The organism is Bacteroides sp. AR20, assembly GCF_964250605.1.
In the GTDB taxonomy this organism is placed as follows: domain Bacteria; phylum Bacteroidota; class Bacteroidia; order Bacteroidales; family Bacteroidaceae; genus Bacteroides; species Bacteroides uniformis.
Genome location: NZ_CAXUGK010000036.1, coordinates 1 through 50,253 on the forward strand (window position 1 = coordinate 1; position 50,253 = coordinate 50,253).

Annotated in this window: 42 protein-coding genes and 1 pseudogene; 22 read left to right on the forward strand and 21 right to left on the reverse strand. The window is 46.0% G+C overall.

What is annotated here, in order from left to right; translation table 11 throughout:
- Nucleotides 1–227 precede the first annotated feature (227 nt).
- Together ACESTD_RS15835 and ACESTD_RS15840 are read left to right on the forward strand one after the other, a co-directional pair.
- Nucleotides 228–1,310, forward strand: coding sequence for a phosphotransferase enzyme family protein (locus ACESTD_RS15835; protein ID WP_373159004.1), 1,083 nt, complete (start codon nt 228–230; stop codon nt 1,308–1,310).
- Nucleotides 1,301–2,035 carry a carbohydrate-binding family 9-like protein gene (locus tag ACESTD_RS15840; RefSeq protein WP_005826029.1) on the forward strand — a complete coding sequence of 245 codons (735 nt, stop codon included), beginning with the start codon at nt 1,301–1,303 and terminating at the stop codon, nt 2,033–2,035. Before ACESTD_RS15835 ends, ACESTD_RS15840 begins: the two co-directional genes overlap by 10 nt.
- Nucleotides 2,036–2,597: 562 nt before the next feature.
- On the opposite strand, the gene lpxA is transcribed toward ACESTD_RS15840, so the two are convergent.
- The 4 genes from lpxA to ACESTD_RS15860 all read right to left on the reverse strand — a co-directional run bounded on the left by lpxA (nt 2,598) and on the right by ACESTD_RS15860 (nt 9,519).
- Complete coding sequence (lpxA, locus tag ACESTD_RS15845) at nt 2,598–3,365, reverse strand: acyl-ACP--UDP-N-acetylglucosamine O-acyltransferase (RefSeq protein ID WP_373159003.1); 768 nt, start codon at nt 3,363–3,365, stop codon at nt 2,598–2,600.
- Between the two features lie 99 nt (nt 3,366–3,464).
- Nucleotides 3,465–4,850: a TolC family protein gene (locus tag ACESTD_RS15850; RefSeq protein WP_057097415.1), complete on the reverse strand. Its 1,386-nt coding sequence runs from the start codon at nt 4,848–4,850 to the stop codon at nt 3,465–3,467.
- A gap of 19 nt (nt 4,851–4,869) precedes the next feature.
- Complete coding sequence (locus ACESTD_RS15855; protein WP_022401866.1) at nt 4,870–8,289, reverse strand: efflux RND transporter permease subunit; 3,420 nt, start codon at nt 8,287–8,289, stop codon at nt 4,870–4,872.
- Between the two features lie 54 nt (nt 8,290–8,343).
- Nucleotides 8,344–9,519, reverse strand: coding sequence for an efflux RND transporter periplasmic adaptor subunit (locus ACESTD_RS15860; protein WP_005833830.1), 1,176 nt, complete (start codon nt 9,517–9,519; stop codon nt 8,344–8,346).
- Nucleotides 9,520–9,827: 308 nt separating this feature from the next.
- Between ACESTD_RS15860 and ACESTD_RS15865 the strand changes: the two genes are divergently transcribed.
- Both ACESTD_RS15865 and ACESTD_RS15870 read left to right on the forward strand, forming a co-directional pair.
- Nucleotides 9,828–11,783, forward strand: coding sequence for an Ig-like domain-containing domain (locus ACESTD_RS15865; protein WP_005833829.1), 1,956 nt, complete (start codon nt 9,828–9,830; stop codon nt 11,781–11,783).
- Nucleotides 11,698–12,612, forward strand: a complete 915-nt coding sequence (locus ACESTD_RS15870) for a DUF3108 domain-containing protein (RefSeq protein WP_080545834.1) — start codon at nt 11,698–11,700, stop codon at nt 12,610–12,612. The genes ACESTD_RS15865 and ACESTD_RS15870 overlap by 86 nt, the downstream gene beginning before the upstream one ends.
- Here the strand turns inward: ACESTD_RS15870 and ACESTD_RS15875 are convergent.
- Nucleotides 12,557–13,000 (reverse strand): PaaI family thioesterase, encoded by a 444-nt coding sequence (locus ACESTD_RS15875; RefSeq protein WP_005826009.1) that lies wholly within the window; start codon nt 12,998–13,000, stop codon nt 12,557–12,559. The two genes, ACESTD_RS15870 and ACESTD_RS15875, sit on opposite strands and share 56 nt — an antisense overlap.
- Before the next feature lie 178 nt (nt 13,001–13,178).
- Here ACESTD_RS15875 and ACESTD_RS15880 point away from each other — a divergent pair, with 178 nt between their 5' ends.
- The 3 genes from ACESTD_RS15880 (at nt 13,179) to ACESTD_RS15890 (ending at nt 18,095) form a co-directional block, all read left to right on the forward strand.
- On the forward strand, nt 13,179–14,378 hold the full coding sequence (locus ACESTD_RS15880) for a glycoside hydrolase family 88 protein (protein ID WP_005833826.1): 1,200 nt from the start codon (nt 13,179–13,181) through the stop codon (nt 14,376–14,378).
- Nucleotides 14,375–15,919, forward strand: a complete 1,545-nt coding sequence (locus ACESTD_RS15885; RefSeq protein WP_016272089.1) for a sulfatase — start codon at nt 14,375–14,377, stop codon at nt 15,917–15,919. The genes ACESTD_RS15880 and ACESTD_RS15885 overlap by 4 nt, the downstream gene beginning before the upstream one ends.
- 145 nt (nt 15,920–16,064) lie before the next feature.
- The gene (locus ACESTD_RS15890; RefSeq protein ID WP_373159002.1) at nt 16,065–18,095 is read left to right on the forward strand and encodes a patatin-like phospholipase family protein; all 2,031 of its coding nucleotides are present in this window, start codon (nt 16,065–16,067) and stop codon (nt 18,093–18,095) included.
- Between the two features lie 158 nt (nt 18,096–18,253).
- Here ACESTD_RS15890 and cysS read toward each other — a convergent pair whose 3' ends face one another.
- Nucleotides 18,254–19,729 carry a cysteine--tRNA ligase gene (cysS, locus tag ACESTD_RS15895; RefSeq protein WP_373159001.1) on the reverse strand — a complete coding sequence of 492 codons (1,476 nt, stop codon included), beginning with the start codon at nt 19,727–19,729 and terminating at the stop codon, nt 18,254–18,256.
- A gap of 125 nt (nt 19,730–19,854) precedes the next feature.
- On the opposite strand from cysS, the gene mnmA reads away from it, so the two are divergent.
- On the forward strand, nt 19,855–20,907 hold the full coding sequence (gene mnmA, locus ACESTD_RS15900) for a tRNA 2-thiouridine(34) synthase MnmA (protein ID WP_009037404.1): 1,053 nt from the start codon (nt 19,855–19,857) through the stop codon (nt 20,905–20,907).
- A 99-nt stretch (nt 20,908–21,006) separates the two neighbouring features.
- The gene (locus tag ACESTD_RS15905) at nt 21,007–21,888 is read left to right on the forward strand and encodes a DUF3078 domain-containing protein (protein ID WP_005825995.1); all 882 of its coding nucleotides are present in this window, start codon (nt 21,007–21,009) and stop codon (nt 21,886–21,888) included.
- A gap of 145 nt (nt 21,889–22,033) precedes the next feature.
- Here ACESTD_RS15905 and ACESTD_RS15910 read toward each other — a convergent pair whose 3' ends face one another.
- A complete protein-coding gene (locus ACESTD_RS15910; RefSeq protein ID WP_005833815.1) occupies nt 22,034–23,545 on the reverse strand; it encodes a GH3 auxin-responsive promoter family protein in 1,512 nt (503 codons plus the stop codon).
- 122 nt (nt 23,546–23,667) lie between these two features.
- On the opposite strand from ACESTD_RS15910, the gene ACESTD_RS15915 reads away from it, so the two are divergent.
- Nucleotides 23,668–24,678 carry an ATP-dependent 6-phosphofructokinase gene (locus ACESTD_RS15915; RefSeq protein WP_005833813.1) on the forward strand — a complete coding sequence of 337 codons (1,011 nt, stop codon included), beginning with the start codon at nt 23,668–23,670 and terminating at the stop codon, nt 24,676–24,678.
- Here the strand turns inward: ACESTD_RS15915 and rnc are convergent.
- From rnc to ACESTD_RS15930, 3 genes are read right to left on the reverse strand one after another with little or no spacing between them, the layout of a single operon-like run.
- Entirely contained in the window at nt 24,637–25,515 is an 879-nt protein-coding gene (gene rnc / locus ACESTD_RS15920; protein WP_005833810.1) for a ribonuclease III, read from the reverse strand. The two genes, ACESTD_RS15915 and rnc, sit on opposite strands and share 42 nt — an antisense overlap.
- Before the next feature lie 7 nt (nt 25,516–25,522).
- On the reverse strand, nt 25,523–26,788 hold the full coding sequence (gene fabF / locus ACESTD_RS15925; RefSeq protein WP_005825984.1) for a beta-ketoacyl-ACP synthase II: 1,266 nt from the start codon (nt 26,786–26,788) through the stop codon (nt 25,523–25,525).
- 21 nt (nt 26,789–26,809) lie between these two features.
- The gene (locus ACESTD_RS15930; protein WP_004291965.1) at nt 26,810–27,046 is read right to left on the reverse strand and encodes an acyl carrier protein; all 237 of its coding nucleotides are present in this window, start codon (nt 27,044–27,046) and stop codon (nt 26,810–26,812) included.
- Nucleotides 27,047–27,195: 149 nt separating this feature from the next.
- Between ACESTD_RS15930 and purN the strand changes: the two genes are divergently transcribed.
- On the forward strand, nt 27,196–27,783 hold the full coding sequence (gene purN, locus ACESTD_RS15935; RefSeq protein ID WP_005833808.1) for a phosphoribosylglycinamide formyltransferase: 588 nt from the start codon (nt 27,196–27,198) through the stop codon (nt 27,781–27,783).
- Here the strand turns inward: purN and ACESTD_RS15940 are convergent.
- The 3 genes from ACESTD_RS15940 to ACESTD_RS15950 form a co-directional block, all read right to left on the reverse strand.
- Nucleotides 27,774–29,663 carry a sulfatase-like hydrolase/transferase gene (locus ACESTD_RS15940; RefSeq protein WP_316945869.1) on the reverse strand — a complete coding sequence of 630 codons (1,890 nt, stop codon included), beginning with the start codon at nt 29,661–29,663 and terminating at the stop codon, nt 27,774–27,776. The two genes, purN and ACESTD_RS15940, sit on opposite strands and share 10 nt — an antisense overlap.
- Nucleotides 29,664–29,743: 80 nt before the next feature.
- On the reverse strand, nt 29,744–30,787 hold the full coding sequence (pdxB, locus tag ACESTD_RS15945; RefSeq protein ID WP_156737460.1) for a 4-phosphoerythronate dehydrogenase PdxB: 1,044 nt from the start codon (nt 30,785–30,787) through the stop codon (nt 29,744–29,746).
- Nucleotides 30,788–30,833: 46 nt separating this feature from the next.
- Nucleotides 30,834–31,049, reverse strand: coding sequence for a hypothetical protein (locus tag ACESTD_RS15950; RefSeq protein WP_373159000.1), 216 nt, complete (start codon nt 31,047–31,049; stop codon nt 30,834–30,836).
- Between the two features lie 367 nt (nt 31,050–31,416).
- On the opposite strand from ACESTD_RS15950, the gene ACESTD_RS15955 reads away from it, so the two are divergent.
- The 4 genes from ACESTD_RS15955 to ACESTD_RS15970 are packed head-to-tail and all read left to right on the forward strand — an operon-like array spanning nt 31,417 to nt 35,176.
- Nucleotides 31,417–32,562, forward strand: coding sequence for a glycosyltransferase family 1 protein (locus ACESTD_RS15955; protein WP_156737462.1), 1,146 nt, complete (start codon nt 31,417–31,419; stop codon nt 32,560–32,562).
- Nucleotides 32,563–32,565: 3 nt separating this feature from the next.
- Nucleotides 32,566–33,603, forward strand: a complete 1,038-nt coding sequence (locus ACESTD_RS15960; protein WP_005833797.1) for a histidinol-phosphate transaminase — start codon at nt 32,566–32,568, stop codon at nt 33,601–33,603.
- A complete protein-coding gene (locus ACESTD_RS15965) occupies nt 33,600–34,331 on the forward strand; it encodes an NTP transferase domain-containing protein (protein ID WP_005825963.1) in 732 nt (243 codons plus the stop codon). Before ACESTD_RS15960 ends, ACESTD_RS15965 begins: the two co-directional genes overlap by 4 nt.
- A gap of 17 nt (nt 34,332–34,348) precedes the next feature.
- Nucleotides 34,349–35,176, forward strand: a complete 828-nt coding sequence (locus ACESTD_RS15970) for a phosphorylcholine transferase LicD (RefSeq protein WP_373158999.1) — start codon at nt 34,349–34,351, stop codon at nt 35,174–35,176.
- Between the two features lie 21 nt (nt 35,177–35,197).
- On the opposite strand, the gene ACESTD_RS15975 is transcribed toward ACESTD_RS15970, so the two are convergent.
- Nucleotides 35,198–36,115, reverse strand: coding sequence for a glycosyltransferase family 2 protein (locus ACESTD_RS15975; protein WP_005825959.1), 918 nt, complete (start codon nt 36,113–36,115; stop codon nt 35,198–35,200).
- A 308-nt stretch (nt 36,116–36,423) separates the two neighbouring features.
- Here ACESTD_RS15975 and ACESTD_RS15980 point away from each other — a divergent pair, with 308 nt between their 5' ends.
- On the forward strand, nt 36,424–37,422 hold the full coding sequence (locus ACESTD_RS15980) for a glycosyltransferase family 9 protein (RefSeq protein WP_005833792.1): 999 nt from the start codon (nt 36,424–36,426) through the stop codon (nt 37,420–37,422).
- On the opposite strand, the gene hldE is transcribed toward ACESTD_RS15980, so the two are convergent.
- From hldE to ACESTD_RS16005, 5 genes are all read right to left on the reverse strand, one after another.
- Nucleotides 37,403–38,833: a bifunctional D-glycero-beta-D-manno-heptose-7-phosphate kinase/D-glycero-beta-D-manno-heptose 1-phosphate adenylyltransferase HldE gene (gene hldE / locus ACESTD_RS15985; RefSeq protein ID WP_373158998.1), complete on the reverse strand. Its 1,431-nt coding sequence runs from the start codon at nt 38,831–38,833 to the stop codon at nt 37,403–37,405. The two genes, ACESTD_RS15980 and hldE, sit on opposite strands and share 20 nt — an antisense overlap.
- Nucleotides 38,830–39,318 carry a D-glycero-beta-D-manno-heptose 1,7-bisphosphate 7-phosphatase gene (locus tag ACESTD_RS15990; RefSeq protein ID WP_005833788.1) on the reverse strand — a complete coding sequence of 163 codons (489 nt, stop codon included), beginning with the start codon at nt 39,316–39,318 and terminating at the stop codon, nt 38,830–38,832. Before ACESTD_RS15990 ends, hldE begins: the two co-directional genes overlap by 4 nt.
- The gene (locus ACESTD_RS15995; protein WP_005833786.1) at nt 39,311–39,892 is read right to left on the reverse strand and encodes a D-sedoheptulose 7-phosphate isomerase; all 582 of its coding nucleotides are present in this window, start codon (nt 39,890–39,892) and stop codon (nt 39,311–39,313) included. The genes ACESTD_RS15990 and ACESTD_RS15995 overlap by 8 nt, the downstream gene beginning before the upstream one ends.
- A 36-nt stretch (nt 39,893–39,928) precedes the next feature.
- Complete coding sequence (locus ACESTD_RS16000; RefSeq protein WP_005825949.1) at nt 39,929–40,678, reverse strand: lipopolysaccharide kinase InaA family protein; 750 nt, start codon at nt 40,676–40,678, stop codon at nt 39,929–39,931.
- 83 nt (nt 40,679–40,761) lie between these two features.
- Nucleotides 40,762–42,576: an LTA synthase family protein gene (locus ACESTD_RS16005; protein ID WP_373158997.1), complete on the reverse strand. Its 1,815-nt coding sequence runs from the start codon at nt 42,574–42,576 to the stop codon at nt 40,762–40,764.
- Nucleotides 42,577–42,837: 261 nt separating this feature from the next.
- On the opposite strand from ACESTD_RS16005, the gene ACESTD_RS16010 reads away from it, so the two are divergent.
- The 5 genes from ACESTD_RS16010 (at nt 42,838) to ACESTD_RS16030 (ending at nt 47,555) form a co-directional block, all read left to right on the forward strand.
- Nucleotides 42,838–43,902 (forward strand): CDP-glycerol glycerophosphotransferase family protein, encoded by a 1,065-nt coding sequence (locus ACESTD_RS16010; RefSeq protein ID WP_005833782.1) that lies wholly within the window; start codon nt 42,838–42,840, stop codon nt 43,900–43,902.
- Nucleotides 43,903–43,964: 62 nt separating this feature from the next.
- The gene (locus ACESTD_RS16015; RefSeq protein ID WP_005833780.1) at nt 43,965–44,930 is read left to right on the forward strand and encodes a glycosyltransferase; all 966 of its coding nucleotides are present in this window, start codon (nt 43,965–43,967) and stop codon (nt 44,928–44,930) included.
- A 29-nt stretch (nt 44,931–44,959) separates the two neighbouring features.
- Nucleotides 44,960–45,844 (forward strand): glycosyltransferase, encoded by an 885-nt coding sequence (locus tag ACESTD_RS16020; protein WP_005833777.1) that lies wholly within the window; start codon nt 44,960–44,962, stop codon nt 45,842–45,844.
- 59 nt (nt 45,845–45,903) lie between these two features.
- Nucleotides 45,904–46,740, forward strand: coding sequence for a glycosyltransferase family A protein (locus ACESTD_RS16025; protein ID WP_005833775.1), 837 nt, complete (start codon nt 45,904–45,906; stop codon nt 46,738–46,740).
- The gene (locus ACESTD_RS16030) at nt 46,737–47,555 is read left to right on the forward strand and encodes a glycosyltransferase family 2 protein (RefSeq protein WP_156737463.1); all 819 of its coding nucleotides are present in this window, start codon (nt 46,737–46,739) and stop codon (nt 47,553–47,555) included. The genes ACESTD_RS16025 and ACESTD_RS16030 overlap by 4 nt, the downstream gene beginning before the upstream one ends.
- A gap of 4 nt (nt 47,556–47,559) precedes the next feature.
- Here the strand turns inward: ACESTD_RS16030 and ACESTD_RS16035 are convergent, their stop codons facing one another.
- On the reverse strand, nt 47,560–48,663 hold the full coding sequence (locus ACESTD_RS16035) for a glycosyltransferase family 1 protein (protein ID WP_005833771.1): 1,104 nt from the start codon (nt 48,661–48,663) through the stop codon (nt 47,560–47,562).
- 118 nt (nt 48,664–48,781) lie between these two features.
- On the opposite strand from ACESTD_RS16035, the gene ACESTD_RS16040 reads away from it, so the two are divergent.
- On the forward strand, nt 48,782–49,579 hold the full coding sequence (locus tag ACESTD_RS16040; RefSeq protein WP_005833769.1) for a DUF5672 family protein: 798 nt from the start codon (nt 48,782–48,784) through the stop codon (nt 49,577–49,579).
- 223 nt (nt 49,580–49,802) lie between these two features.
- Here the strand turns inward: ACESTD_RS16040 and ACESTD_RS16045 are convergent.
- Nucleotides 49,803–50,253, reverse strand: a pseudogene (locus ACESTD_RS16045) (hypothetical protein); the annotation flags it as partial.

The following is a 50,253-nucleotide window of genomic DNA, read 5'->3' on the forward strand; positions in this document are numbered from 1 at the left end:
AGATGTAGAAAGGAATAGACACTCGTTTCCACTCACAAAGATAGTCGCGGTCTTGCTTTTCATAGAGGAAATATAGGTATATTTTGTACAAGACTTCTTATTTATTAGGCAGTTTTTGCGGTTATGTTTGGATAAATGTATAATTTTGGAAGCGCGCCGAACGATACTTGTCTTTTGATAGATGGCAATCGGCGTATCTTTGTAAACAAATTAATTCATTTATTATCATGAAAGACCTTTTACCTATTGTATCTCATTTTCAAATGCAGGGTACGGTTCGTGAAATCAAGCCTTTAGGCTCAGGCCTGATTAACGATACGTACAAAGTGACCACCGCTGAGGCCGATGCGCCGGACTATGTTCTGCAACGTATCAATCATGCCATTTTCCAGAATGTAGAGATGTTACAGTCCAATATCGAGGCTGTGACCGGGCATATCCGTAAGAAGCTGGAAGAGAAAGGAGAGGCCGATGTCGAGCGTAAAGTGCTTCATTTCATCCCCACGGCCGAAGGGAAAACCTATTGGTATGACGGTGAGAACTACTGGCGTATCATGACTTTTATTCCCCGTGCCAAGACTTACGAGACGGTGAACCCCGAATATTCCTATTATGCGGGAGCTGCCTTCGGTAACTTCCAGGCTATGCTTGCCGATATTCCAGATACATTGGGCGAGACAATTCCCGATTTCCACAACATGGAGTTCCGTCTGAAGCAACTCCGTGACGCTGTGGCTGCCGATGCGGCGGGACGTGTGCAGGAGGTGCGGTACTTCCTGGATGAAATAGAAAAACGTGCCGATGAAATGTGCAAGGCAGAACGCTTGTTCCGTGAAGGCAAACTGCCCAAACGGGTATGCCACTGTGATACGAAAGTAAACAACATGATGTTCGACGAAGACGGTACGGTGCTTTGTGTCATTGACCTGGATACGGTGATGCCCAGCTTCATCTTCTCCGATTATGGCGATTTCCTTCGCTCAGGTGCCAACACGGGGTTGGAAGACGACAAGAATCTGGATAATGTGAACTTCAATATGGAAATATTCCAGGCATTTACCAAGGGGTATCTGGAATCGGGCAAATCCTTCTTGTTGCCGATAGAGATTGAGAATCTGCCTTATGCGGCTGCCTTGTTCCCATACATGCAGTGCGTACGCTTCCTGGCAGATTATATCAACGGTGATACTTATTATAAAATCCAGTATCCGGAGCACAATCTTGTGCGTACCAAGGCTCAGTTCAAACTGTTGCAGAGCGTGGAGGAGCATACACCGGAGATGAAAAAATTCATTGACTCATGTATCTGAAAAAGTTTTTAATGACGATAGCGGCAGCTCTTTGCATGTTGCCGCTATCTGCAATTAATCCCCAAAATAGTAAAATGAAAGAATTGAATGTAAAGAAAGTAAGTGCGGCCAATATACCGGTAGAGTCGGTTCCGGCTCTTCTGGATGAAGAGAAGGTGGCGTTTCAGCCCGTAAACACAGTGAATTGGGCTGCTTTTCCTTATACTCCCGATGTGGAATTCCGCATAGCGCATACGGAAGATGCCATTCTGCTGCATTTCAAGGTAAGGGAAGCGAGTGTACGCGCAGTTGCAGGCCACGATAACGGTCCGGTTTGGGAAGATGCGTGTGTAGAGTTCTTCTCTGTGCCTGCCGATGACGGAGTGTACTACAATATGGAGTGTAATTGTGCCGGGACTCTGCTTATTGGGGCAGGTGCCGGACGTGGAAACCGCCAGCATGCCCCGCAAGAGGTGCTCGATAAAGTACAGCGTTGGGCTTCTTTGGGACGTGAGGCTTTCGACGAAAGAGTAGGTGAGTGTGCCTGGGAAGTGGCCCTGGTCATCCCTTATTCCGCTTTCTTCCTGCATGACATCACTTCGTTGGATGGAAAGACGCTCCGTGCCAATTTTTATAAATGTGGTGACAAGCTCCAGACTCCCCATTTCCTTTCCTGGAATCCGATAGGTCTGGAGAAGCCGAACTTCCATTGCCCGGAGTTCTTCGGTACCCTGCATTTCGAGTAGTAGTAGAACAAAAAGTTACTCAACTTGCCCTCACCACTATCACCGCTTTTCTGAAACTCCCTATTCATCGCCCTTTCAAGGGTGAGTGAGAGCAAATAAAAAGGGTGAGGGCAAATTCTACCCTCACCCTTCCGGGCGTACCCGGTTGCTTCCTGCTCTTTCCCCGTCTTTTATAAGACAAGACGGGCCATTGTCTACAGAAACAGTATAATAAATCCCCTTTATATACTTAATCCGTTAGTTCACAACACTGAACAGTTTGTTCCAGCATTAGAGAACACTTTGTTTCAGTATAGAAAAACACTTTGTTTTCATATAATGGAACGAACTGTTTTGTTAAGGGAAACAAAGTGTTTTCTATAAGGAAACAAAATGTTTAGTTAAAGGAAACAGTTTGTTTTACTTAGCATACTGCCTGGAATGAATATGCATCAAAAAATAGTAAAAGATAATGCAGGAACTATTGTAGAGGAATATAGAAAAAGGCACGAACTACGCAAACTTACAGAAAAGAATTTATCCATCCGTATTGTCTGCGTGATTCGTGCCCGAAGAAGGGTGTTTACTTCACGATTCCTTTGGAATTCTTGATGAAGTTGATGATATTGTGTATCTCGTCACTCATCGGTACTTGGTCTTCAATCTTCTGCAAGGCATCCTGCACGCTGAAGTTTCCCTGGTATACCAGACGGTAGGTATTTACGATATGGCGCAATACACGTTCGCTCACCTGGTGTTTGTGTTGAAGCACAGCAGCGTTGATGCCGTGGTATTCTGCCGGATTACCGTTCATGATGATATAGGGCGGCACATCCTTTGATATGCGGCAGCCAGCTTGAATCAGTACCCAACTTCCAATGTGGCAGTATTGGTGCAGAATGACATTGCTGCTCAGAATGGTACAATCGTCTATCTGACATTCTCCGGCTACGGTAGTCTTGATACCCAGTACACAATGGTTGCCTATCTGCACGTCGTGGCAGAGGTGTACACCATCCATCAGGTAGTTTTCATTGCCGATGCGGGTAGCGCTTCCTGCATGGGTAGCACGGCTGATAACCACGTTCTCGCGGATGTCGTTATTATCACCGATAATCAGCATACTGCTCTCTCCCGTATAGTGGAAGTCTTGCGGTTCGGCACCCAGAACGGCATTGTGATGTACCTTGTTCCCTTTTCCCATGCGGGTACCGTGCAGAATTTTTGCACCCGACATAATAATACAGTCATCACCGATTTCCACGTTCCCTTCGATAAATGCAAAGGGCTGGATGGTTACATTCTTGCCGATTTTTGCGGCAGAATCTACATAAGCTAACGGACTTATCATAGTAATTAGCGATTAATGATTAATGATTAGTGATAAATGGTTAGTGATTAGGATTTACTATTTCATTAATCGCTAATCACTAATCACTTATCGCTCATTTTATTCTCTTCCTCCTCCAAGCGCTTGATACAGGCTGATAACCGCCTGCATGCTGCTGAAGGTGTCGGATACTTCTGCAAGCTGTGCGCTGAGGTAAGACTGCTCGGCAGACAAGACTTCCAGATAGGTCGACGTGCCTAAGTTAAACAATTCTTTTGTATCTGAGGCAGCTTGGCGGGCAGAATTTACTTGAATAGTGCGTGAAACGGCTTTGTCCTTCTCCATTTGATACAGGTGCAGGGCGTTGCTCACTTCATTTCCGGCATTTAGCAGGGCGGTTTGGAACTGAATCTTAGCCTGCTCCTCTTGTGCCTTGGCTTGTTTCAGACGGGCAATGTTGGCACCGCGATAGAACAAGGGTTGCGTCAGCGAACCGATGGCGGAAGCCAGCAGTTTACCCGGGTTGACGATACCTGCACCGGAGTTATTGGTCCAGCCTCCCGAACCGCTCAATGTAATCTGCGGGTAGAAAGCGGCACGGGCGCTGTTGGTATTATAGTAGCTGGCAGCCAGTGACATCTCGGCAGCTTTCACGTCCGGACGGTTGGATAGCAACTGCAAGGGGATACCTACTGAAAATTCCGTAGGCAGCTGTTGCTCTTCCAGTACACCGCGTGCGATGCTCTGTGCCGGTTGGTGCAACATCAGGCAGAGGGCGTTTTCGGTTTCGCGTATGCTCTGGCGTATGTCGGGCAGTGATGCCATGACTTGAGCGTAGGCAGTGCGGCTCTGCTCTACGGCAGCAGAAGTGGTTCCGTAGATGCCTGCATCTTTCATGGCTTGCACGGTCTCCAGGTTCTTTTTCAGAATCTCGACGGTGCCTTCGGTGATTTGCAGTTGGCGGTCCAGCATCAGCAGGGTGTAGTACATGTTGGCTACGCCGGCGATGACTTGCGTCTGAACGGCTTGTTCGTAGAATTGCGTCTGCTTCAAGCTAACCTTTGCTTGTCGCTTCGGGTTCAGCAGTTGACCGAAGAGGTCGACTTGCCAGCTTGCGGTGACGGGCAGGGAGTAGATTTGTGTAGCCTTTCCCTTGTCCCAGCTGCTGACGGTTCCTTGCGGAGACAAGGCAAGCATCGGAGCATAGGCAAGGCGGGCAGACATCAGTGCGGCTTGTGCTTGTTTCACGTTCAAGGCGGCACTGCGCAGGTCACCGTTGTTGGTGAGTGCTTGCTCGATAAGTGTCTGCAGCTGCGGGTCTGTGAACACTTCTCTCCAAGGCAGATTACCGAAGTTGGCCGTATCTGCGGCTAATGTATCGTTCACGGACGCCGTGTCGCGATACAGTCCGGCAGTTGTTATGTCTTCGGGTCTGTCGTATGATTTGTAGATGTGGCAACTGCTCAATAAAGCAGTTGCGCACATCAGGCATATTATTTTCTTCATAATCGCTAATCGTTAATCACTATTTTGTATATTGTTCAATCTCCGGTTCTGCATCCGAGTTGTCCACATCTTCCCATTCCATCGGCTTGAATTTCTCCTGCAGGTACTGGAATGCCACGAACAGTGCGGGCACTATGAAGATTTGCAGAATCATACCGATTAACATACCGCCGATGGCAGACGTACCCAGCGTACGGTTACCGTTGGCACCCGCACCGGAAGCAAACATCAGCGGGAGCAGACCGACAATCATTGCCAACGACGTCATCAAGATAGGACGCAGACGGGCTGCGGCACCCAATACGGCTGCCCAGGTGATACTCATACCCATTCTGCGGCGTTCGAGGGCAAACTCTACAATCAAGATGGCATTCTTGGCCAACAGACCCATCAACATGATGAGGGCAATCTGCATATAGATGTCATTGGACATCGTACCCAGAATCATTTTCAGTGCCGGGATGCTGCCCAATGCGCCTATACCGCCTACAAAGAGGAAGCTACCCAGCAGACCGAACGGCACGGACAGCAATACGGATAAAGGCAGGATGTAGCTTTCGTACTGGGCACTCAGCAACAGATAAACGAATACGAAGCACAATATGAAGATGAGTCCCGTAGTGCTGCCACTCGTTTCGGCCTCTTCACGCGCCATACCTCCCAACTCATAACCGAAACCGGCAGGCAGGTTTTCCTGCGCCACTTCGGCAATGGCTTGCAGAGCCTGACCGGAAGTGTAGCCTGATGCGGGAGCCACCATCACCTTCATGGAGGTGTAGAGGTTGAAACGGCTGATGACGTCAGGACCATATACTTTCTTGATGGAGATGAACTGCGTGATAGGTGCCATCTCGTTGCCGTTGCGCACCTTGATGCTTTGCAGTGTTTCCATATTCTTGGTAGCATCAGGTTCGGCTTGTACCATTACGCGGTACATCTTACCGAAGCTGTTGAAGTTGGAAGCATACAAACCACCGTAATATCCCTGCAAGGTAGTCAAGATATCATTGGGGCTGATGCCTGCTTTCTTACAAGCGGCAGCATCAATGTCCAGCTGGTATTGCGGGAAGTGGGGGTTGAAGGAGGTCTTGGCGGAGTTGATTTCCGGACGCGCTTCCAGGGCAGCAGTATAGTTGTTCACCACGTCGAAGAAGTGGTTCAAATCACCACCCGTCTTGTCCTGCATGTTCAACTCGATGTCGCTTGAAGCCGAGTAACCCGGAATCATAGGTGGCGCGAAGAACAATACCTGCGCTTCCTTGATAATCTTTTGGGCGCGCATGTACAAGGTGGCGTACACAATCGTGGAGTTCTGCATCGTGGAACGTTCTTCCCAGTTCTTCAGCTTGATGATGAGTGAACCGTAGGAGGGGCCTTGACCGCCCAAGAAGCTATAACCTGAGATAACGGTACGTGACTGTACGGCAGGGTCTGCAGCAACCAAGCTGTCCACACGGTTCAAAATCTCTTGTGCGCGTTCTTGTGAAGTGCCCGGAGGCAGTGTCACAGCGCCCATGATGGTACCGGTGTCTTCGTTGGGCACCATACCGGTCGGGGTTATCTGCATGAATACGCCCAACAGTACAATAGAGCCGATAACCAGTCCTGCCGATATCCAGCGTTTCTGGATGAAGAACAGCACTTGTTTCTTATACTTGCCCAGGATACCGTTGTATGAGTCATTGAAGGATTGTTTGAACTTGTCGGTAGTCATACCTGCCAACGCCAGCACACTGATGATAATCATCAAGCTACACAGAATGGGGTGTTCGCTGAAGCTGAACAGACCGAAAATCATGCCCAGGATAGCTACCGTCACGAAGAGCAGTGTAATGCCGGGACGCATCAACCGGCCTATAGAGTCGGCATAACGTGCAATCATAATCTTGCGGGCTTCCTTGGCGGCAACGCCTACACGCTCTTTCAGACTTTCGTGTCCGCCGTTGTGAGGTTTCAGGAAGATGGCACACAGCGCAGGACTCAGGGTCAGGGCGTTCAGAGCCGAGAAACCGATGGCAATCGCCATGGTCAAACCGAACTGACGGTAGAAAGTACCTGCCGTACCTCCCATGAAGCTCACGGGAACGAATACGGACATCATCACCAACGTAATGGAGACGATGGCACCACCCAGTTCACTCATGGCGTCGATGGAAGCTGTACGGGCCGATTTGTAGCCCTGGTCCAGCTTGGCATGGACGCCCTCGACGACGACGATGGCATCATCGACCACAATCGCAATGGCAAGCACCATGGCCGAAAGGGTCAGCAAGTTGATACTGAAGCCAATCAGTTTCAATACAAAGAAGGTGGCAATCAACGCCACGGGAATGGCGATGGCGGGAATCAACGTGGAGCGCATATCCTGCAGGAAGATATACACTACGATGAACACCAGGATAAAGGCCTCGATCAATGTCTTGATTACCTCATGTATGGAAGCGAAGAGGAAGTCGTTGGCACTCTGTGCAATGTTTATCTTTAAGCCGGTGGGCAGTTTGCTGGAATAGTCGTCCAGTAGGGCCTCGATATCCGAGATGGTCTGCGTGGCATTACTGCCTGCCATCTGGAAAATGATACAACTCACGGCTTTATGTCCGTTTACCATATTGTTGAATCCGTATGACAGACGGCCCAGTTCCACATTTGCTACATCCTTCAGACGGAGTATTTCACCGTTCTCCAAGGCCTTGATGACAATGTTCTCGAACTCCGTAGTCTGTTGCAGACGTCCTTTGTAACGCAGAGTATACTGGTAGGTTTGGTTACCGCGCTCACCCAACTGGCCGGGAGCCGCTTCGATGTTCTGTTCGCTCAAGGCGGCAACCACATCGTTGGGGATAAGTTTGTATTGGGCCATTACATCAGGTTTCAGCCAGATACGCATGGAGTAGTCTTGTCCCAATACCATGGCATCGCCCACACCGTTGACACGTTTCACCTCAGGGATAAGGTTGATGTTGGCGTAGTTTTCCAGGAACTCGATGTTGTACTGGTCTTTTTCATCATAGATGGAGAATACCATCAACATGGAAGTCTGGCGTTTACGGGTGGTTACACCGATTTTGGTAACTTCGGCAGGCAGCAAGCCTTGCGCCATGGAAACGCGGTTCTGTACGTTCACCGCTGCCATATCGGGGTCGGTACCTTGCTTGAAGTAGATGGAGATGTCGCCCGAACCGCTGTTGGTGGCGCTCGAACTCATATACATCATATTTTCCACACCGTTAATCTGGTCCTCCAGCGGAGCGATAACGGAGTTAAGCACCGTTTGGGCATTGGCACCTTGGTAAGTCGCACTTACCGATACGGTGGGAGGTGCAATGTCCGGGTATTGGGTGATAGGCAAGGTAGCCAGACCAATAACTCCTAAGATTACTATCAGGATGGAAATTACCGTTGATAGTACCGGACGGTTAATAAATCTATCTAATTTCATTTCATGAACAATTAAGGAATTAAAAATTGAAGAATTTTTTTATTTTTCATTCTTTCATTGAAACGCAGTCTGAATATTGCCTTCTTTCTGGTCTTTTAGGGCCTTCTGGTATTCGGCTTCCTTTTCAGCAGGCGTGATGGGCGTGATGGACTGTCCGTCCTTCAGGTTCTGTACCCCTTCGATAACGATTTTTTCGCCTGCTTTCAAACCTTCCGTCACGTAATAATACTTGCCGTCGTCTAAGCTGAACACTTTAACTTCGGTATTTTTCAGCGTGTTGTCCGGTTGCAGTACGAATACGAACTGCTTGTCCTGGATTTCGGTAGTGGCAGACTGTGGAATCATGATGACATCATGCAGCGGGTTGGGGAATACCACATTGCCGGTGCTTCCACTACGCAGCACGTTGTGCTTGTTGGGGAAGAGGGCACGCATGGTTACCGAACCGGTAGTCTGGTCAATGACTCCGCTGATTGTCTCCACGCGGCCACTGTCGGCATACATGGTTCCGTCGATGAGCTGCAACTGTACATTCGGCATCTTTTCCAGAATTTCCTTGGTGCTACCGCCTTCACGAATCTGTGACAAGAGTTGGCGTTCGGTCATGGAGAAGTAGGCGTACATTTCGGAGATGTCGGCAACGGTAGTCAGCGGGCTGGCTACGGAAGGACTAACCAAGCTACCTACGCGGTAGGGAATGCTACCTACTACACCGTCACTGGGGCTGGTTACACTGGTGTATGACAAATTGTTCTTGGCATTGACCAATTGGGCATTGGCTTGTGCTAGTTGTGCCTTTGTCTGTGCCAGCTGGTTTTCGGCCATTTGCAAATCGTAGTCACTGATGATGTTTTTCTTGTTCAGTTCACGTTTGTTGTTTACAGTCAGTTCTTGTGTGTTTACGGCAGCTTTGGCTGTTTCAACAGCAGCTTTGGCCGAATTTACGGCTGCTTGATACTGTACGGGGTCGATGCTGAACAACACTTGTCCTTTGCGCACTGTTGCGCCTTCGTCCACGTGCAATTTTGTGATGAACCCACTCACCATCGGGCGGATTTCTACATCTTGTTTCCCCTTGATAGTAGCAGGGTAGCTGTTTGTCAAGTTGGCAGTGGTGGTCTTTGCCTCAATCACTGCAAATTCGGGAGCTTTACCCGTTCCTTTGTCGCCTTGTCCGCAACTGCTGAGCAGTGCCAGGCAACATGCCAATAATACTAATCTACTCTTCATACTCTTTTTTGTTCTCTGTATAATTTTATATTCTTCTTTTTTTCGATTCTTGAAAGGCGTTTTTGTGTGTAATTCATGATTTAGAAATAAGGCAGGAAAAAGAAAACTGAATACTCCTATTCAGTTTTCGTCTGCAAAAATATTCTTTTCTTAGTATATAAGGTGTGAAACACTTCCTTTTTTAACTATGTTTCATACATAGATGAGAACGAAAGGACATTTTTTGATTAAAATACTGTAAAGCATACCGCTAATTGGCAGATAACCTTTATTTTTGCAGCATGTTAGAACGTAAACGCCATACTAAAATGAAGCCGCTTTTCCGCAGGTTGTTGGGGGGTGTTGCCATAGCTGCCGCACTGTATTCTTGTGCCAGTGTAGGCCGCATTGAAGGAGGACCTTATGATGAGACTCCTCCGCGTTTTATTTCCGGTACTCCCACGCCCGGCGCACTCCATCACAATAAAAATAAACTTTCCATTGAGTTCGACGAATTTATCAAGCTTGACAAGCCGAATGAGAAGATTGTAATATCCCCTCCGCAGGTGCAGCAGCCCGAAATTAAGTCTAATGGGAAGAAGGTGGTCATCACCCTGCAGGATACATTGAAACCCAATACCACTTATACATTCGATTTTGGTGATGCCATCCAGGATAATAATGAGGGGAATCCCTTGGAGAATTTCTTCTATTCTTTCTCTACGGGCGACCGTCTCGACTCTATGGCTGTGGCCGGTACAGTACTGAATGCGGCCAATCTTGAACCGGTGAAAGGAATGCTGGTCGGTCTGCATGCCAATCTGGCCGACTCCGCTTTTACCAAACTTCCTTTTGAGCGGGTGGGGCGTACGGACAGTCGCGGACGCTTCTCTATCCGTGGAGTGGCTCCCGGCAAGTATCGCATTTATGCCTTGCAGGATGCCGACCAGAATTTTGCCTATTCCCAGCCGACGGAAGTGATAGCTTTTAATGACTCTATCATCATTCCTTCCATGGAAGAGCGCATGCGCCAGGATACGACCTGGATAGACTCGCTGACAGTAGATACGATTGTAGAACGTCAATATACCCACTACCTGCCGGATGATGTTCTGCTGCGTGCTTTCAAGGAGCTTTCCTTCTCGCAACGTTTTTTGAAGGCCGAACGGTTGACTCCGGAGAAGTTTTCGCTCTATTTCACTGCTCCGGCAGACACGTTGCCTTTATTGAAAGGATTGAACTTTAATGAGGAAGATGCGTTTGTTATAGAACAGCCTACCGGCCGGAACGATACGATTCATTATTGGATAAAGGATTCTCTGCTCTATAAGCAGGATTCCCTGAAAATGAGTATCACCTATTTGTATACGGATAGCCTGAAACGATTGGTACCCCGTACCGATACTTTGAATGTGCTGGCGAAGTTGACATACGACAAGCAGCAGAAGCAGAAGCAGGAAGCGAAGGAAAAGGAACAGAAAGAGCGTGAGAAGAAAAAGAAGAAGTTGAAGGAAGGTGAGGTGGAAGAGCCCGAGCCGACGGAATTCCTGGCTGTAGATGTGTATGCCCCTTCTGCAATCGATGTATATGATTATCTTACTCTGTCGTTTACGGAGCCGGTGGCAAGCATAGATACCACCGCTTTCCATCTGAAACTGAAAGTGGACTCGTTGTGGCAGGATATCCCGTTCGACTTTATGCGCGACTCTTTGGACTTGAAGCGTTATAATCTGTTTGCCGAATGGGCACCCGGCGAAAGCTATACATTTGAAGTGGATTCTGCTGCCATACGCGGGTTGTACGGGTTGTTCTCCGACAAGATAAAGAAGGACTTCAAGGCCAAGAAGCTGGAAGAGTACGGGCAGATATTCTTTAATGTGCATGGAGCGGACTCTCTGGCTTTTGTGGAACTACTGGACGGTCAGGACAAAGTGCTGCGCACGGTGCCGGTGGTGGATGGGAAAGCCGATTTCTATTTCCTCAATCCGGGCAAATATGGAGCGCGGCTGATAAATGATACGAATGGGAATGGCGTCTGGGATACGGGAAACTACGCCGAGAAGCGCCAGCCTGAAATGGTTTACTATTATCCGATGGTTCTGGAGCTTAAAGCGAACTTTGATTTGACCCAGGAATGGGATATTAAGGCCAAGTCCCTGGATAGGCAGAAGCCGGACGAACTAAAAAAACAAAAACCAGATGAAGACAAGAAAAAGCAAAACAGGAACAAAAATAACCGCAGTGGCAATAGCAGCCGCAACAGTGGTAGAGGCCATAGCTATTAGGCGGAAGCAATTGTTCATTCTATTAATGGTGGGAGCGGTCTGTTTGGGAACCTCCCAGTCTGTTCAGGCCCAATGTACTGCAAAGAATGAAGCTTTCCAGTCGGGCGAGCATGTCATGTACGATTTATATTTCAATTGGAAGTTCATTTGGAAGAAGGTGGGTCTGGCAAGCCTCACTACCAATGCCACGACTTACCATTCCGAGCCTGCATTTCGCTTTAACTTGCTTTGTGTAGGCAGTAAAAAGACCGATTTTTTCTTCAAGATGCGTGATACGTTGACTTGTTATGTCAGCGATAGGTTGGAGCCGCTCTACTTCCGTAAAGCGGCAGAGGAGGGAAGCCGCCATACGGTGGACGAGGCTTGGTTCTCCTACTCGGACGGACTGGCGAATGTAAAGCAGAGACGCACCTGGCACAATCCCGTGCGTGAGGCTCAGGAGATGGAATACAGTGATAGTCGCTGTATCTTCGATATGTTGAGCATTTTGGCGCAGGCGCGCTCTTATGACCCTAAAGACTACAAGGTAGGGCAGAAGATACTCTTTCCCATGGCCACAGGACGCAGGGTGGAAGAGCAGACGTTGATTTACCGCGGCAAGGAGGAGGTCAAGGCGAATAACGACACCGTTTACCGCTGCTTGGTATTCTCTTTCGTAGAGTACAAGAAAGGTAAGGAGAAGGAGGTCATCACCTTCTTCGTATCCGATGATAAGAACCACCTTCCCATTCGCTTGGACATGTATTTGAATTTCGGTTCGGCCAAGGCATTCTTCAAGAGTGTCCGGGGCAACCGCTATCCGATGACGTCTGTGGTAAGGAAAAAGTGATGTTATCCCCTTTTCTAAATACACTGGATTCGAAAGTGGCAATCAGTTTTCCCTCCTGGTTGGTGACGTCGATCTGGTAATATCCGGTGGTGCGGCCGATGTAGCGTTCGCGTGCTTCGGCATACAGTACATCGCCCGGTCCGCTGCTGCGCAGGAAGGTGATATTGGACGAAAGAGAGAAGGCCAATGTTCCGTGGGAGTTGGCTGCTGCTGCCAGTGCCAGGTCGGCAAGGGTGAAGATGGCCCCTCCTTGCGTACGGCCTCCTGCATTGAGATGCTCTGCCGTGATAACCAGGCGTGCCTTGCTGTATCCTTCCTTTATTTCTATCAGTTCTACACCTGCATTCGTGGCGAAGCGGTCGTTCTTAAAAAACTCTTGTGCGGTCATGGGGAGTAATGATTAATGTTTAGTGATTAATGATTAATGGGTGGAAAATATGTGCTTCCGGACGCAAAAGTAACGATTTTAGCCATTAATTGAATTATTTAGGCGGGTCAAATCTGTACACTTGCTCTACTTTTGCAGCAGGAAAAATCATAAACTCTTAATAAATAAATCCCTTATTATGAAAACAGTCCTCACTACATTGGGAATCTCCCTCCTTGTATTGGCAGGTTGCGCAGGGCAAAAGCAGGCTGAAAGCAACTTTATCCAAGAAAACATTGATAATGCTGTGGCTCAGGAGACAATTCAGACAGACATTATCGAAAAATCCGGTAAAATCCTTAATCCCCGTACCATTGATAAGGATGGGAACATTGTCTATGTACCTATCGACGATTGGTGTTCCGGCTTCTTCCCCGGTAATATCTGGCATATGTACGAGTTGACCGGTGACCAGAAGTGGCTGCCGCTGGCAGAGAAGTATACCGAGGATTTGGATTCGGTACAATACCTTACCTGGCACCATGATGTGGGCTTTATGATTGGCAGCAGCTACCTGAACGGATACCGTTTTGCGGGTAAGGAGGAGTACAAGCCGGTCATCATACAGACAGCCAAATCATTGTCTACCCGTTTCCGCCCTGCAGCAGGCGTACTTCAGTCATGGGATGCAGACAAGGGGTGGCAGGCTGAACGTGGCTGGAAATGTCCCGTTATCATTGATAATATGATGAACCTCGAACTGCTGTTCGAAGCTTCCAGGCTGTCCGGCGACTCCACTTTCTATAACATAGCCCGGAAGCATGCCGATACGACTATGGCTAACCATTTCCGTGAGGACAACAGCTGCTATCATGTGGTGGATTATGACCCCGAAACCGGTGAAGTCCGTAAGAGACAGACTGCACAAGGCTATGCCGACGAGTCTGCTTGGGCACGTGGACAAGCGTGGGCCTTGTACGGCTATACCATGTGCTATCGCTATACACACGATGCCAAATACCTGGAGCAGGCTGAAAAGGTCTACAACTTTATCTTCAACAACAAGAATCTTCCGGAAGACTTGGTTCCCTACTGGGATTTCGATGCTCCCAATATCCCGAATGAACCTCGCGATGCTTCGGCAGCTGCCTGCACGGCGTCCGCCCTTTACGAGCTGAGTACTTATCTGCCGGATAAGGGATACAAGGAAACCGCCGACCGGATTATGGAAAGCCTCGCTTCTCCTTCCTACCGTGCCAAGGTGGGTACCAACGGCAACTTCATCCTGATGCACTCTGTGGGCAGTATTCCTCACGGTGCGGAGATTGATGTACCGCTGAATTATGCCGACTATTACTTCCTGGAAGGATTGATGCGTAAAAGAGACTTGGAAAAATGAAAACTCAATTAAATATTTTGTTAGGTGGTTTAGGTTTGTTCGCCTTGCAGGGCTGTAAAGCCCCGCAGGCGGAACAATCCGTCCAGCCGAATGTCATTTACGTTTTTCCCGACCAATACCGTAACCAGGCGATGGAGTTCTGGGGCCAGGAAGGTTTTCGCGAGAAAGTGAACTTTCGGAATGACCCGGTGCATACCCCACGCTTGAATGATTTTGCCCGGGAGTCGGTGGTATTGACATCTGCCATGAGCAACTGCCCGTTGAGCAGTCCCCACCGTGGTTCTCTGTTGACGGGAATGTATCCTAATAAGAGTGGTATTCCATTGAATTGCAATTCGAGCCGTCCCATCAGCTCCCTGCGTGAGGATGCTGTGTGTGTGAGTGATGTTTTCTGCAATGCCGGATATGACTGTGCCTACTTTGGCAAACTGCATGCCGACTTTCCTACCCCCAACGACCCCGAACGTCCCGGACAGTATGTGGAAGACCGTGTACCTGCATGGGATGCCTATACGCCGAAAGAACGTCGTCATGGGTTCAATTACTGGTATTCTTACGGTACCTTTGACGAACACAAGAATCCGCATTACTGGGATACGGAAGGCCGTCGCCACGACCCGCGCGAGTGGTCACCGTTACACGAATCGGGCAAGGTGGTGTCTTATCTGAAGAACGAGGGGAATGTACGCGACCCGAAGAAACCTTTCTTCATTATGGTAGGCATGAATCCTCCCCATAGTCCGTACCGTTCTTTGGACGACTGTATGGAGGAAGATTTCAATCTCTATAAAAACCAGCCTCTGGACAGCTTGCTCGTCCGTCCGAATGCCGACTCCAAGATGCTCAAGGCAGAGAGTGCACGCTACTACTTTGCTTCTGTGACGGGTGTCGACCGTGCTTTCGGTCAGATACTCGATGCCTTGAAGGAACTCGGACTGGACAAGAATACCATTGTCGTGTTTGCCTCCGACCATGGAGAGACCATGTGCAGCCAGCATACGGAAGACCCGAAGAATTCCCCGTACTCCGAGTCCATGAACGTTCCTTTCCTGGTGCGTTTTCCCGATAAGATTAAGCCCCGCGTGGACGACTTGATGCTTTCCTCGCCGGACATCATGCCTACCTTGTTGGGTCTTGCCGGTCTTGCCGACTCCATTCCGGCCGAGGTGCAGGGACGCAACTATGCACCGCTTTTCTTCGATGAAAAGGCGGATATTGTACGTCCCACCGGCGCTCTCTACATCCAGAACCTGGACGGTGAGAAGGATGCGGAAGGTATGGTCCGTTCCTACTTCCCTTCGTCGCGCGGCTTTAAATCGGCGCGCTACACGCTGGCGCTCTACATTGACCGCGAAAACCATAAGCTGGTCAAAAGTTTGTTGTTTGACGATGAAAAGGACCCGTATCAGATGAATAACCTTTCTTTGGAAGAAAACCAAGAAGTCGTAAAAGACCTTTGCGCAGAGATGGGCAAAGTGTTGAAAGAAATTGATGATCCTTGGTATAAGGAAGGTATCTTGAAGGATATGATACCTTATTGATTGGAAATGGGTTATAGATAATCCTCCATAAATTGCTTGAACGTTTTTTGCGACCCGCTTCGACTGATAGTGAACTATTTGTCGGAGCGGGTTGTTTGATTCAGAGTGGAATAAATTACCAATACGTATTAAGTAAATGATGGAGATGAAGTATAGACTATGGGCTTGTTTGTTGTTTTTGCCGATGGTCCTTTGGGCGTCCGGGCGTCCGAAAGTGGCTGTCGTACTCAGTGGGGGTGGCGCCAAAGGGACGGCGCATATCGGTGCTCTGAAAGTAATTGAAGAAGCGGGTATCCCTATAGATTATGTGGTGGGCACTAGTATGGGGGCCATTGTGGGCGGTTTGTATTCTATCGGATATACCCCACAGCAATTGGACAGTATGGTGAATGCCCAGAACTGGAAATTCTTGCTCTCGGATGCCCCCAATCCTAAGGATGTGTTGCTGGATGACCGGTTGAAGTCGGAGCGCTATGTACTCTCCATTCCGTTTTCTTTGAAATCTGCCGCTGTTTCGGATGCGGGTATCATAAAAGGGAAGAACCTGGCACGTTTGTTCTCCACATTGACAGAAGGTTACCAGGATTCTGTGGATTTTAGCCGTCTTCCTATTCCGTTTGCCTGCGTGTCGGAAAATCTGGTGAATGGCAGCGAAGTAGTGTTCCATGAGGGAATACTGGCCACTTCCATGCGTTCCAGCATGTCCATTCCCGGTGTGTTTGCTCCGGTAGACCTGGATGGAATGGTGTTGGTGGACGGTGGAATGGTGAATAACTATCCGGTAGATGTGGCGCTTGCCATGGGGGCCGACTACATTATCGGGGTGGATGTGCAGAGTCCGCTGCTTAAGGCTTCCGAGCTGAAATCGGTGAAAGACATCTTCGGGCAAATCATTAATCTGCAAGGAGAGAAGAAATACCGTGAGAATCTGCGTAATACCGACGTGTTGATAAAGGTGGATGTCACCGGCTATTCGGCTGCAAGTTTCACCAAAGAGGCCATCGACACTTTGATGGTGCGGGGAGAGCGTGCTGCCATGGACAGTTGGGACGGACTGCTTGCCCTGAAACGGAAGCTGGGACTTGCAGAAGATTATCAGCCTCGCCGCCCGGGACCTTTCCGCTTGCCCGGCGCGGCTGTTGATAGGGAGATTCCCGTTGATTCCCAAATAGCCGCCCCTGCTGTACGGGAGAACAAACTGAATGTCGGTTTTCGTTTTGATACGGAAGAACTGGCGGCGTTGCAGGCAAATACGGACTTCTATTTCGGCCGGCAGCGGGAGTCGCTGGCCAGCCTCACCGCCCGTCTGGGCAAGCGTACACTGGCACGACTCGGATATAGTTATCAGTGGGACGGTGGATGGCAGGCAGGACTTGCCTATCAGTTCGACTATAAAGATATGAATATTTATAATGAAGGCAAACTGACGCTGGATTTGACTTTTACACATCAGCTGGTCCGTATGGGGGCGGCGAAGGACTGGAACAATATCCAGGTCAGTTTGGGCATTGACTTTGATTACTACCACTATCATGATTTGCTGTCGCTCGACCCGTTGGCTTCGGCACTGTTTGAGAATTCGTCCTTATTCAGTTACTTTGCCGGACTTGTGTTCAACAACTTGAATGAGAGGAGCGCCCCTACAAAAGGCATGTCGTGGGCGGTATCCTACCATCTCTATACGGATAACCTCTTCCAGTATAAAGACAACAATCCTATTTCTGTTTTCGATGCCCGTTGGCAGGGATGTTTCTCTCCGTCGAGTAAGCTCACTGTCACTCCTTCGTTTTATGGACGCGTATTGTCCGGAAGCGATAATTATCCTTTTGCCATCATCAATATGGTGGGGGGGACCATACCGGGGCGCTATATGCCACAGCAGATACCGTTTACGGGCATCAACCGTGCGGAACTGTCACAAGCCGCATTGCTGGTTGCAGGGCTGAACCTCAGACAGCGTATCTTGAAAAACCAGTATATATCAGTGATGGGCAGTTATGGGCGAAACTCCGGGAAGTTTCATCAGATTCTTGACTCTTCCGAATCGGTTTATATGGCAGGGGTAGGCATCGGCTATATGTACAAGAGTTTTCTGGGACCAGTGGAGATACAATTGAATTGGTCCAACCAGACGAAGAAAGTAGGGTGGTATGCCGGGTTCGGATTCGTATTCTAACAGGGATGTATCAAAATACACAATCACCATAGGATTATACAGATTTTATTTTTCAGTTAAAAGAACAGAAGAACAAGAGAGAGAAATATGTTCTTTTGTTCTTCTGTCTAAAACTTACCCCAATCTGTATGATTCTGTGGTGAGTTATGATACCTTCGTTATTTATTCAGCTTCCATTCGCTTCCGTCCTTACCGTCCTTAATCTCGAAACCGAGCGCGGTGAGTTCATTGCGGATTTTGTCGGATGTAGCCCAATCTTTGTTGGCTTTTGCCTTTGAACGCTCTTCCAATAGCATGTCCACTACCTTGCCGAAGGCAGCTTCACGCTCTTCGTTGGAGGCGTTGTCTTCTTGTAATCCTAAGATGTCGAAGTAGAAGAGGTGGAAGGTTTCCTTCAATTCTTTCAGGTCTTCGGCTGTGATGGAATCGTTTCCAGCTAGGATATTGTTTACCATCTTGGCGCCGTCGAAGAGGTGGGCGATGACAATCGGTGAGTTCAAGTCATCATTCATGGCTTCGTAACACTTGGCACGCAGGGATTTCACGTCTATGGTGGAGGTTGCAGCAGGGGTAATCTTGTCCAGTCCATGTACAGCATCCATCAGTCTTGCCAATCCCTTTTCGGCGGCTTGCAGAGCTTCGTTGCTGAAGTCTACCGTACTGCGGTAGTGGGCTTGCAGGGTGAAGAAGCGGATGGTCATTGGGCTGTAGGCTTGCTCCAGCATGGGGTGTGTGCCTTTGAAGAGCTCTTCCAATGTGATGAAGTTACCGTAAGACTTACCCATTTTCTGTCCGTTCACGGTCAGCATGTTGTTGTGCATCCAATAATGTACCATATCTTCCCCTTGGGAAGCTACGGATTGTGCAATCTCGCATTCGTGATGCGGGAAGATAAGGTCCATGCCGCCACCATGAATGTCGAAGTGCTCGCCCAAGTATTTCTTTCCCATGGCTGTACATTCGGCGTGCCAGCCGGGGAAGCCGTCGCTCCACGGGGAAGGCCAACGCATGATGTGTTCCGGTTGCGCACATTTCCAGAGGGCAAAGTCTGCGGGGTTGTGCTTCTCGCTCTGTCCGTCCAGTTCGCGGGTGGTGTTGAGAACATCATCCAGGTTGCGTCCGGAGAGCTTGCCGTAGTGATGGTCCTTATTGTATTTTTCTACATCGAAATAAACGGAACCTTCACTTTCGTAGGCATATCCGTTCTTCAATATCTCCTTTACAAGTTCTATCTGTTCGATGATGTGGCCGCTGGCATGTGGCTCGATACTGGGAGACAGCACATTCAATGCATCCATCGCCTTATGATAGCGGTTGATGTAGTACTGTGCCACTTCCATTGGTTCCAGTTGTTCCAGACGGGCTTTTTTCGCAATCTTGTCTTCACCTTCGTCGGCATCGTGCTCCAGATGGCCCACGTCGGTAATGTTGCGGACATAGCGCACCTTGTAGCCGATGTGCGTCAGGTAGCGGAACAGCAGGTCGAAAGTGATGGCAGGGCGTGCATGTCCCAAGTGCGGGTCACCGTACACGGTCGGTCCGCAGACATACATGCCTACATGCGGTGCATGCAGCGGTACGAACAGCTCTTTTTTTCTATTTAAAGTGTTGTAAATGGTCAGTTGATGTTCCATAACAGTTGATTATTAGTTCTTTTAGGAGTACAAAGGTATAATAAATCTGTGAAAATCTATAATGATATTCTGTTTTATAAGAGTAAATGCAACGGATTTCACCTTCGTTTATTACTTTTGTATCCATGAAGTCAGATAAACGTGTATTGCTTGGCATGAGTGGTGGCACGGATAGTTCCGTGGCCGCCATGAGGTTGCAGGAAGCCGGTTATGAGGTGACTGGCGTGACTTTCCGTTTCTATGAGGCAGGAGATGAGACCGGGTATTTGGAAGATGCACGGGCTCTGGCCCTGAAGCTGGGGATGAAACACATTACCTATGATGCACGCGAGCTTTTCCGTTCGCGTATTATCCGCTATTTTGTGGAAGAGTATCTAAGGGGGCGTACTCCCGTTCCTTGCACGGTCTGCAATAATGAGCTGAAGTGGGCGCTGTTGGCTAAAATAGCCGATGAAAAGGGGATTTATTGGATTTCTACCGGACATTATGTGCGTAAAGTCTTGTCCGGAGGAAAGTATTATATAGCTCCTGCCGCAGATAAGGACAAAGACCAGACTTTCTTTCTGTGGGGATTGAAGCAGGACATCCTGCAGCGTATGTTGCTTCCGATGGGAGATATTACGAAAAATGAGGCGCGCTCGTATGCGGCGGAGCGTGGTTTCGGGCAGGTGGCTGCGAAGAAAGACAGTATAGGGGTGTGCTTTTGTCCTTTGGATTACCGTTCCTTTTTAAAGTGTGAAGTCCCCGAAACACTATTACCCGGTAAAGGTAGATTCGTCGATGAAAAGGGGAATTTCTTAGGATGGCATGAGGGCTATCCGTTTTATACCGTAGGGCAACGTAGGGGCTTGGGTATCCATCTGAACAAGGCTGTTTTTGTGAAAGAGACAAGAGTGGAAAGCAATGAAGTCGTTTTAGCTCCGCTCTCTTCCCTCTACAGGCAGGAAATGTGGCTGGGAGACTGGAACCTGGTGGAGAATAGTCGTGTGCTGGGTGCAAACGAGGTTATTGTGAAGATACGCTACCGTAAGCAGGCAAACCGGTGCAGGGTGACTCTTACGGTGGAAGGTCTGTTACGTGTCCGTCTGATAGAGCCGCTGGAATCCATTGCACCCGGGCAGGCAGCGGCTTTCTATGATAAGGACGGATACTTGTTGGGCGGTGGAATTATTCTCTGAACCTTACATTCGTTTTATAGCTTCTCGAACAAAAGATAGTAAATGTTGTTAATTTTATGAGACGTCTTTTTATGAGAAACTTTTAAAACGAACTGTAATATGAAAAGGATATATATTGTAATGTTGTTTGCTGCTTTAGCAACCATAACTTATGCTCAGACGGATGATAAAGGTTATCAGGAGGGAGCTTGGGTATTGAAAGGAGTGACTGGTCTTAATATGTCACAGACTGCCATGGCCAACTGGTCGGCAGGAGGTGAGAATTCCATTGCTGGAAATGCCTACTTGAATGCATCACTGACACACAAGAAAGGAAACTGGCTCTGGGTCACCAACATGGTGCTGGACTATGGCTTGTCGAAAACCAAATCTCAGGGGATGAGGAAAAGTAGTGATAAAATAGGGCTTTCCACTCAGTTGGGATATTCTACAGACAACGTCTGGTTCTATACACTGATGGGTGATTTGAATACCCAGTTTGCCAAAGGATATGACTATCCCGACAAAGAGCACCAGATTTCCAATTTCTTTGCTCCTGCCTATTCGAATATCGCCCTGGGTATGGAATGGAGGCCTAAGAGTAACTATTCTCTACTGCTTTCACCCGTTTCCACCAAGATGACTTTCGTGACTGATGACTATCTTTCCGATTTGGGTGCTTTTGGTGTAGACCCGGGTGACCACTTCAAGATAGAGGGTGGCGCTTTTGTGAAAGCCCGTGCTGAATTGCCCGTGATGGAGAATGTGAATCTGATTACTACGGCTGATTTCTTTACTCCTTACAGCAAAGATTTTGGAAACATAGATGTGAATTGGGATGTACTTATCAGCATGAAAATCAATAAAGTATTGTCGGCTACCATCAATACAACTCTGAAGTATGACAATGATGTGAAAACGTTTGATGACAATGGAGTGAAGAAGGGCGCCAAGGTGCAGTTTAAGGAAGTGCTGGGAATTGGGCTGGCATATAATTTCTAATCCTTGAGGCTGATTGTTGAAATGAAAAAGTAAAGTCAAAACGTACTGACTGATTTGTAAAACGCGGATTACGCAGATTACATGGATTTATTAATTTATCCGCGTAATTTGCGTAATCCGCGCTTGATTTTTATGATATAGTAATTTACCGGTTTAGTTCCAGCATTTCCTCTATATACTCCCTCGTGTTGCTGAGCCGGGGCACCTTATGCTGTCCGCCGAGTTTCCCCTTGCTATCCAGCCAGTCATGGAAGAGGTTGGGACGGGCGACGATGATTTCCAGCGGTTGCAGCGCCAGGTTATTCTGCCTTTTAGCTTCATAGTCGGAGTTCACCTCTTTCAGGGTGTCGTCCAATACTTTGGCGAACTTCTCCAGGCTGTCCGGCATTTGTGCAAACTCTATCAGCCACTGGTGGCGGCATTTGGCATGCTTGTCCATAAACACGGGAGCAGCAGAGTAATCTACTACTTGTGCACCGGTCTCGGCACATGCCCTGGCAAGTCCTCTTTCCGCGTTATCCACAATCAGTTCTTCGCCGAACGCGTTGATAAAGTGCTTGGTACGTCCGGTGATGACGAACTTATAGGGGTTCTTCGATGTGAACTTCACCGTATCTCCAATCATATATCGCCACAAACCGGCAGAAGTGGAGATTACCATGGCGTAGTTTTTGTTCAGCTCCACCTCCTCGAGGCAGAAGGTACGCGGATTCTCCTTGCCTACATCTTCAAGCGGGATGAACTCGTAGAAGATACCGTAGTCAATCATCAGCAACATGGCAGGGTCGGCAGGGTCGTTCTGCGTGCCGAAGTAGCCTTCGGAGGCGTTATAAGTCTCTACATAATGCATCTTGCTGCTGCGGATCACGTCTTTGTATTGCTCTCGGTAGGGAGTGAAGGCAACGCCGCCGTGGAAGAACACCTCCAGGTTGGGCCATATCTCCTCAAGGCTCTGCTTTCCCGTCTTTTCCAATATATGTTTGATGAGTACAAGCATCCAGGACGGTACGCCGGAAAGGTTGCTGACATTTGCATGGATGGTTTCGCGGGCGATGGCCTCCATTTTGGGCTCGAAGTGCTCCATCAGGGCCGTCTGCTTGCTGGGTACGCGGACAAAGTTTACCAGTGGGTTGATATTTTCTATGAGGATGGCGGAGAGATCGCCTACAAGACTGTGGTTGGTGTTCAGGTTGGGAGCGTGGCTGCCTCCAAGGATAAGCCCTTTACCGGAAAAGAAACGACTTTCGGGATTCTGTCCCAGATAGATGGCAACGGCATCCCGGCCTCCCTTGTAATGCGTGTCGTGCAAGGACTCCCGGCTGACGGGCAGGAACTTACTCTTGTCGTTGGTGGTACCCGATGATTTGGCAAACCAACGTATTTCCGAAGGCCAAAGCAGATTTTGCTCACCGGCACGCAGGCGGGTTACATAAGGCTTTACTTCTTCGTAAGTTTGTATGGGAAGGCGCTTCTTGAAATCTTCATAAGTACGGATAGAGGCATAGTCATGCTTCTTTCCCCATTCCGTGTTTGCCGCTGTCCGGACGAGGCGCTGCAGTACAAGCTGTTGCAATTCACCGGCATGGCTGGTGTATTGTTCGATTTCTTTCAGACGGGGAGCAAAATATACCTTATTCAGAAACTTTGTAATATTCATCGTTCTTTGTGAAATCTTATTTTAAACCGCAAAAATAATCTTATTTATCGGCATCTCTATCTTTTTTCTCTTTTTTTTCTATCTTTACGGACCTATAGAACAATAATTCAAACAAAAATATCATGAGAATAGGTATTTTGACTTCAGGAGGCGACTGTCCCGGCATCAACGCTACCATTCGCGGTGTATGCAAAACAGCTATCAACCATTATGGAATGGAGGTAATTGGCATTCACAGCGGTTTTCAGGGGCTGCTGACCAAGGATGTGGAGTCGTTTACCGAAAAATCCTTATCCGGTTTGCTGAACTTGGGAGGTACGATGCTCGGTACTTCGCGCGAGAAGCCCTTTAAGAAGAACGGCGTGATGTCCGGCGTGGACAAACCGGCACTGATAGCGCGGAATATCGAAGAGATGGGGCTTGATTGTGTAGTCTGTATCGGCGGGAACGGTACGCAGAAGACAGCCGCCAAACTCTCTGCTATGGGGCTGAACATTGTGTCTGTACCTAAAACCATAGACAACGATATTTGGGGAACTGATTTCTCCTTCGGATTCGATTCTGCCGTCAGCATTGCTACGGATGCCATCGACCGGTTGCACAGCACGGCCAGCTCGCACAAACGGGTGATGGTGATTGAGGTGATGGGGCACAAGGCAGGTTGGATAGCCTTATACTCCGGTATGGCAGGCGGTGGTGACGTGATTCTGATTCCGGAGATTCCCTATAATATCCACCGTATCGGAGAAACGATTCTGAATCGGCTGAAGAAAGGAAAGCCTTACTCCATCGTGGTGGTAGCCGAAGGTATACAGACGGACGGGCGGAAGCGTGCCGCCGAGTATATCGCTCAGGAGATAGAGTATGAGACGGGTATCGAGACCCGTGAGACTGTGTTGGGTTATATTCAGCGAGGCGGCTCACCCACACCTTTTGACCGTAACCTTTCCACACGTATGGGCGGACATGCCACGGAACTGATTGCCAACGGGCAGTTCGGGCGGATGATTACCTTAAAGGGAAATGAAATAGCTTCTGCACCGCTGGAGGAGATTGCGGGCAAGTTGAAGCTGGTGACGGAAGACAATGACTTAGTTGTCCAGGGGCGCAGGATGGGAATCTGTTTCGGCTAATTTTTCTTGTGAGGATTCTTCAACAGCTTCTGCCATGGGATTTTCTTCTGTGGCGGTTTCTGTTGCATGGCTCCGCTCCTTGGCTGCCTGGACTTCCTCCTTGAAAGCGGCATCCTTAATTTTTTTCAATGCCATCTGTGCCGCATTTTGTTGCGACTCCTTCTTGGAATAACCGGTGCCGGTACCTGCCGATATCCCTTCGATGCGGACTTCGGTGTGGAACATCGGATTGTATTCTTCGTCGAGAAACTGCTCGATAAGCTCGAATGACACCTCCATTTTGTTCTTCTGGCTCCATTCGATGAGTTTTGACTTGAAGTTGACCTCTTTGCGAGACATCTTGTCGAGGTCGATATAGTTTTTGAAAATCTTCTCTTCCATGAACTGCTTGCAGCGGTCGTAGCCCTGGTCCAGATAAATGGCGCCGATGAAGGCTTCGAATGCATTGCCGTACATGTAGCTGTTGTGGGATGAGGAGCGGGTGGAGTATTTCACCAGTTTGTCCAGTCCGATTTCCACGGCCAGTTTGTTGAGTGTTTCCCGCTGTACAATTTTGGAACGGGTATTGGTAAGGAAACCTTCGCGGCGTCCTTCGAAATGGCGGTAGACAATATCTCCTACAATGGCGTCGAGGATAGCATCGCCCAAGAATTCCAGCCGTTCGTTGTTGATGGGACGTCCTTTTTCGGAGCGCATGGAGATGGATTTATGCAGCAAAGCCTGCTGATAGACCTTGATGTCACGTGGAAAGAAGCCGAGAATTCTGTAAAAACAAAAATAAGACTCTCTATCCTTGCGGAACAAGAGCCTTATTTTATCTATTTGGTTACGTAACACGACCTTATTATTCTGCGTATTTCTTGAAAATGACACACGCATTATGACCACCGAATCCAAAAGTATTGGACAAAGCTACGTTCACTTCGCGCTTTTGTGCTTTGTTGAACGTGAAGTTCAGGTCATAGTCGATGTTTTCGTCGTTATCACCCTCTTCGTGGTTGATGGTCGGAGGAACAATGCCATTCTTGATGGCGAGGATGCTTGCAATGGATTCTACCGCACCGGCAGCGCCCAGCAAGTGGCCGGTCATGGATTTTGTCGAACTGATGTTCAACTCATACGCATGCTGTCCGAATACCTCTTTGATTGCTTTTGCTTCCGAAATATCACCTACGGGAGTAGATGTACCGTGAACATTGATATAATCTACTTCTTCGGGTTTCATTTCTGCATCTTCCAACGCATTCAGCATCACTAACTTGGCTCCCAAACCTTCGGGGTGAGAGGCTGTCAAGTGATGAGCGTCGGCAGACATTCCTACGCCGGCAACTTCCGCATAGATTTTGGCACCGCGTGCCTTGGCGTGTTCCAGTTCCTCGAGAACGAGACAACCGCCACCTTCACCCATGATGAATCCGTCACGGCTTGCGCTGAACGGACGGGATGCAGTTTCGGGAGAATCATTGCGGGTTGACAATGCATGCATGGCATTGAAACCACCTACACCGCAAGCGGCGATGGCAGCTTCCGAACCACCGGACACGATAACATTTGCCTTACCCAAACGGATGAGGTTAAACGCATCGGCAATAGCATTTGTGGAAGTGGCACATGCAGAACAAGTTGCGTAGTTGGGACCATGGAAACCATACATGATGGAAATTTGTCCGGCAGCAATGTCCGAAATCATCTTGGGGATGAAGAACGGATTGAATTTGGGGCCGTTTTCCTTACCGGTCAGGGCATAGTTGCCCGCCTCTTCTTCGAATGTACGGATGCCACCGATACCGGCGCCGAAGATGACACCGATTCTGTTTAAATCCTCATTTTCGACGTCAAGCCCAGAGTCACCTACCGCTTCTTTGGCTACTGCAATGGCATATTGTGTGTACAAGTCCATCTTGCGGGCCTCTTTGCGGTCTATATATTTGGTAGCATCGAAGCCTTTTACTTCGCATGCAAACTGAGTCTTGAAAAGCGATGCATCGAAATGAGTAATAGGTCCTGCTCCACTAACCCCATTCACAAGATTTTCCCAGAATTCGGGAACACTGTTGCCAATGGGAGTAATGGCGCCGAGACCTGTTACTACAACTCTTTTTAATTCCATGTTATAAACGAATGGATAAGATTACTTAGCGTGTTCTTCGATGTAAGATACAGCATCACCTACAGTACCAATCTTTTCAGCCTGGTCATCGGGAATAGAGATACCGAATTCCTTTTCGAATTCCATGATAAGTTCTACAGTGTCAAGAGAATCAGCTCCCAGGTCGTTAGTGAAGCTAGCTTCGTTAGTAACTTCTGATTCTTCTACGCCTAATTTATCGACGATAATCGCTTTCACTCTTGATGCAATTTCAGACATAACTTTAAGTTTTTAATTAATAATTAGTTTTATTTCTTTAAATTTGCGGTGCAAAGGAATGAATATTTATCATTCCTCGCAAATATTTGATGAATTAAATGCACCTTTTTGCACATTTTTCACGGTTTTGTGCAGTAATTGGAGGGATTATGGGAAAAAATATCGCAGTTTTAGCGTCGGGAAGTGGTACGAATGCCGAGAATATCATCCGTTATTTCCGGGAAAAAGGTTCGGCACGTGTGGCTCTGGTTTTGACTAACCGGCAGAATGCGTTTGTTTTAGAGCGTGCCAAGGGGCTGGGAGTGCCTTGTGTCTGGTTTGCCAAGAGCGATTGGGAAAGTGGAGAGCTTGTTTTGTCGACGCTTCGAGAGCATGATATTGATTTTGTGGTATTGGCAGGATTCCTGGCACGTGTGCCGGACAATATTCTGCATGCTTATCCCAATAAAATGATAAATATACATCCTTCGTTGCTGCCCAAGTTCGGTGGAAAGGGAATGTACGGCGACCGTGTGCACGAGGCAGTGATTGCTTCCGGCGAAAAGGAAAGCGGTATTACCATCCATTATACGAATGAGCATTATGACGAAGGCAGCATTATCTGCCAGCAGAAATGCCCCGTATTGCCGGGCGATACGCCGGAGGAGCTGGCGCAACGCATCCACCGGCTGGAGTATGAATACTATCCGAAGGTGATAGAGGAGTTGGTGGAAGGCCTCTCTCCCAGTTATTTATAGAATCGGTTAAGGGAGAGGATGGCCTCGTTCAGCTTACGGTTGTCTATCTTGTAATTTTCCAGGGGATTCAATGCACTGTCGCTGATCTCTATATATCCGGAAGGGTGTTTTTCCAGAATAGTATGATTTTCTACGATAAAGGCATAATTGAGATTGTCGCCCACGATATGCCAGTTCCGTGGACAAGTATCGGTTATTAAATGCCCCATACTGTAATCGGAAGGCGGATTGGTTACACCCAGCACTTTATTCATTAGGGTTGGTGCAAAATCATAGTGCGTGGTACGGTGATGGTAGGTATGTGGCTGTTCTCCCGGTTCATATAATAGGAAGGGGATATGTGTTTGTACCGGTGAATAATTACTGCCGTGTCCCCAATAATTTTTATGATTCTCATTGAATTCTTGTCCATGGTCTCCGGTAATGATGACCAGGGTATTGTCTAGCAGTTTCTTTTCCTCAAGTTTGTGGAGGACGCATCCCACCAGTGAGTCGGCTTCCGCCACGCAGTTGTAGTAGAGGTTCAGGAAAGGAGTAGGGTCTATGTCGTTGTTCAGTTTCATATAGTCGGCGAACTCCCAGGACGGTTGGAAACGATAAAGCTTGTCCTTCGGTACTTCATATCCGTGTGCCAAATCATAGAAGAGAAAGGAAAAGAAAGGTTTTGTACCGCTGCCCAGCGTATCGAGTGCTTGCAGATAATCTGCTGTAATACGGCAGTCGCGGTCATAAACGGTTTTTCCTTCGGTATGGGTACGCAAGTCGGGTACCTTTGAGAAAAGTATTTTGGCAAATGGCGGGTTGACGATTGTAGCACTGGGATAAATACCTATCTGATAATTCTGCTTCAATAGTTCTTCTATGAGCAGGGGCTGTATGCCCGATACCTCAAAATCAGTCCAGTAGATGGATGAGAGACTGAAGAAAAGCCCGAAGATACTTCCACGTGTGCCATTGCTGCTGCTTAGATGGGAGGTGAATCTGCTGCAACTGTCGGCAAAGTGGCTGATATGAGGTGTAATGTCCTGGTTAAAGGCGCGGTAGTTCCATGAGTCTATGGCTATCAGCACTACATTCTTGGGGTTGGAATGGACTTCGTATTTCAAAGAATCTATCGGATAGTTGAGGTCAGCAGACTGCTTCTTGTTGTTGAAGTTCATTTTAATGACATCCTTGGATGAGACCACTCCTAACTTCATCATCAGGCGGGTTGCCGTAAGCGGGAAGTAATAGGGCAGGCAGGGGGCGCTGCGAATCACTGAAGTCTTTTGCGCTACAGCGGCATAGGCATGATAAAAGTTAGAGAATAGTGCAAACAAAATCAGAGTGGCAAGTACAGGACGGAAGCCACAGCGGTGAAAGCGGGTATAACAATGGCCTGCAAGTATTCTTAGCAAAGTATTGGCGGCAAATATACCCACTAATACTCCTGCAATCTTCAGATAAAGCCAGAAGCTGAATGTGAAAATCTCACTGTTGCCCTCTCCAACCAGGAGATTCAGTACAAAACCATTGATATGGAACTTGTAAAGACTGTACACACTGCCGTCTATGTAAGCAAGTATATTGAGTAATGATACAAGAATAATGTGTGTGATGGCGGCGGCTTGATGGCGCCGGACGGTAATGGCTACGATTAAGGATATGATGTAAGGAATAAGTGCCCACAAGGCGGCATGTGAGCAAGCGGCCGTTATATAAAACATCCAGCCTCCCACGTCCATCATGGCGAGCCGGGGACTGTGAATCAGATAAAATAGAAATTGTATGGCAATCGTCAGAGTTGAAATTGCATAAAAAATAAATCCTTCACTGAGTGATTTCTCTAACCGTATTTTTTGTATTGATATTGTAATGTTTTGCCTATAGTTTCCTCTGATTCGGCATTGATAGTAAAGGCGTGAGGAGCTTATATAGTGACGTCTTTTGTATTATCGGGCTGTATCTCTAAATGTATGTGCTACTTTGGGATATAAATGTAAGCATCTTTTTCTCTTCGTAGCGGGTAGTCTCCCCGCAATTTTTCAAATTGTTCGGGATGTGTTTTCAGTGCTTCGCTGTCCCTTCTCGGGTCATACATTTGCAGATATGCTTCTGCCAGGCTGTCGGCGGTAATAATCGGGTTCCGGGGTTGGGGGGGAGCGATGCGGTAGTCGGCTTTGATGTGAAAGAAACGGCAAAGGGCATCCAGGGACATACGGGTGGCATTGGCTTTTCCGTCGGCTGAATAACCGGCTATATGGGGAGTTCCAAGGAACACTCTATTTAATAAGGTAAGATTGATATCAGGCTCGTTCTCCCATACATCAATGATGGCATCGGAAATCAGTCCGTCTTCTAAGGCATTCAGGAGCGCATTGGTTTCAATCACCTCTCCACGTGAGGTATTGATAATGACGGGACAGCGTTTTAATGACCGGAAGAAAGTATGGTCTGCCAAATGGAATGTTTTGTATGGCCCTTCCTTATATAAAGGTACGTGGAAGGTGAGGATATCACATTCTGCTGCGAGTGCTTGCAAGGAACTGAAATCGCCCTCTCCTTCCTTGTCTTGCCGGGGCAGGTCATTCTTCAGGACACGCATGCCTAGTTCTTGCCCTACTTGGGCTATTTTGCTACCCACATTGCCTACGCCGATGATGCCTAATGTCAATTCGGACAGTTGTACCCCTTTGAGTTGTTGCAATAATAGTAAGGCTGATTGCACGTATTGGGCTACGGATGCTGAATTGCATCCGGGGGCATTGGTCCAAGCGATGCCTGCTTCACGGCAATATTCCGTATCTATATGGTCGAAGCCTATGGTGGCGGTAGCAATGAAGCGGACTTTACTGCCTTCCAGCAATTCCTTGTTGCAGCGGGTGCGGGTACGTATAATCAGTGCATCGGCATCTTTTACCAACTCCGGAGTGAAGTCTCTGCCGGGAGTATAAATCACGCTGTCGGCTATTTTTTCGATGGCTTCTTTAATGAAAGGTATTTTGTTGTCAACAATGACTCTCATAATGCTGCTGTTCTTTTCGACGATTTTCCATCGTGCGAAGATACGACTAATCCGTCAAAGTGGCTAAGTAATGCCCGGAAAATAATTTGGCTCTTTCCGTTTTTAAGTTTGCATTTCTGCCCTCACCGCTCTCACTCTTTTCTTTAACTTCCCTATTCATCGGCATTGCAGGGGTGGGTGAGAGCAATCGAAAAGGGTGAGGGTAAATTTTGCTCTCACCCGTGTTTTCTTCCGTTCCGCATCCTTCTTTCTTCTGTTGCATCCTTTTCATTCTTTCGTTTTACTTTTGGATTCTTCAGCAGCCCACGTTAGTGAGCCGTGATGTTCACTTGAGTGAACTAAACAGCTCACTAGTGTGGTTGAATTGGTTCATAACAGTGGGCCGATGATGAATAAAGTAGTTTTCGGGAAGGAGATAAGGTGTTTGAAGGATAAAACAATGGGCCAGTACGGATTGGGCAATGGGGATGTGCCCGACTCCGTACTTGGTTTTTGTAACAGACAGCAAGTGATTGCTCATCTCTATCTTATGTTTTATAGGTGAATTTGTGTTTTTGTCAAAAAAGGAAAGCGAAATAGACTGCTATATGAGGATTATCTTGTACATTTGCAGCTGAAACTTTTTAGAGATGAGAATAGGATACGACGGAAAACGGGCTGTGCAGAATTTTACGGGATTGGGCAATTACAGCCGGTATGTGGTGCAGTCATTGTCAGCCTTTGCTCCGGAAAACGAGTATTGGCTGTATGCTCCGGTACACCGTGAAAATCAGCAACTCTCGTCGATGGTGGCCGAAAGCCGGGGAACGGTATCGGTACATTATCCGTCTCATTGGCTCTGGAGAGGAATGACTTCGTTGTGGCGTGTGGGAGGCATACGCAGGACTTTGAAACGGGACAACATACAGCTGTTCCACGGACTGAGTAACGAACTTCCCTTGACCATCCATCGGGTACGGGAAGTAAAGAGTGTGGTGACTGTTCACGACCTTATTTTCCTGAGACTTTCACATTGTTTTTCGTTGGTCGACCGCTTGATTTATAACTACAAATGCCGCTATGCATGCAAGCATGCAGACCACATCATTGCCGTGAGTGAGTGTACCAAGCGTGACATCATACATTATTATGGAATTCCTGCGGATAAAATTTCCGTTATTTACCAAGGGTGTAGTTCTCTGTATGCCTGCCGTGTCGGTAAGGATAAGCGCAAGGAGGTGATGCGGAGTTATCGGTTGCCCGAACGCTATATCTTGTCGGTGGGCACCATTGAGGAGCGTAAAAATGCGCTGGCCATTGTGAAGGCTTTGGAGTATCTGCCCGATGAACTGCATTTTGTTCTGGTAGGGAGACCCACAGCCTATATCCATCAGCTGAAAGAGTTTATGACAAAAGCCGGATTGCAAGACAGAGTACATTTTCTGCATGGTATCCCTTCGGACGATTTACCTGCCATTTATCAGTCGGCCGAGACTTTTGTATACCCATCCGTTTACGAAGGTTTTGGCATCCCTATTCTTGAGGCTTTGCATTCCGGCATTCCGGTGGTAGCAGCAACCGGCTCTTGTCTTGAAGAAGCGGGGGGGGAGCATTCATTGTATGTGAGTCCCCACGATGTGGAGGGATTGGCAGCGGCGATTGCCCGTACACAAGAGCCTTCTTTGCGTGCCACCATGATTGAGGAGGGGCTGAAGTGGGCACAGCGTTTCACGCAGGAGCAGATGGCGCGTGAGACGATGGAGTGTTATCGGAAAGTACTAACAAAAGAAATCTAAGATATGAATTATTTGGACCGAAATGAGTTTAACTATGCACCTTCGCAAGAGGTGGTGGAGGCTCTAAAGAATTTTGATATAAACAAACTCTGTTTCTATACCCGTATCTACGACGAAGGCAAGAAGAGCATTCTGTCCGTTTATCTGTCCGAGACTTACGGAATCGATGAACCGCAGGTACTGTTGGGTTATGGTGGAGAAGATATATTGAAACAAGCAGTCCACTATTTCCTGACCCAAGAGGATGGGAACAAGACGATGCTCATTCCTAAATTCTCGTGGTGGTACTATAAATCCATAGCCGACGAGGTGAACGGGCGTACGCTGCAATATCCGTTGTATGAGGATGGCAATACCTTTAAATATGATTTCGCTGCCATGAAAGAGATGGTACAGCGTGAGAATCCCAAGGTCTTATTAATCGCTTCGCCCAATAATCCCACCGGTAACGGTCTGACCCCTGTAGAACTGGACGCTTTGTTGGCTGAGTTGCCCGTAACAACCATCGTTTTGGTGGACGAAGCCTATGCCTCTTTCGTATCTACTGATACGGACTATATTAAGATGCTGGTTGATAAATATCCCAACCTGATTATTTCACGCACGCTTTCCAAGTTCTACGGATTGCCTGGATTGCGCATGGGTTTTGGGTTTATGAGTAAGGAGTTGGCCAACTTTGGCAAATACAGCAACAAATATCTGGGTTATAACCGTATCTCTGAGGATATTGCTATTGCCGCACTGAAATCGGATGCGCATTACCGGAATATAGCACGGCTGATGAATGAGAGTCGCGCCTGCTTTGAAGCGGAGATAGGGACGTTGCCTGGTTTCAAGGTATATGAGTCGGTGGCGAACTTTGTCCTTATAAAATATCCGATTGTCTTGAAAGAACGCTTACAGAAAGCTTTTGCCGACGAGGATTATAAGGTGAAGTTCATGAATGAACCAGACATCAATACCCATTTGCGTATTACCTTGGGGCGTCCTGAACAGAACCGTATTGTCATTGACACCATTAAAAAAATTGCATTACAATGAAAGCGGTTATATTGGCTGCAGGGATAGCTTCGCGTTTGCGTCCGTTGACTGATACCACTCCAAAATGTCTGTTGAAAGTTGGAGAGCGTTGTTTGCTGCAAAGAGCCTTTGATGCATTGCTGCAGAATGGCTTTCGGGAGTTTGTCATTGTCACCGGTTATAGACAGCAGCAGATTGTGAACTTTCTGGAAGCTCATTATCCGGCATTGGAGGTTACGTTTATCTATAATGAGAAATATGCTTCTACCAATAATATCTACTCTTTATGGCTTACACGGCCTTATGTAGATAAAGAGGACATTCTGTTGCTGGACAGCGATATCCTTTTTGACCCGCAGATTGTAGCCAAGTTGCTTGGATATGGTCAAGCGGATGCGTTGGCTCTGAACCATCATACATTGGGGGAAGAGGAAATCAAGGTAATAGCGGACAATGATGGCAAGGTGTTGGAAATCAGTAAGACGTGCTCCATATCCCGAGCTATTGGCGAGTCTATTGGCATCGAGAAGATGTCTGCCGCTTATACAGAAGCGCTTTTCCGGGAATTGGAGGTTATGATTACCAAAGAAGGTTTGGATAATATCTTCTATGAACGTGCTTTTGAGCGTCTCATACCGCAAGGACACTCTTTCTATGCGCTTGACACTACCGAATATTTTTCTGTGGAGCTTGATACGGTGAATGACTTTGAACAAGCACAGCGGTTGATTCCTTCACAACTTTATTAATTAATGGGCTGATTTTTATGGCAGATTATGATATACGTCCTTTGCAGCTTCGTATTTTGAAGATATTGCTTGCTGTGGATAAAGTTTGTAAAGAACATGGTTTGCGCTATTATATAATGGCCGGTACTATGCTTGGTGCAGTCCGTCATAAGGGATTTATCCCTTGGGACGATGATTTGGATATCGGTATGCCGAGGGCTGATTATGATTTGTTGATGTCTCATTCCAAGGAATGGCTTTCCAAGCCTTATGAGGCTGTCTGCGCAGAAAATGATCCGAATTATCCATTACCTTTTGCCAAGATACAAGATGCGGATACGACTCTTATCGAGCGTATGCATTTGAAATACTTGGGAGGTATCTACTTGGACGTATTTCCATTGGACGGTGTACCGCAAAGCAACCTGAAACAGAGGATTCATTTTGCCCGGTATGAATTTTACAAGCGGGTGCTCTATTTTATCTACCGCGACCCTTATAAACATGGAAAAGGTCCCGGCTCATGGTTGCCGCTGCTGTGCCGGAGACTTTTTACTACTGCCGGCGTACAGAGGAGTATCAGAAATGTGATGACCACCTATGACTTTGACAAGTCTTCTTTAGTCTGTGATTATGACGACGGTATGCGCGGTATTATGCCCAAGGCAGAGCTGGGAGCTCCGACTCCCGTTTCGTTTGAGGGCGAAACAGTGTGGGGAGTACAAGATTATGACGCCTATCTGACCCGAAAATATGGAGACTACATGGTTATACCGAAACAAAGCGGGCAGAGACAGCATAATTTCCACTATTTGGATTTGGATAAGCCCTATTCTTCACAAGAAAGTTCCAATTCTATTTTATAATTTTGCTCTTTTAGGGAAATGTTAGACAAATGTTTTTTTCCAAAATTTCCATAAGGGACCGAAATCTTTGGTTAATAAATAAAATATGGCTTTTAGGCGGCCGCGTATTAGGCTTATTTTGAATCTATTTCCTGTTTTGAAAGTTCCTATCTTTTGGGATTTGAAATCTTTTCCTTTGTAAGTGAAAACTTTGCGGAATGTGGATGAAGTCATGCCCCATTTTAATAGAAATTGCATTTGACCACAATTCTTGCGTATGCGGGTAGTTGATTTTGTTTCAAAATGATAGATGCGACTGGCTTGTAGCCCTTTCATGAATCTGACTCCACACATATATAATTTTGCGGTGAAATCTGGGTCGCTGTACATTCCGGGTGAGTATTCTATACTATAACCGCCTACTAAATCCCAAATGTCCCGGTGTACGATATTGGGAGGAATGGTAGCTCCCATCCAGTCGTTTATTTTGTAGTTCATGTATTCTTTCAGTAATTTATCTTCTTGAAAAGTTTCGATACTGTCTCCATAATTGGCTAAGATGGTTGATGCGCTTTGTGTATGTGGTTGTATTGATGTAGCTGAAAGAAAGAAATAATTGTCAGACAGTTTTTCTATTTCGTCATAGAGAACCTTGTCCCAAAAAGGGAGTACATACATATCATCATTCAAAAATAGAATATAATCAGTTTTGACTTTAGTGCGCATCATATTCATAGCAAAACATACTCCGATATTCTGCTCAGAATGTGTGTAATCAATACCTGCTTTTTTTATCCACTCTAAGGTTCCGTCACTTCCATCGTTTACGTGTACAATGATTTGGTGATTGTAGTAAGAGTTTCTTTGGATACTTTGTATGCATAGTTTTAGGAAAGCAAGGTTATTCCATGTAGGTATAACGATTGAAAATAATCTGTTTTGAGATTTTATAGCTGTCATCTTTTGCTAATTGAGAAAATAAGTACAAAGATATTTATATAAATGGAGTTTTTGATTATAATTACTTGAAAACATTTATATTTTATAATATGCAAAAACAATATTGGTGTGAAATATACTGTTTTATGAGTGATATATAATACCTCTAGATTTCTTGTAGACAATAGTTTGGACTTGGATTGAATTTTTATGTTTGTGTTTTGTGTAGGCTGATGTTCTATATTGTATGATTAGCCTATATCGCTATTTGCGAAACTTGAATTAAGTTATTACTTTTGTGCCGAATCAGCAATTCTAATAAATTTGTTATGACCAAATTCTTAATTATCCGTTTCAGTTCGATAGGGGATATTATCCAGTGTATGGGAATTATCGGTGGAATACGTGAACGGTTTGCAGATGTGGAAATTCATTGGATTACCCGGAAAGATATGGTGGGGACCTTGTCGATGGATGGCAGGATTGATAAAATCTGGGCGTTTGATAAGGAGACCGGACTTGCCGGGTTGTTGAAAATGGCGGCTGATTTGAGAAAAGAGCATTTCGACTACATTTATGACGCTCATAGTAATATCCGTTCCAACATATTGAAGCTGATAGTGTCTCCATTGCCTTTTGTGAAACCTTACGTTGCTCTGCGGAGCAAAGAGAGAGGCAAACGCTTTTTGTTGTTCAAACTGGGAATCAACCATTTCGACAAGCCTTTCAGGGGGATGGTGTCTTTTCAGAAACCATTGAAGAAATGGGGAATTACGCATTTTCCGGACAACTATCACGACTGGCATTTCCCGGATGAAATACGTAGCAAGTATGAGAACTTTGTAACCAAAGATATGATTACGCTGGTGCCGTCTGCCAACTGGGAAATGAAACGCTGGCCCGTTTCCTATTGGAAAGAATTGGTTGCCCTTCTTCCTGAGTATAAATTTGTTATTCTGGCTGGTCCGAAGGATACTTTCTGTGAGGAAATCAGAAGTGCTGCACCGGAACGGGTAGTTAACCTTGCGGGACAAACCTCATTGATGGAGTCTTCTTACATAGTGTTGCGTTCCAATCTGGTAATCAGCGCTGATACGGGTTTTATGCATGCCGCTGATTTGTTCCGTGTTCCTGCTTTTGCCTTGATGGGACCTACGGCCTTCGGTTTCCCTACGGGACCTACGGTGGAAATACTCGAAACAGCCCTGCCTTGCCGTCCGTGCACCAAAGACGGACGGGGTAAATGCAAGCTGGCTGTTTATCAGAAGTGTATGGTGGATATTACCCCCCAACAAGTCGCTGAAAAGATTATTGCTTCTCTTGGTTGATGGCGCCTATAGTCTTTGTAGTGGAATAACCGTCTACGAAAGGGATAGTTACTGTTTCTTGGGCGTACTCCCTGCCTACAATGTTTTCTATGGCATAGTCGCCACCTTTTACCAACACGTCCGGTGCAACTGTTTTGATGAGATTCAGAGGGGTATCTTCCGTAAAAATCACTACGTAGTCCACTGCTTCCAAGGCTGCCAGGACTGTGGAGCGGGCGTTTTCATCATTGATAGGGCGCGATTCCCCTTTCAGACGTTTTACTGAGTTGTCCGAATTCAATCCTACGATAAGTACGTCCCCCAGTCTTTTGGCCTTTTCCAGATAGCACACGTGTCCTTTGTGCAGAATGTCGAAGCAGCCGTTTGTGAATATGATTTTGCGCTCCTGCGCACGCAGTTGTTTTATAGTATCTGCAAGTTGGGAAATAGGAATAAGTTTGCTGGCCGGTTTCCCGATTTGTAGCTCGTCCTGCAATTCTTTGAACAGAATGGGGCTGGTGCCTATTTTCCCGACTACAATGCCGGCCGCTTTATTGGCAAGATAAATGGCATCTGCAATAGGGATACCGGCTGCCAGCGCAGCTGCTAAAGTTGCCACGACAGTATCGCCTGCACCTGAAACGTCATATACTTCCCTTGCTTCGGTAGGAATGTCCTGCGAGGCATCGGGAGCTATGTATGACATGCCTTTTTCGGAACGTGTCACTAATAGAGAAGTAAGGTTATACTCCTTCAGTATCCGGTCTGCTGCGCTATGGATTTCTTTATCCTCATTTCTCACATCCACTCCCGAAACAGCCGAAAGCTCTTTCAGGTTGGGGGTGATGATGGTTGCGGAACGGTATTTCTCCCAATTTGTCCCTTTGGGGTCTATAATGACCTTCTTCCCTTGCCCGGCAGAGGCGGATATAACCTGCTGGCATACTGTATCATTGCATACTCCCTTGCCATAATCCGAAATCACGACAATGTCCACTTCGGGGAGTGCACGCTTCACGGCATCCAGCAGTTTCTGCTCAGTCTCTTCGTTCAGGCATTCATTTTCTGTTTCAAAGTCCAGCCGTACTACTTGCTGGCTGTTGCCTATTACGCGGGTTTTGGTGATGGTTGGGTGTTCTGTATGAAACAGTTCGTTTCTGATACCCAAATCAGCGAACATCTCCTGCATTGTGTTTCCGTTGTGGTCATTGCCAAGCAGGCTGACGACATACGGCGAGCAACCCAGTCCCAACAGATTTCTTGCAACATTGGCCGCTCCTCCCAATACATTGTAGGTACGGGTGACACGGACCACTGGTACGGGGGCTTCGGGAGAAATCCTTTTCACGTCCCCTATATGGTAAGTATCCAGCATCACGTCTCCGATAACGAGTACCTTCTTTCCCTTTATACTGTTTAATTCTGTATTCATAATAGGTTGTTTTTTAATTGGTTTGCCCAGTATATAAGCGGATGTTCCTCTGTGACCCGGAAAGACTTGACACCGCTTCGCTCGCCGCATTCCGTATCCGACTTCTTGTCTCCGAACATATAGGATTGGGACGGGTCGATGTCATACTTCTTCATCGCTTCCATCACCATGAAAGGAGAAGGCTTGCGGCATTCGCAATGTTCCTCCGGAGCGTGGGGGCAAGTATAGAAATCGTTCAGTATAACTCCATGTTTCTCCAGCTCTTGGGCGAGTGCCCGGTTGAACAGTTCGGCGTCCTCCGGTGTGAAATAGCCACGTCCAATGCCGGATTGGTTCGTGATGACAATCAGCAGATAACCCAGTTCCTGAAAGATGCGGAGTGCTTCGGCTACGCCGGGCAGCAATTCCAGCTCTTGGGGCTTATAAACGTAGCCGAAATCGACATTGATGGTACCGTCCCGGTCAAGGAAAATCGCTTTATTCATGAGAAAACAGTTTATTGTCGACGATGCCGCACAGGATATGTCCGATGGTAATGTGTACTTCTTGAATCCTGGCAGATTCGGTGTGCTGTATAATCAGCGGGTAATTGCAAAGTTCCTTGCACCTTCCTCCATTCCTTCCCAGAAGTCCCACGGTGATGATTCCCATGGACTGCGCCTTTTGCAAGGCATACTCTACGTTGGGGGAGTTGCCGCTGGTGGAAAGGCCTATCAGAATATCACCTTTCGTTCCCAAGGCTGCCGTCTGCCGTTCGAAGACGCGTTCGAAGCCATAGTCATTGCTGACTGCGGTCAGGATGGAAGTGTCGGTTGTCATGGCGATGGCGGGCAGGCCTTCCCGTTCGGTCACGAAACGTCCGACGAGTTCGGCAGCGATATGCTGGGCATCGGCTGCACTGCCGCCGTTACCGCAAAGCAAGACTTTGTGCCCTTGTCGAAGGGCTTGTACTATCAGATTGCCGACGTTTTCGATGTCGGCAAGCATTTGCCGGTTGTTCAGGATATTTTCTTTGAGCCTGATACCTTCTTGGATGGACTGGATGATATAATCTTGCATAATTTTCTAATCTCGTTGGTACAAAGATACGACATTTCAGAAATGAAGCTTGCTTTTGACGAAATTTTTAAATTGTCTTTGCTTTCTCCATTTCAGTCTGCTGAAGAGAGTGAAGAATATGCATTCTTCAATATCGAATCCTCTTTGCTCGGCATATAGAGGTATTATTTTCATGAAGTCATCGGCGGGAATACCCAGTTGGCTGAAGGCATTCATGGACATTCTGATACCGGGTACTTTACCGAGCTTCAGGCGGTTGATGTCAATGAGGGCGAAGTGATATTTGCCGTTTGTCTTCCGGTAAAATATATTCTTGGGATTATAGTCCAGTGGCAAGACCTTGTTCAGATGTAATTGGAGAGTGAAGTCTACGAGGTCATGTCTTAGCCGTTTTTTCTCTTCTTCCTCCATTTCCGTACCGAACATATCCGTAACAAGCGGGTAGGGGAGGTATTCGGAAATAAAGTATCCGGTGTGGAAGAAACCATTCTTTTTGATTTCTATATAAGCTACCGGAGGGGCGGTCTCTATTCCCCGTTGCAGAAAAAGTTCTGCATATTCAAAGGCGCGCTGCGCTTTGCTTTTGCGGAACCAAGTGTAAATGAGGCAGTTTATGAGGGCAGGTCTTTTGTATTTCTTGATTACGAAGTCCTTGTCTCCGAACCGCACTCTTTCGACTGTGTTCCTTCGGTTACAATAAACCTCTTCCCGTTCATATTCTTCCGATGGGATGGCTCGGATATAACTCTCGTAGGCGGCATAGTGCGGATGAATATGTACCTTCATTGCTTTTATTTACATTTTACTTCTTTTGAACGGTGCAAAGATAGTGCAAACCGAAAGCAGAACAAAATGAACTTGTTCATTTTTTATTTTGAGGTGCCGCCTATCTTCGCTTTTGAGCAAAGATAATCAAAATGTATCATCTGGTCGGAAATATCGTATGCTTTTTTAGCGAACTCGGCTTCTGCCGGGGTGGGCTCTTCACCTACCACCTCCATTTGGGGGCTGATGGCGAATCCTTTCTTGCATGGGTCGAGGATGCTTTGGCCCAATCCGCTCCAGTAGTAATCATCCAGTTGGAGCAGGTTCAGTAAGGTGGGGTACATATCGATTTGTCCCATCACTTTATCATAACGCATGCCTACCGGAGAGTTTACTATGATGAAAGGGGTGAATGTCTTGTCGGATACGATACCCTTGCCACCGGGGGCGTTACACAATTCTTCACGGTAGGTAGCCAGTCCTTCGTGGTCACCGGTGATGACGATAAGGGTCTCGTCGTATTGTGGGAGTGTTTTCAAGTACTCCACGAATTTTCCTATCGCCTTGTCCGTATAGCGTGCAGTGGTCATATAGTCATTCATTTTCTGTGGAATGGCCGGAGAGAAATGAATCTCTTTCAATTCTTCAGGCAATTTGAAGGGAGCATGGCCGGAGTAGGTCACCAGCTGCATGTAAACATTCTCCCCCTTCTTCCAGATTTCCCCCTTCTCTATTTTTTGGCTGCATTGCGCCAGGAAGGAGCCGTCTCCGGTACGTTTGTGCGTGCCAAAGGCTTCTGTCAGTTCAAAGTCATGATAAGCAATGATGGTGTCGGTCCCGAAACTGTAGGCTATGACGCCTTGGTTCCAGGTCGATACTTTATCAATGGTCAGGAGGTAGTTGCGCGAGTTCTTCTGCTGATGCATGGCTTTTTGCAGGGTTCCGTAGGTGTGGTCAGGATATTGGCTGCTGTATGTGCCGCTGTTGATAGGCAGCATACCGGCGCAAAGCAACAGCTGTGCATCAATGGAACGTCCTCCTTTCACTTGCGTCAGTACGTGGGGAGCGTATAAGGAGGTGGAGTCTTGCAGCAGTTTGTTGAGATATGGAGTAATCTCTTGCCCTTCCACTTCCCTTTCGAGTACCCAGCTTTCCAAAGATTCTGCCAGGATGACGATGCAGTTGTTGCGGATTCCGATACGTCCGGTCAAAGGGTGATGTCCGGGTTTCTGGCTCAGCCACTCCTTTATCTCTTGCTGTATCTGTGGGGTGGCCTCCTGCTTCTGGTTGATGAGGTCATAGTATAGGCTTCCGAAGACAGTATACATGGAAGTGGTGCTTGCACACAGATAGGCTTTCTGGCGGACGGTGTTGTATGCTTCCTTGAATCCTCCTTTGGCCAGGGTGGTGATGGCAAACAGCAGGATACCGATTCCCAAAGCTCCTCCGTAATACTTGTATGATGTTCTTCCGGCGGTATTTCTTTTGTAATGCCAATAAAGGGGGATACTGGCAATGGTAGATAGAGGGAAGAAGATGTCGTACCAGCGGAAAGAGTCGTAAACGCTTCCGGTGAAATCGGCGAGGTTTCCAGAAAGTCCATAGCTGTTAAGTGGGATGGCAGTATAGTAGGTGCGGAAATATATCAGGTTGACAATCAGTAGTATATCCAGCAAAAGCATGATGACTATCTCTGTTTTCCAGAGCCGGAAGAACTTATAGGGGACGAGAAGTACGAGGGTGGCTATTATTTTGGTTGCATAAAATTCGATGGTAGAGAATGAAGCGAATGTGGTGGTTATGCTCCAGATGAAATCGAATAGCAGGAATTTGAAAAAAATGGTGATTCCGAACAAAAGAGTCACTTTATCTGTTGCCCCTTGTTGACTGTCGGAGCAATGAAAAAGGTTTCTTCTCATAAAATAGTATTTTTAAAATATTGGGGTGCAAAGATAGATATTTTAGAGAAGAAAAAGCTTCATAAACAGCAACTTTTGGAGGAAAATTGATAAAAGTCATTTTTTTTTCTGGATTGATGCAGTATATGCAGAATTCTTGTATTTACTTTGCAGACGTTTAAAGCAAAGAAAGCAAAACTGTTACAAACTAAGGGCTGGATTTTATTGTTCTATTGGTAATTTGAGGTGACGATTGTGTCGTTGCCGTGATATTTTGAGTGTATGAAGAAGCATTATTTATTTTTCGTTTCGGTAGCCTATTCCTATCCTATACTTCGCCCGCTTCAGGACGAAATCAGGCGTAGAGGAGACGATGTTGCATGGTTTATCGAGCCAGACTGTCCGGTTCTGTTGAATCAAGATGAAAGGTGGCTTCAATCTGTTCAGGAAGTGATGGATTATCAGCCTATTGCTGTTTTTGCACCGGGTAATTATATTTATGATTTCTTCCCGGGAGTGAAAGTTTCCCTTTTCCATGGCTACCCCATCAATAAGCGTGGCGATGAAAAGGATGACCATTTTTCTGTTCGTGGATGGTTCGATGTCTATTGCACACAAGGAGAAACGAGCACTCTTCCTTTTAAGGAGCTTGAGAGGAAATACGGTTTCTTTAAGGTATACGAAACTGGCTGGTGCAAGGCGGATACTTTCGTGAAGGAACGTGTACATACTCCTCATAATGCACGTCCGGTAGTTTTGTACTCTTCTACGTTTACAAAAAATATAACTTCTGCTCCTCATCTGTTTGATACCATCAAGAGACTGGTGCGCGAGAAGAACTGGGATTGGATTATTTCGTTCCATCCGAAATTCTCGGATATGGAAGTCCTCAAGAAATACAAGGAACTGGCTGCTTCCTGCCCCAATATTACTTTCCACGAGAGTGGACTTGTTGATGCCAAGCTGCTAAACAGTGCAGATGTACTGTTGTCCGATGCTTCGTCTGTGATTGTTGAGGCGATGATGTTGGACAAACCGGTGGTGACTTATTGCAACACCATGCCAGGAGCTCATTTGCTGAATGTCACTGAGACGGATGCTGTAGAAGGAGCTATTGAAAAGGCCATTTCCCGTCCGGCAGAACTGATGGAGCGGATGCGTGCTTATGTGCACAAGCATGAAGCCCATCTGGACGGTGAGTCCTCTTCACGGGTACTGGATGCCGTAAACAACTACATCTGGTATTTTCAAGGTAAGACCAGAACCAAGCCCTGGAATCTGGTGCGTAAGTTTAAATTGCGATGGCGGGTGGGCTATCCGTTGATGGCCACTTTGCGGTTATGGTAGGCGATAGATAATCTGTCGGCCTATTTTTTTGTTTTATAAAGTATGAAATCTGCATAAATTTTATGGATAATTCTCCTATGGTGAGTGTAATACTTCCCAATTATAATCATGTTGTTTATTTGAAAGAGAGGATTGAAAGCATCCTCAATCAAACCTATCAGAACTTTGAATTGATTCTGCTGGATGATTGTTCTGCGGACAATAGTTGTGATATTTTGAATGCCTATAAAGAACATCCAAAAGTTTCGGCATTAGTGTTGAATGAAAAGAATACAGGCAATACTTTTCTTCAATGGGATAGGGGCATTCGCCTTGCTAAAGGAAAGTATGTTTGGATTGCAGAAAGTGATGACACTGCCGATATTCATTTTTTGGAGGCAACAGTTGCCGCATTGGAGTTGAATCCAAGTGCAATAATGTGCCTTACTGGTTCCATTCTGATAGATGGACAGGGACAAAGGATGAAACGTAAGAGCCGTGACCGTTGGAAAGAAACCGGAGAAGTGAAAACATTCGATGGCAAAGAATATGTAAAACATAATCTGTTATATAGGAATTATGTGTATAATGCCAGTATGGTGCTTTTCAAGAGGGAGGTTTACGATAAACTAGATAAGTCCTTTCAGCAACTTCGCTGTGCGGGTGATTGGCAGTTCTGGGTAGAAGTGGCACAGGAGGGGAAAGTTGTAGAGGTACGCCGGAAATTGAATTACTTCCGGCAACATACCAATAAAGTAACCAGCAGGTCTAAATATACAGGGGAAGGAATGTTCAATACGATAGATGTGATGTCGTATATGTTTTCTTGTACAGACGTTGGCTGGTATAGAAAATGCTTGGTGAGGGGAGAGTGTTATAGACTTATAGCGAAACTACCGGTTTCACCGGACATCCGTGCCCGTCTGTATGTTGAGGCAAGAGGGAAAATGGGGGTTCTGCCAGTACATTACTATCTGGAACGTATAAATAGGATATTAGCATTTGTGATTCCTTTTCTTCCTACTCATAGAAAAGATAAATTCAAATAAAGGTACATTATATAAAAGAGGATATAGGAATGCTGTCAATTATCATTTGCTCTATTTCACCGGAACGATTGCAAGAAATCAGCCAAAATATACATGCTACTATTGGAGTGGAACATGAGATTATCGCTATAGATAATCGGGAGAAGTGCTGGTCTATAGCTCGCGCTTATAATGAAGGTGCTCGGCAGGCTCGCTATCCTTATTTGTTTTTCGTCCATGAAGATGTGAAATTCCATTCGCAGGATTGGGGGACGGTTGTTGCTGAGAAGTTGGCGGAACCGAGTTGTGGAGTAATAGGTTTTGCAGGAACTAAAATAATGTTCGACTGCTATTCGGGATGGATGCAGCATCGTCGTTTTGCTTGTACTTCTTATTTACAAAAAAAAGGAAATGTGACGGCATTCACTGGGTTCAATGTGGTACAAGGAGAGTGGTTTGCGGAAGTTGTAGCAGTGGACGGTTTCGGAATGTTTGTCCGAAAAGAGGTATGGAAGGCATATCCTTTCGATGAAAAGATGCTGACTGGATTTCATTGCTATGATGTTGATTTCTCTTTACAGATAGCTGTAAGCAAACGATATAGGAATTATGTTTGTTGCTCACCGGAAGTTCAAGTGGAACATCTCTCGGAAGGTAATTATAATCGCAACTGGTGCCAAGATACGGTCAGGATGTATAATCGGAAATGGAATGTTATTTTGCCGATAAAGATAGATGACCTTTGTCTTACTAAAAGGGAGATGGAAAGATATAGAGAAAAGAGCTTTAATCGTTTCTTGCAAAAATCTTTTAAAGTTGATTTCCCTGAGAAGAAAGAAGTTTTGATGGCTTTTTTGTCTTATCCTTTTTCTTTAGAACATTTGTTGCATTGTATTTCGGGAGTATATAGATATTTAGTAGGGAAAGATTCTTAACTTTGTAAATTGATTATTGTCATCTGCTAAATAATTTAGATAAAATATAAACATATTGTATGGACGCATTAAATGAAAAGGGTATGGTGTCTGTTATTGTACCTTGTTATAATCAAGCCATTTATTTGCCCGAAGCCTTGAACTCTTTATTGGCTCAGACTTATCAGTGCTGGGAAGCGATAGTTGTGAATGACGGTTCGCCTGATGAAACAGAAAAAGTGGCATTGGAGTATACGCGGAAAGACTCAAGAATTAAATATGTATTCAAGGAAAACGGAGGATTGTCTTCTGCGAGAAATAAAGGTATAGAATTGGCTCAGGGAGAATTTATATTGCCGTTGGATGCAGATGACATTATACATCCGGAGTATATGGAAAAGGCGATGGAGGCATTCGAGGACAATCCATTCCTGAAACTGGTATTTTGTCGAGGAGTTTTTTTCGGAGTAAAAAATAAGGTTTGGAATTTGCGTTATGAAGGGTATGAGGAGTTGCTTCAGAGAAATCATATTTTTTGTTCTGCTTTTTTTAGGCGCAGTGATTGCATGGCCATTGGCGGCTATGATGAGAATATGCGGAAAGGACACGAGGATTGGGAGTTCTTTATCAGGTTGTTAGATGAAAATAGTCTTGTGTATCAGATACCCTCTCCACTCTTTTATTACCGTGTCAAGGAGCAATCTATGATAACTGCGGCAAAGCAGGCCGATGTATTTAATGAAACGGAGTTTTATATCTATTCAAAACACAGAACCCTTTATGCTTCCTTTTTTGGAGGCAGTGCATTGCACATCATTCGCGAACTGCTTTATCTGCGCAAGAAGCGCGAGGCGCATAGAAATAAATGGTATAGAAGATTTTTCCGTCAATATATAAAAGGACTTTTTCACAAATGAAACTATCTGTCATAACTATCAACTATAACAATGCTGAAGGACTGGCCAAGACAATGGACAGTGTTTTCAGACAGCGCTTTTCTGACTTTGAATATATTGTCATAGATGGTGGCAGCACTGATGGCAGTAAGGACTTGATTGTGAACAATCAGGATAAAATTGCTTATTGGTGCTCTGAAAAAGATTCGGGCATATATAATGCCATGAATAAAGGCATCCGGGAGGCATCTGGAGAGTATTTACTTTTTTTGAATTCGGGTGATTTTCTCCATGACTTTGCTGTATTGGAGGACATTCATCCTTTTTTGTCGGGCGAAGACATTGTTTACGGGGATTTGCTTTTTGTACACGGCGATGGAAAGGAGGATTTGTTTGTATACCCGGATGTCTTGAGCTTTGAATATTTTTTGGAACGCTCTTTGGGACATCCTGCTGCTTTTATAAAGAGAGCATTATTTGGGGGGTGCCTTTATACGGAGACGCTTAAGATTGTTTCTGATTGGGAATTCTTTGTGAAGAAGATAGTGCTTGAAAGCTGTTCTTATAGACATGTCGAGAGGGTGATAAGTATCTTTAATATGCAAGGCATCAGTTCTGTCTCTTTAAGTCTTTGTGAGGAGGAAAAGAAATATATCCTGCAGGGAATATTTCCTCCCATGATACTCGACTCTTTGCAGTTGGCTGCTTGCCTGAAAAAGCAGCCTTTGTTTGAACTTTTCCGTGAGATGAGCAAGACACACCGTTTCCAGAAGAGGGTAAAGCCTGTCCTGACCTTCTTGCTGAAATTGAACAACGCTTTCTCTATGCGGAAATGAATGGTCAGAAGACTGCTTTTGCTACTTTCCGGTAGACAAGTTCGGTTTGGCGGGTTGCCTTTTCCCAAGAGTAAAGTTTAATCCTTTCTTTGCCGGCAAGTATAAGTCTGGTGCGTTCAGCTTCGTCGTATATCACACTTTTGATAGCTTCTGCCATCGAAGAAACAGAGAATGGGTCGAAATATGCCGCTGCATTTTCGGCAATTTCAGGAAAGCAAGAGGCTTGGCTCAAGGCTACGGGGCAGTTGCAAGTGTAGGCTTCTAAAATAGGGATGCCGAAACCTTCATAATAAGATGGATATACAAATAGCAGAGCACGGTTGTATAATTCTTTCAGATGCTGGTCGTTGACCGAAATTTGCAGTGTATGCGGAGCGATGCCTATACGTGATATTAATTCTGATTCAGCCTTTGAAAACGGTTTGCCTGCACATATTAGATGTAGATGTGCATCTGTTTGATGGATTATACTGAAAGCTTCTGCTAATCGTTGGAAATTTTTGTAGGATGTCCGGTCACCAACAAACAAAATGTATCTTTGGGGAAGATGTAGATTAGGCTTGCTTATAGTGGATTGTAGACTACAACCGTGGTAGATAACGTCTATTTTTTGAGGGGATATGCCTAATGTTTCTATGATATCTTTCTTGGTATGTTCGCTAATGGCTATAATGTGATTGGCTTTTGTGATAATTTCTTTCTTCTGTTGAATAATGGATATGGAGTCTTGAAACAAGTCTGGATATTTTTCATAGGTCATGTCGTGTACGGTTATCACAAAAGGATTATTGCCTATTTGCTTAAGAAAAAGGGGATTGTAATATGTCGGATGATAGACAAATGGAGCGTGTTTCTGCATCAGCTTTAAGATTAGTTTGGCGTTGCTTTGATACAGTTTCTGTTGATGATACTTAAAGAACAAATGGGGGATGTAGATACCGTGTCTCTTGATTTTACTATTCAATAGATAATGATTTTCTGTATAGCGTACTGCAATATCGTAATTAAACTGTAAATTGGACATGATTTCACAGAAATAGCGAGAAATGCCGCCGAATTTCTGCTGGTCGAAAATTTGTGAATCATATACTATAAAGGGCTGCTCCATGCTTGTCTATATATTGTAATACGATGCAAAGGTAAAGGAAAGTTTTGAAGTTCTGTGATTGAAATGATTTTTATATCTTTTATATTGTGTATTTTTGTGCCCTTCAAAGTTATAGTGTATGGATAAAAAAGATATTGTAGTAGTAGTGCCTATTTATTTACCTGCTCTATCAGAGATGGAAGCGGTGTCGCTGAAACAGTGCTTGGATATTTTGTCTGATTACTCCATAGTGATTATTAAGCCTGAAAATCTGGATATTTCCAATATACAATCTCAATTTTTACTCCCTAAGGTAATATCTTTCCCAGACAGATGTTTCCAAGGTATTGAAGCTTATAATCGTTTAATGCTTGACGTGGCTTTTTATAGAACTTTTTCGAGCTATACTTATATGCTTGTTTATCAATTGGATGCTTATGCGTTTAAAGACGAATTGTTCTTTTGGGCTTCACTGGGGTATGATTATATTGGTGCGCCGTGGATGCCGCACCAAAGAAAATATTGGAGGTTTCCTACTCGTTTCGTCTGGTTTGTCCAGCGTTGCTTCTGGAGTATTTTCTATCCTAAGAATCTGCGCAGAATGAAGTATTGTTGGTTTCATGTTGGTAATGGTGGCTTTTCTTTAAGGAAAATCAGTAAGATGATAGCAGTTACAGAGCATTACAAAGCTATAATTGATAAGTGCATGGCAGACAGTAATTCTTTTTTCCCCGAAGATGTCTTTTTGCTTTTGAATACTCATGATAAAGAAGTTCATTTGAAACGTCCTTCTTACAAATTGGCTATGAAATTTGCAATTGAGCAAATTCCGGCATGGTCATATAGGGCAAATGGATGCCAGCTCCCTTTCGGCTGCCATAATTGGACGCATCCTGAGATGCTCCCTTTTTGGTCTCAATTCATAAAGCTCGGTTAAGGAGCATGACCGCATGATTTCTTCCGGTGTGGTTTGCTCTTTCCTTGGACCTTGTTTGGTGCTTGGTTTGAAAACAGTATGAATAAAGTAGTATTATTAACTATACGTGAATTCGATATAGCTGTACTATCAGCCATCACAGCCATCAGCTTCGTTCAAAACCTCTTTTGATTCATATCGAATTCACGTTAATATAGTGTTTCTGTTATGTCTTGGAGAATGGTTAGGGTTTGATTATATATCCGTCAATTCCGAAATATTGTTCACCCCATTTAGCTTTGGCATACTCTACGGTCGCATAGCTGTTGGTGTACCAAGTGTCTTTTGTGTGTGTGCTCTTGAGATGATGCAGTGGTACAGTATTGGGTTGCTCGTCAGCATATACATATCCATCTATTCCATAATACTGTTCATTCCATTTCTTTTTAGCATATTCAACATCAGCGTAACTGAAAGCATACCACGTGTCTTTGGTATGTATGCTTTTCAGGCGATGCATTGGTTTTGTATTGGGTGCAGGTTCTACTAATACAAATCCTAAAAAGTCAGTTAAATAATCACCGCTTACTTGATTTATATAGTTTACGTCATCTTGTGAGCTGAATTCAACTTGCAAATGCAACAGAATTCTGATTAATAATTTGTTTAAATTTTTCGTTTGGCGTGAGGTATCC

Bases quoted from the DNA above. Each gene is read 5' to 3' on its own strand.
- ACESTD_RS15835 (WP_373159004.1), top strand. From the start codon at position 228: ATGAAAGACCTTTTACCTATTGTATCTCATTTTCAAATGCAGGGTACG.
- ACESTD_RS15840 (WP_005826029.1), top strand. From the start codon at position 1,301: ATGTATCTGAAAAAGTTTTTAATGACGATAGCGGCAGCTCTTTGCATG.
- lpxA (WP_373159003.1), bottom strand. From the start codon at position 3,365: ATGATAAGTCCGTTAGCTTATGTAGATTCTGCCGCAAAAATCGGCAAG.
- ACESTD_RS15850 (WP_057097415.1), bottom strand. From the start codon at position 4,850: ATGAAGAAAATAATATGCCTGATGTGCGCAACTGCTTTATTGAGCAGT.
- ACESTD_RS15855 (WP_022401866.1), bottom strand. From the start codon at position 8,289: ATGAAATTAGATAGATTTATTAACCGTCCGGTACTATCAACGGTAATT.
- ACESTD_RS15860 (WP_005833830.1), bottom strand. From the start codon at position 9,519: ATGAAGAGTAGATTAGTATTATTGGCATGTTGCCTGGCACTGCTCAGC.
- ACESTD_RS15865 (WP_005833829.1), top strand. From the start codon at position 9,828: ATGAAGCCGCTTTTCCGCAGGTTGTTGGGGGGTGTTGCCATAGCTGCC.
- ACESTD_RS15870 (WP_080545834.1), top strand. From the start codon at position 11,698: ATGAAGACAAGAAAAAGCAAAACAGGAACAAAAATAACCGCAGTGGCA.
- ACESTD_RS15875 (WP_005826009.1), bottom strand. From the start codon at position 13,000: ATGACCGCACAAGAGTTTTTTAAGAACGACCGCTTCGCCACGAATGCA.
- ACESTD_RS15880 (WP_005833826.1), top strand. From the start codon at position 13,179: ATGAAAACAGTCCTCACTACATTGGGAATCTCCCTCCTTGTATTGGCA.
- ACESTD_RS15885 (WP_016272089.1), top strand. From the start codon at position 14,375: ATGAAAACTCAATTAAATATTTTGTTAGGTGGTTTAGGTTTGTTCGCC.
- ACESTD_RS15890 (WP_373159002.1), top strand. From the start codon at position 16,065: ATGAAGTATAGACTATGGGCTTGTTTGTTGTTTTTGCCGATGGTCCTT.
- cysS (WP_373159001.1), bottom strand. From the start codon at position 19,729: ATGGAACATCAACTGACCATTTACAACACTTTAAATAGAAAAAAAGAG.
- mnmA (WP_009037404.1), top strand. From the start codon at position 19,855: ATGAAGTCAGATAAACGTGTATTGCTTGGCATGAGTGGTGGCACGGAT.
- ACESTD_RS15905 (WP_005825995.1), top strand. From the start codon at position 21,007: ATGAAAAGGATATATATTGTAATGTTGTTTGCTGCTTTAGCAACCATA.
- ACESTD_RS15910 (WP_005833815.1), bottom strand. From the start codon at position 23,545: ATGAATATTACAAAGTTTCTGAATAAGGTATATTTTGCTCCCCGTCTG.
- ACESTD_RS15915 (WP_005833813.1), top strand. From the start codon at position 23,668: ATGAGAATAGGTATTTTGACTTCAGGAGGCGACTGTCCCGGCATCAAC.
- fabF (WP_005825984.1), bottom strand. From the start codon at position 26,788: ATGGAATTAAAAAGAGTTGTAGTAACAGGTCTCGGCGCCATTACTCCC.
- ACESTD_RS15930 (WP_004291965.1), bottom strand. From the start codon at position 27,046: ATGTCTGAAATTGCATCAAGAGTGAAAGCGATTATCGTCGATAAATTA.
- purN (WP_005833808.1), top strand. From the start codon at position 27,196: ATGGGAAAAAATATCGCAGTTTTAGCGTCGGGAAGTGGTACGAATGCC.
- pdxB (WP_156737460.1), bottom strand. From the start codon at position 30,787: ATGAGAGTCATTGTTGACAACAAAATACCTTTCATTAAAGAAGCCATC.
- ACESTD_RS15950 (WP_373159000.1), bottom strand. From the start codon at position 31,049: ATGCAACAGAAGAAAGAAGGATGCGGAACGGAAGAAAACACGGGTGAG.
- ACESTD_RS15955 (WP_156737462.1), top strand. From the start codon at position 31,417: ATGAGAATAGGATACGACGGAAAACGGGCTGTGCAGAATTTTACGGGA.
- ACESTD_RS15960 (WP_005833797.1), top strand. From the start codon at position 32,566: ATGAATTATTTGGACCGAAATGAGTTTAACTATGCACCTTCGCAAGAG.
- ACESTD_RS15965 (WP_005825963.1), top strand. From the start codon at position 33,600: ATGAAAGCGGTTATATTGGCTGCAGGGATAGCTTCGCGTTTGCGTCCG.
- ACESTD_RS15970 (WP_373158999.1), top strand. From the start codon at position 34,349: ATGGCAGATTATGATATACGTCCTTTGCAGCTTCGTATTTTGAAGATA.
- ACESTD_RS15975 (WP_005825959.1), bottom strand. From the start codon at position 36,115: ATGACAGCTATAAAATCTCAAAACAGATTATTTTCAATCGTTATACCT.
- ACESTD_RS15980 (WP_005833792.1), top strand. From the start codon at position 36,424: ATGACCAAATTCTTAATTATCCGTTTCAGTTCGATAGGGGATATTATC.
- hldE (WP_373158998.1), bottom strand. From the start codon at position 38,833: ATGAATACAGAATTAAACAGTATAAAGGGAAAGAAGGTACTCGTTATC.
- ACESTD_RS15990 (WP_005833788.1), bottom strand. From the start codon at position 39,318: ATGAATAAAGCGATTTTCCTTGACCGGGACGGTACCATCAATGTCGAT.
- ACESTD_RS15995 (WP_005833786.1), bottom strand. From the start codon at position 39,892: ATGCAAGATTATATCATCCAGTCCATCCAAGAAGGTATCAGGCTCAAA.
- ACESTD_RS16000 (WP_005825949.1), bottom strand. From the start codon at position 40,678: ATGAAGGTACATATTCATCCGCACTATGCCGCCTACGAGAGTTATATC.
- ACESTD_RS16005 (WP_373158997.1), bottom strand. From the start codon at position 42,576: ATGAGAAGAAACCTTTTTCATTGCTCCGACAGTCAACAAGGGGCAACA.
- ACESTD_RS16010 (WP_005833782.1), top strand. From the start codon at position 42,838: ATGAAGAAGCATTATTTATTTTTCGTTTCGGTAGCCTATTCCTATCCT.
- ACESTD_RS16015 (WP_005833780.1), top strand. From the start codon at position 43,965: ATGGATAATTCTCCTATGGTGAGTGTAATACTTCCCAATTATAATCAT.
- ACESTD_RS16020 (WP_005833777.1), top strand. From the start codon at position 44,960: ATGCTGTCAATTATCATTTGCTCTATTTCACCGGAACGATTGCAAGAA.
- ACESTD_RS16025 (WP_005833775.1), top strand. From the start codon at position 45,904: ATGGACGCATTAAATGAAAAGGGTATGGTGTCTGTTATTGTACCTTGT.
- ACESTD_RS16030 (WP_156737463.1), top strand. From the start codon at position 46,737: ATGAAACTATCTGTCATAACTATCAACTATAACAATGCTGAAGGACTG.
- ACESTD_RS16035 (WP_005833771.1), bottom strand. From the start codon at position 48,663: ATGGAGCAGCCCTTTATAGTATATGATTCACAAATTTTCGACCAGCAG.
- ACESTD_RS16040 (WP_005833769.1), top strand. From the start codon at position 48,782: ATGGATAAAAAAGATATTGTAGTAGTAGTGCCTATTTATTTACCTGCT.